Source organism: Lysobacter sp. A421, assembly GCF_054052145.1.
The window spans coordinates 862353-920023 of the sequence record NZ_JBSVRL010000001.1 but is presented as its reverse complement, the minus strand read 5'-3'; the positions used below and the strand labels follow the sequence as shown (position 1 = coordinate 920023).

Here is a 57671-nt window from a genome sequence, read left to right as displayed (position 1 = left end):
CCCAGGTCTCGTAGGCCATGCGCGCGCCGTGCAGCTCACCGCCACGCTTCATCGGAAACGGTGAGGGCAGGTCGATCCAGCGGGTACCTGGTGGGATGAACTCGGTCACGTCGGATTGCCTTCCCTGGTTATTTCACGACCTGGTCGATCAACAGTGCTGCAGCGGCTTCCGGCCCGGTATCGATGGTCACCGGGGCCGATTCGAAGTCGCCCGGCTGCGCGCTGGCATCGCCGCTGGCGGAGATCCGCGCGCTGAGCTGGACCTGGTCGAGCTGCGACAGCTTCATCGTTGGCATCAGGCTGTCGTTGTCGTCAAGGACGATGGTGAACGGGAACTGCGTCGCCTGCAGTTTCTCCACCGCGACCGGCATTGGCGCGCCGCTGGCCTGGCGGGCGATCACGAACACGCTGGCACCCTGCGGATACTGCATTGCCAATGCCGGATCCAGCGACACGCTGATGGTGATCCGGACTGGCGACGCGTCCGCCACGGCCACCTCTGGCAGAGGGTCAAGTCCGGCATCGACCCGTGCCTGGTTGATCTGCGGTCGCAGGGTCGCTGCGGTCGCCGGGTCGACCTGGGTCAGCAATGGCGTCCAGGTCTTGACTGCCCCCGCCGCATCCCCGGCCTGGCGCTGGGAGATCCCCAGGAACCATCGCGCCCGTTGGTGGTTTGGTTGCAAGGACAGGGCACGGCGCAGCATCGATACCGCCTGCTGGTCGAAGCTGCGTTCATCGGTGGCCAATGCGCGCGCCTCCGCGGCCTCGGTCAGGATGTCCGGATCATCCGGTGCGAGTTTCAGGGCGCGGCCGAAGGCATCGCCGGCTTCGGTCATGTCGCCCTGGGCCAGGTAGGCCCGGGCCAACAATCGCCAGCCCTCGACCTGGTTGGGGTCGCGGTCCAGTTCGGCCTGCAACTGGGTTATCGCATCGGCCAGGGTCTCCGGTATCGCCCGTTGTGCCGGGTCCAGCGCCCGCGGCGTGCCGACCACGGTGTACAGCAGGCCGACGCTGATGCCGATCAGCACGATCGCGCCGATACCGGCCACGGGCCGGTCCCGCCAGATGGGTTGCAGGACATAGCCCAGTACCAGCAATACCAGAACCACGCTGGCGATCACGAACACGGTGGTCACCATTCCTGGTCCTCGTTGATTGCCTCATTGGCGGCCTTGTTGCTGCCACTGCGTTTGCGCACCACGTTGGCGACCACCAGGCCGCCCAACAGCAGCAGTACCGCTGGGCCGAACCACAACAACCAGGTGCTGGCATCTACCTGGGGGCGGTAGAGCACGAACTCGCCATAACGGGCGACCAGGTACTGCTTGACCTCGCCGTCGGTCTTGTCCTGGCGCATCAATGTCAGCACTTCGTGGCGCAGATCGTGGGCGATCGGTGCATCGGAGTCCGCCAGCGACTGGTTCTGGCACTTCACGCATCGCAGTTCTTTGGTCAGCGCGTGGAAGCGGTCGGCCTCGGCCTGGTCGCTGAACTCCAGCGGCGCCCGGTCCCCGGTGGCCTGGGCGAGTGCCAAGGCCGGCAGCAGCGCAAGCAGGACCGGCAGGACGATCATCACCAGGTAGCGGTTCATTGTTCCGCCTCGATCCGGGCCAACAGCGGCACGATCTCGTCCTGGATGATCTCCTCGCTGACCGCGCCGACATGCTTCCAGCGCACGATGCCTTCGCCGTCGACCAGGAACGTCTCCGGCGCGCCGTAAATGCCCCAGTCGATCGCCTTCTCGCCGGTGTAGTCGGTCAGTACCAGCCAGTACGGGTTGCCGTACTGCTCCAGCCAGCGCAGCGCGTCGGCGTGTTCGTCCTTCAGGTTGTAGCCGATCACCCGCACCTGCTTGGTCTCGGAGAAGCGGGTCAGGATCGGGTGTTCGACCCGGCATTCCGGACACCAACTGCCCCATACGTTCATCAGGTAGGGCTCGCCGCTTAGTTCTTCGGACGATACCAACCGGCCTGGCTCATGCAGTACCGGCAGTTCGAAGGTTGGCGCAGGCTTGCCGATCAACGCAGACGGCAGGGCGTCGCGGTTCTGGTTGCGGCTCATCTTCACCCCGGCCGCCAGCAGCGCGGCCAGCAGCGCGAATACCAACAGCGGCAGCCAGCGCATCGCCGATTTTTGCGTGCGCTTCGTTGCCGGGCTCATATGCCAGCCTCCGGTCCCGTGCGTTTCTCCGACGGCGGATTGGAGATGCGGCGGAAGCGTTTGTCGCCCGCCGTCACCAGCCCCCCAAGCATCATCAGGATGGCGCCGGCCCAGACCCAGCGGATAAATGGTTTTACCTGCACCCGCAGCGCCCAGTTACCACCGCCCAACGGCTCGCCGATGGCGACAAAGACATCGCGGGTGACGCCGGCAATGATCGCCGCCTCGGTCATCACCTGGCCGCCGAGATAGGTGCGTTTTTCGGGGTGCAGCAGGGCCAGCGGCTTGTCGTCGACGAATACCTGCACGGTGGCGTAGCTGGCCTGAAAGTTGGGGCCATTGCGCTCTTCCACGCCATCGAAGCGGAACGAGTACTTATCCAGCTCGATGGTCTGGCCCGGCTTCACCGCAGTCTCGTGTTGCTGTTCCAGCCCTTCCACAAGCAAGGTGCCAACCAGGAATACCGCGACGCCAAGGTGGGCGAGCGTCATGCCCAACATCTCCGCGGTCATCCGCGTGCCGCTGCCTTTCAGCCGCGTCCACACGAAGCGCAACGTGCCCAGGGCCACCCAAGTGGCACCCACCACGCCGGCAACGACTTTCCAGCCACCTTGTGGGGCGAGGAAGAACGCGCCCACGCCCATGACCACGGCAACACCGGCCCACGGTGCCAGCATCGCCAGTGGCCGGGAGGCCTGGTCGCGTTGCCAGCGCGTCAGTGGACCGAAAGGCAGCAGCAGCACCAGCGGCGCCATCAGCAACGTGAACAACAAGGAGAAGTAGGGCGGGCCGACCGAGATCTTGCCCAGCTCCAGCGCATCGGCCAGCAATGGGTACAGGGTGCCCAGCAGCACCATCGCGCATGCGATCGACAACAGCAGGTTGTTGCCCAGCAGCAGGGTCTCGCGCGAGCACACCGCAAACGGCTTGCCATCGGCCTCGCTCGGGGCCCGCAGTGCGTAAAGCACCAGCGAGCCACCAATCACGATGCCCAGGAAGATCAGGATGAACAAGCCGCGGGTCGGGTCGGCGGCAAAGGCGTGCACGCTGGTCAAGACACCCGAGCGGACCAGGAAAGTGCCCAGCAACGACAGCGAGAAGGTCGCGATGGCGAGCAACAAGGTCCAACCGCGGAAACTGCCGCGCTTCTCGGTCACCGCCTGCGAGTGCAGCAGCGCGGTGCCGGCCAGCCAAGGCATGAAGCTCGCGTTCTCGACCGGGTCCCAGAACCACCAGCCACCCCAGCCCAGCTCGTAATACGCCCACCAGCTGCCCAGTGCGATGCCGAAGGTCAGGAACGCCCAGGCCACGTTGGTCCACGGCCGGACCCAGCGTAGCCAGCGCGTATCGATCTGGCCGTCCAGCAGCGCGGCAATCGCGAAGGCGAACGGCACCGAGAAACCGACGTAGCCGAAGTACAGCATCGGCGGGTGGATCACCATGCCCGGATCCTGCAATAGCGGGTTGAGGTCGCGACCCTCGACGACCGCCGGCAACAGGCGCTCGAACGGGTTGCTGGTGAAGATCAGGAACGCCAGGAAGCCGATGCTGACAATGCCCATGACGCCGAGCACGCGGGCGATCACCGGGGTCGGCAAGCGCTGCGAAAACAGCGCGACTGCACCGCTCCACAATGCCAACACCGTCGCCCACAACAGCAGCGAACCCTCGTGCGCGCCCCACACCGCGGTATAGCGATACCCCACCGGCAACATTGAATTGGAGTTCTCGGCGACATAGCGCAGCGAGAAATCCTGGTTGACGAAGCCCAGGGTCAGGATCACGAACGCCAACCCGACCAGTAGCAACTGGGCGTAGGCCGCCGGACGCGCAACGGCCATCCAGCTGCCAATGTCGCGATGGGCGCCGACCAGCGGCAGTGCCGTCTGCACCATCGCGACCAGCAGCGCCAGGAGCAGGGCGACCTGGCCGAGTTCAGGCAGCATCGTTATAGCCCCGCCGCGGGTGCGTCGACTTCGTGCTTGTCAACGTCAGGCTTGTCAACGTCATGCTTCTGGTGGGCGATGCCCATCTTGTCGGCAACCTCCTTGGGCATGTAGCTCTCGTCGTGCTTGGCCAGCACTTCCTCGGCGACGAAGCGGTTGCCGTCCATGCGGCCGGTCGCGATGACCGCCTGGTTCTCACGGAACAGGTCGGGCAGGATGCCGGTGTAGGTCACCGGCATCTGCGCATCGCCGTCGGTAACGGCAAAGTGCGATTCAAGCGTTCCTTCCTGGCGTTGCAGGGATCCCTCCGCGACCATCCCGCCCAGGCGGAACCGGGCTTGGCCAGAGGCGACGTCGGCACCGGCCTCACCGGTGATTATCTCGTTGGGCGTGTACAGGTAGGCCACGTTGCGCTGCAGTGCCATGGCGACCAGCGCGGTCGCAACGGCAGCCGCTGCCACCAGGGCCAGTATCCACATCAGGCGGCGTCGTCTAATCGGATTCATCGGATCAACTCATTGGAAATGGGGGATTGGCTGGTGGCTTGATCGTCGGGTCTTGCCGCCTGTCTGGCCGCGCGGCGATGGGCGTTGCGCAGCTCCCGTCGCAGTTGCCACGCGCTGGCGAGAAAATCCCAGCCAAGCACAAGCACGAACACCGCATAACCGGCAATGACGTAATTCAGGTAACTCACGATCCGGCTCCGCGCCTTATGGAAGGTTTTCCGGTGGCCAGCGCGGCTACCCAGGCCTTGCCGGATTCGCGGCGCAGATTGTCCGCCCGCGCCCGCACCAGCAGCGCGCCGACAAACCACAGTTTGGTCCCGACCAGCATCCAGATCAGCGGCTGGATCATGCTCGCGTCCATCGTCGACTCGCCAAACAGGCGGATCGTCTGGCCCTGGTGCAGCGAGTTCCACCACACCACCGAGTAACGGATCACCGGCAGCAACACCACCCCGACAATCGCCAGCAGGCCGGCGGCGCGGGCGGCGGCGCGGCGGTCGTCAATCGCGTTGTAAAGACCGATGACGCCCAGGTAGAGGAACAGCAGGATCAGCTCGGTGGTCAGGCGCGGGTCCCAATCCCACCACGTACCCCACATCGGCTTGCCCCAGATCGCGCCGGTCAACAGGGTGATCAGGGTGAACCCGGCGCCGATCGGCGCGCAGGCCATGGCCAGGATTTCGCACAGCTTGATCCGCCAGATCAGTGCTATCGCCGAATAAATCGCCATCAGCCCGAATACCGCCAGGCTCATCCAGGCACTGGGCACGTGGATGTAGAGGATGCGGAAGCTGTCGCCTTGCTGGTAATCGGCGGGGACCACGAACAGCGCGCCGTACATGCCCCAGGCCATGACCGCCAGGCCGAGCGCATACGCCCATGGCGCCCAGCGCGCGGCGAACCGGTCGAAATTGGGTGGCGAGCCCAGTTTGTGGAACCACAGGATGATTGGATTCATATGCCTCAATTCAGAGCGATCCGGATCGCGGCTGCGGCGGTCAACGGCGCCAGTACCAACGCGACAACCAGTCCGGCGCCCAACAACAGTAGTGCGCCGACCGGATCCAATCCCTGGGTTGATGCGGCCACGCTGCCTGCGCCAAACACCAATACCGGCACATACAAGGGCAGTGCCAGCAGCGCAACCAGTATACCGGAGCGCCTCATGCCGACGGTCAGCGCGGCGACTACGGCGCCCAGCAGGCTCAACAGTGGCGTGCCCAATGCCAGCGAGGCCATCAGCACCGGCAATTGCTGGTGTGGCAAATGCATCAGTTCGGCCAGGAACGGCGTGGCCAGCAGCAGTGGCAACGCGGTGGTGGCCCAATGGGTGAAGGTGCGTACCGCGACCAACCAGCCCAGCGGCACCGGTGCCAGCATCCATTGCTCCAGCGAGCCGTCCTCGGCATCGCCGCGGAACAGGGTGTCCAGCGACAACAGGCCGGCCAGCAACACCGCGACCCAAAGCACCGCGGCGGCGACCCTGGACAAGGTCTCCGCCTCACCGCCCAACGCCAGTGCAAACAGCACCACCACCAACAGCGCGAACAGCGCCGGCTGCAGCGCATCGCCCCGGCGCCGCCACAGCAGTCGCAGGTCACGCAGCAACAAGGCCTTGGCCGAACCGACCAGACCGGGAGTCGCGATGCTCATGCCGCGTACTCCGCAACCGGCTTCAGCATGGTCAGCATCCGGGTGCGGACCGGCGGTGCCGCGTAGGCGCCGTGGGTGGTGACCAGCGCCGCGCCACCACCGCGCAGATGGGCCTGGACCATGCGGTTGACCAGTTCGATACCCTGCAAGTCCAGGTTGGCGTAAGGCTCATCAAGCAGCCACAGCGGTGCCGGCGATAACCACAGCCGTGCCAGCGAAAGCCGTCGCTTCTGGCCCGCTGACAGTTGCCGGGCCAGCGCATCCTCGTAACCTGACAAGCCGACGATGCCCAACGCGTTGACCGGGTTCTGGTTACGACGCCGGCCTTGCAAACCGCACAGGAACTCCAGGTTCTCCAGCGTACTCAGGTCGGCCTTGAAGCCGGGCAGATGGCCCATGTAGGCGATCGCCCGGGCACGTCGCGACACGCGTGCGCGTTGTCCGTCGATATCCACCTCGCCGGCATCGGCGCGCAACAGGCCCGAAAGTACCCGCAGCAGGGTGGTCTTGCCGGCGCCATTGTCACCTTGCACCAGCAACGCCTCGCCGGCGTCGACCGAGAAATCCAGCGGCCCGAAAACCGGTTCGTCATTGCGGGCAAAGGACAACCCGCGGGCTGCGAGCAGCGGCGGGGCGGATCGATCAGGAGGACTCATCGACAGGTGCAGGGACCAACGGGATGCCAAATGCCCATGTTACGCGGTCACCGCGCCATTCACCCGTTCGCCCATCCAGTCAATACACGAGTCGATCGCGTCCTTGGGGGCGTGGCCATCGGGGCGTTCGATCGACATCCGCAAGCGCACCGGTTCGCCGCGGCACCAGGCCAGTACGCCGGCCTGGCCGAACTCGCTGGCCAGGCGGTCGGCCATGGGGTCGTCGATATCGGCCAACACCCAGCCCGGCTCTTGCCAGCGACCGTCCGGCGCCTCGGCCCAGGCGCGCTGGCGGGCGGCGCCGATAGCGTCAAGCCGAGCTTCCAGTACGGCGTCGGCAGCGGCATTGGCCGTGTCCGAGCGTGGCTCCGAGGCGGGATTCCAGGCCGTGATGAACAGGTAGCGCGTTGCGGGCCAATACGCTTCCAGGTCGGTCGCGGGCTGACCCACCTGCAGCGGCAGGCTATCGCCGTCCAGCTTGACCGTGTAACGCGCGGAAGCGTAGGCGATGGACAATTGGATGGCGTTGACGACGGCACGTTCCTGCATTTGTGCAGTGTCTGGCGCAGGCGGCCCGGATGCAAGTGTGGAGTCTTGTTTTTCCCTTGTATTTCAATGCCTGCGGTGAGCTGGAAGGCTCGCCGGAAGTCGGAATCCCCGGCGGCCGGGATTTCGTAGACTAGTGGGCCCACTCCACGGATCGAGTACCCATGACAGCTGATACCGCAACGCCACACCTGCAGACCAAGCTGCCGAAGGTCGGCACCACCATCTTTACGGTGATGTCGCAGCTCGCCACCGAACACGACGCGGTCAACCTCGGCCAGGGGTTCCCTGATTTTGATCCGCCGGAGCGCCTGACGTCGGCGTTGACCCAGGCCATGCGCGATGGCCGCAACCAGTATTCGCCGATGACCGGCATCCCGGCGTTGCGCGAGGCGATCGCGACCAAGACCGAGCGCTGCTACGGCTATCGCCCCGACGTGGAGGCTGAGATTACCGTCACCTCGGGTGGCAGCGAGGCGATCCTGGATGCGGTGCATGCGGTGGTGCGGCCGGGCGAGGAAGTGATCGTGCTCGACCCGTGTTACGACTGCTACGAGCCGGCGATCGAGCTGGCCGGTGGCATCGCGGTGCACGTGCCGCTGGACCCGCGAACTTTCGCCCCCGACTGGGATCTGGTTCGCGGCGCGATCACGCCGAAGACGCGGATGCTGATGATCAACAGCCCGCACAATCCTTCCGGGGCTACGTTCAGCGCCGATGACATCCGCCAGCTGACCGAGCTGCTACGCGACACCAGCATCATCCTGCTGTCGGACGAGGTCTACGAGCATATCGTCTACGACGGCGCCCGCCACGAGTCGGTGTTGCGGTATCCGGAGTTGCGTGAGCGTGCATTCGTGGTCTCCAGTTTCGGCAAGACCTACCACTGCACCGGCTGGAAGGCCGGCTACTGCATTGCACCGCCGGCCTTGAGCGTCGAGTTCCGCAAGGTCCACCAGTACAACACCTTCTGCACCTTCACCCCGGCGCAGTTTGCGTTTGCCGAGATGATCCGGGACGAGCCGGAGCATTACGAGGAGTTGGGCGCGTTCTACCAGCCGATGCGTGACCGTTTCCGCGAGCAACTGCTGACCACACGGTTCAAACCATTGCCGGTGCCGGGCGGGTATTTCCAGCTGGTCGACTACTCCGCCGTCAGCGATCTGGACGATGCCGAGTTCTGCCGTTGGCTGGCGCTGGAGCATGGCGTGGCTGCGATCCCGCTGTCGCCGTTCTACGGCACGCCGCCCAAGGGACAGCGTCTGGTCCGGCTGTGTTTCGCCAAGAACGAAGCGACCCGGGATGCCGCGATCGAGCGGCTGCGGCAGCTGTAAATTTTCTTGCGTCGCTCCTGCGGTAGTGCGGTGTCGCATCCGGAATATCGTCTCGTGGTTCCGTGACGATGGTTCAGTCCGGATCGGCACATGCTCCACGGCCCATTCGCCATTACCGTGAGACGTGACACCAATCGCAAGGAGCCTCCCTGATGAACTCCCGTCTCTTCACGCTGGCCATCGCTGTCCTCGCCTTGGCATGGGCGAGCCCCGCGCCCGCGGCCGACCTCCCTTCCGCTGCTGCTGAATCGGCTTTGCAACGCATCCTCGACGGTGGCCGCGACAGCCACAGCGATTCGGTACTGGTTCTCGCGGACGGGGTGGAACTCGGCCACTACTACCGCGACGACAAGGCTCCCGGGCCGATCGAGTTGATGTCGGCCACCAAGTCGGTGGTAGCGCTCGGCATCGGCCAACTGATCGGGCAGGAGCGGATTGAATCGCTGGATCAGCCGGTGGCCGATTTCTACCCCGAATGGAAGCAGGGGAAGAAACGCGATATCACCGTACGCATGCTGCTCAACCACACGTCCGGCCTGCAGAACGTGGCAAGGGCACCCGCCGAGATCTATCCCGCTCCGGATGTCGTCCAGCTTGCGCTGGCGGCGGAGCTCAGTGGCGCGCCGGGCGCGGGGTTTTCCTACAACAACAAGGCGACCAACCTGTTGGCCGGCATCATCGAGAAGGCATCCGGGCAGCCGATGGATGTGTTCTTCCGCGAAGGTCTGTTCGCCGAGCTCGACGTGACCCCCGGCGAATGGGGGAAGGACAAGGCGGGCAATCCCTATGTGATGGCCGGCTTGCCGCTCGACGCCACCGACGCGGCGAAGATCGGGCAGTTGGTGCTCGCGCGTGGCAAATGGCACGGCAAGCAACTGGTACCCGCCGGCTACATGGACGCCATGCTCTCTCCGGGGCAATCGCTGGAGCCGTCCTGCGGCTTGCTGTGGTGGCTACGTCCGGCCTGGATGCATTTCCATTTCGACCCCGACAGCCTGGCGATGTTACGGGAGAAGGGCGTGGCGGAGGACCTGATACAAACGCTTGAACAGGCACTGACGGGCGCTCGGTTCGATGGGTCGGGAGCGATGATGACGGGCTTGTACGAACGGTTGGGCGAAGACGTCAGCAGGGTCCGGGAAGAGCTGGTCGGCAAGCACGGTATCGGTCCGTCTCGACTGTTCACCATCGAGCAAGGCCCTGTCGCCGCCTACGAGGCCCAAGGTTATCTGGGGCAGTACATCGTGGTCGTGCCGTCGGCCAGGCTGGTTGCGGTGCGCCAGGTCGCGTCGCCGGCCGGCGACGAAACGCCGCCGGTGACTGATGGCTACGGCGACTTCACCCAGCGGGTGCTTGACCTGGCTCGCGCGATGGGCCGGCTGCCTCCCGAGCCGACAATGGCCGGGGTTTCGGGCACCATGAAGCCAAACACCGTGAGCCTATCGCCATGAGCGCAACCCCCTCCGTACCAATGAGCAACCTGCGTATCTCTCTTATCCAGGGTTCCACCCTGTGGCACGACCCGGCGGGCAATCGCGACTATTACGGCGCTCTGGCGGCGCCGTTGCGCGGACTGACTGACCTGGTCCTGTTGCCGGAGACCTTCACCAGCGGCTTCTCCAACGATGCGATCGGGGACGCCGAGACCATGGATGGCCCGACGGTCGCCTGGATCCGCGAGCAGGCCGCGAGCCTGGATGCCGCCGTAACCGGCAGCGTGCAGATCCGCGAAGGCGACCAGGTGTTCAACCGGATGCTGTTTGCCAAGCCCGACGGGCAATTGCACACCTATGACAAGCGTCACCTGTTCCGCTACGCCGACGAGCACAAACGTTACGCGCCCGGGCGCGACCGGATCACGGTGCAATGGAAGGGTTGGAGCATCTGTCCGCTGGTCTGTTACGACCTGCGCTTCCCAGTGTTCTCGCGCAACCGTTTCGATGTCGAGCGTCCCGGCCTGCCGGATTACGATCTGGTGTTGTATGTCGCCAACTGGCCCGCTGCCCGCGCCTACGCCTGGAAGACGCTGTTGCGGGCACGCGCGATCGAAAACCTGAGCTATGTCGCCGGCCTCAACCGTGTTGGCACCGATGGCAACGGCATTGCGTATGCGGGTGACAGCTCGGTGATTGATTTTGTCGGTGACGCGCTGAGCGAATGCACCGACTCGGAAATGACCACCACCACCACCTTGCTGGCCTCCGAGCTGCGGGCCCACCGCGAGCGATTCCCGGCAATGCTGGACGGGGACGCGTTCGAGATCACCTGAGCCGGGGCTTACGCAATACCGGTGCGTCTCGGCATGGCGCAATGCGCTGCGCTCTATTGCGCCCGACGACTTGACTCGGGTGATCAGCGTCTCTGCATTCACGGCGTTGTCACGACCCTAACGTCTGGCAGTGTCTACTCGGGTCATGGGCGGAGTCGCGCCGCGGTTCGGGGGCGTCATGAGCTTGATCGCACGAGCGTTCTGGTTATTGATCTTCAGTGTTGGGCTGGCAGTCTCGCTGCCGGCATTGGCCGGAGCGTCCCAGTCGGCGGAGCCGACGCCTGCGCTCGATCCGGGCAACACGACACGCGCCGGGGTGGTGTTGCTGGAGATCCAGGGCGGCATTGGCCCGGCCACGCGCGACTACGTGAAGCGCGGTCTGGATCGCGCCGCCGAGCAGAACGCCGTCGCCGTGGTGCTGCGGATCGACACGCCAGGCGGGTTGGACCTGTCCACCCGCGACATCAACCAGGCGATCCTGGCGTCCGCGGTGCCGGTGATCGGCTGGGTCGCGCCCCAGGGCGCACGTGCCGCCAGTGCCGGCACCTACATCCTGTATGCCTGTCATCTGGCGGCGATGGCTCCGGCGACTGCGTTGGGTGCCGCCACGCCGGTATCGATGGGCGGTGGTGGGCCGGACATCGTTCCCGGGGACAGAAACGGGCAATCCGAAGACGAACCGTCAGCAGGCGCCGCCGGAAGCGAGTCGAGCCGGGAGAGTCCCGACCAGGATAATCCGACGCAAGACAATCCGGTCCAAGGCGATCCGCTGCAAGACAACCCGGTCGACGGCGCCCCAGCCTCCGCTAAACCCGCCCCAGGCGCCGGCGGTGCGATGGCGCACAAGGTCATCAATGATGCCGCCGCCTACCTGCGCAGCCTGGCCGAGTTGCGCGGCCGCAATGCCGACTTTGCCGAGCGTGCCGTGCGTGAAGCGGCCACCCTGACCGCCGAGCAGGCCCTGCAACGCAACGTGATCGAAATTGTCGCCAACGACCTGGACAGCCTGCTGGCCCAGGCCGACGGGCGCCAGGTCAAACTGCACCACGCCGCCGTCACCCTGGACACCGCCGGCCAGCCGGTTACCAGCATCGAGCCCGACTGGCGCTTCAAGTTGCTCTCGGTGCTGACCAACCCGACGGTGGCCTACATGCTGTTGCTGGCCGGGATGTACGGCCTGCTGCTGGAAGGCTACAGCCCGGGCGCGGTGCTGCCAGGCGTGGTCGGTGCGATCTGCCTGCTGCTTGCCCTGTATGCGATGCAGGTGCTGCCGGTGAACTACGCCGGGGTGGGATTGATCGTGCTCGGTATCGTCTTGATGGGCCTGGAGTTCGCGATGCCGAGCTTCGGCGCGCTTGGCATAGGAGGCTTGATTGCGTTGATGATTGGCTCGCTGATCATGTTCGATACCGACGTGCCCGGGTTCGGCGTGCCCGGGCAGCTGATCGCCGCGATTGGCGTCACCAGCGGGCTGGGCTTCATGGGCCTGATCTGGTTTGCGATGCGCGCACGCGCCAAACCGGTGACCACCGGCGCCGATGAGATGGTCGGCCACCACGCAACCGCGATCGCGGACTTTCACGACCAGGGCCACGTGCGGATTCGCGGAGAGATCTGGCAGGCCGTATCAACCACGCCCGTCACCCGCGGCCAAACGCTGCAGGTACTCGCCCTTGATGGCCTGGTCCTGCAGGTCGCCCCGGTTGTCGAATCGCCTGCCGTGCACACCCCAGAACCCGGAGTTCGTCCATGAACATGCTCGTGTTTCTCCCGATCCTGATCGTCATCGCGCTGTTTTTTTTCAGTGCCATCAAGATATTGCGTGAGTACGAACGCGGCGTCGTGTTCCAGTTGGGACGCTTCTGGAAGGTCAAGGGGCCGGGGTTGATCTTCCTGATCCCGATCGTCCAGCAGATGGTCCGGGTCGACCTGCGGACCATCGTCATGGACGTGCCATCGCAAGACCTGATCACCCGCGACAACGTCTCCGTGCAGGTCAACGCGGTGGTGTACTTCCGCGTGGTCGATCCGGAGAAAGCCATCATCGCGGTTGAACACTTCTACGACGCCACCAGCCAACTCGCACAGACGACCCTGCGCTCGGTGCTCGGCCAGCACGAGCTGGACCAGTTGCTGGCCGAACGCGACAAGCTCAACCACGACGTGCGCACCATCCTCGACAGCCAGACCGATGCCTGGGGCATCAAGGTCGCCAACGTCGAGATCAAGCACGTCGATATCAACGAGACCATGGTCCGCGCGATTGCCCGCCAGGCCGAAGCCGAGCGCGTGCGCCGGGCCAAGATCATCCACGCAGAGGGCGAGCAGCAGGCCGCCGAGAAGCTGGTCGAGGCCGCCAAGTTGCTGGGTGCCGACCCGCGCGCGATCCAGTTGCGCTACCTGCAGACCCTGACCGAGATCGCCGGCGACAAGAGCTCGACGATTGTCTTCCCGCTGCCATTGGACCTGGTGGAACCGATGCTGGCACGCCTGAAAGCGCCACCGCGCGAATGAGAGCCAACCAACCTTGAACCGGAGTCCCAACATGAGCCCGAGAACCGTCACAGCCCTCAGCCTTGCCGTCGCCGCGTGTCTGCTGTCTGCGTGCAGCCAGCAACCGGAAGCGCCCGCCAGTGCCAGTCCGTCCAGCAGCCCGTCCGCCAGCGAGCCCGTGAACCCTCCCACAAGCCCGCCAGACGATTTGACCAGCGCCAACTATGTCGCCAGCCTGCAGCCGATGAACTCCGGTGTGACCGGTGACCAGGCGACTGCGGAGGCAACTTTCACGGTGGATGGCGACAACATGGTCATCAGCATCGATGCCAAGGGATTGCCACCGGATATCGAGCACTGGCAGCATTTTCACGGTTTCACCGATGACAAGGTCGCGGGCTGTCCCACCAGTGCCGACGACACCAACGGCGACGGCATCATCGACCTGATCGAAACCGAAGCGGTCGCCGGCACCACGATGGTCCCGTTCGACACCGACCCGGTCGCGATGGATGTCGCCGAGGGCGAATACCCGCATGCCGACGTCGACGGCAGCTTCAGCTATCGCCAGAGCGTGTCGATGCCGGCGCTCAATGCCGCCTTCGCCGAAGCGTTCGCCGGCCAGGCACCCGACCTCGACCGACGGGTGATCTTCATCCACGGCGTGGTCACCGACACCGAATTGCCCGAGTCGGTCGCATCACTCGGCCCGATCCCCGCCTACGTCACCTTGCCAATTGCCTGTGGGGTGATTGAACGCGTGCGGGAGTAGCCACCAGTCCGCGGCTGCAACACCCGCGAGCCAAACCCGCGACAACGGAGTCAACCATGGTGATGCAACACGATTACGCTTCCACCGCGCCCACCCGCGCCGATATCGACGCCATGCCCGGAGCCAGCGTCATCGAGTTCGGTACGGGCTGGTGCGGCCATTGCACTACCGCCCAGCCGCTGATCGCCACTGCATTTGAGGGCCATCCCGACCTGCGTCACTTCAAGGTCGAAGACGGCCCCGGTCGCCGTCTGGGCCGCTCCTTCCACGTCAAACTCTGGCCGACCCTGGTGTTCCTGCGCGATGGCGAGGAGGTCGCCCGGCTGGTGCGGCCGAGCGACGGCGCAGCAATAAAGCAGGCGATGGAAGCGATCGATGCGGAGTGATCCCAACAATTGCCGCCTTGCGCGGCGCTGCCAGCGATTTGCAAGGTCCTCCATCACGCTTCGTGACGACAAGGTGGCGTCGGTGCTTTCCGTTCACCTGACGCAAAGAGTCACCCGGCTAGCTTCGGTTCCGGCGCCATCCCCCGATTAGCGCGCGCAGTTCGCGCCAGGGCGCCACACCGAACCCAGGAGATTCAGATCATGGCCACTTCCCTGTCCCGTAAAGCCGTCCTTGCCGTCGCATTGGCAAGCGTGACCCTTGCCAGTTGCAGCAGCTTCATCAAACGCGATGAATTCGATGCCACCATCGCCGATCTTCGTGCCACCGATGCCCGGCTGGAGTCGCAGATCCAGACCCTTGGCCAGAAGTACGACGCCCTGGTGACCCAACTGGCCGGCCGTACCCGCGTGGATACCGCTGCCTACTTCGCCGTCGGTGATGCGACTCTCGGCGCACAGGCCGAGCCGTTGCTGAATGACTTTGCGCGTGCGATCAGCAGCAGTCATACCGATGCGTTGATCACCGTGGAGGGCTTCGCCGATCCGTCCGGCTCGACCGCGCTCAACAAGCGTCTCGGCCAAAGCCGTGCCGACGCCGTGCGTGACTACCTGGTCACCGCCGGCTTGCCTGCGGAACAGGTCCGTGCCGTGAGCTATGGCGAAGACAAGAACCGCCAGGTGCGCCCGGGTGCGACCGGTGATGCCGGCCAGGACAACCGCCGCGTCGCGCTGGTGGTTGACTACGCTGGTCCGAAGACCGCCTCGACGATGTAATCGGCGCGGCTTGGTGATACCGGAAAGGACGCCCAATGGCGTCCTTTCTTTTCGCTCGTTTTCCGTCGCTGGCAGTCGATCCGGAAACGGTTGGGATATCGTGGCTTCCCGCAGGGTGGCGTATTCCGACGCCCGTTTGCTTTCATCGTTGAGCAACGACTGATGCCGCTTCTGCAGACCCTCGGCCTGTTCACCCTGACCGCCGTCGCCGAGATCGTCGGTTGCTGGCTGGTGCTGATGTGGCGCAAGCCGGAAGGTGCGGCGTGGCTTCTGGTGCCCGCAGCGCTCAGCTTGGCGGCGTTCGCGTGGTTGTTGACCTTGCACCCGGCGGCCTCGGGTCGGGTGTATGCGGCGTATGGCGGGGTGTATGTCGCCACCGCGCTGGTGTGGCTGTGGGCGGTGGATGGCGTGCGGCCGGGCGTGTTCGACCTGCTTGGCGGCGGGCTGATCCTTGCGGGAGCCGTGGTGATCATCAGCGGTCACTGGGTCTCGACCGCGTCTTAACGCGGGCCCGTCTATCACTCGATGCAACGACCGCAGTGTCGGTTGCAAGGCGGACGCAGGTCCGCGCAAGGAGATGTCGTGACGATTTCACGCAAGGTGGACTGGGCCCGGGTGGGTCCGGCCGCGATGGCCGCATGGTTGAGCGTCGCGCTGGCCATCGGTCTGGCCGGTTGCAACGAGCCCGGCGAAGGCAACTCGTTGGGGGATCCGTCGCCCGCACAGGCAACCGATGAAACCCCATCAATCGTGGGCGAGGGCGGCACCCTGGTGACCGATGCCGCGTCGGCCGCCGGCAGCTTGACGGTGATGTCCGTCGGTGGGCCGGCCGATTACGTGGCCGACGACAGCCGTCGCGCGGTCTACCTGCTGGAAGGCGATACCGATGGCAACCAGTGCGTCGATGCCTGCCTGCGCCAGTGGGCGCCGTTGTTCCCGCCGACTACCGCGCCGACCGTCAGCGGCAACCCCGCATCGGTACTGGTCGGTACGATCGATCGCGCCGACGGGTCCAAACAGATCACCTACAACGGCCACCCGCTGTATCACTACGTGGGAGACACGCGGCCCGGCAGCACGCTGGGGCATGAGCGCGATGATGAGTGGGGCGAGTGGTATCTGGTCACGCCGCAGGGCAACGCGTTGGGCGAGGAGGTCGGCAAGCTGGATTGATCTTGCTAGAGCACCGTGTCCAGTCCCTTCCGATCGATCAGGCTGAGCAATTTCAGTGATGGCCCGCTGGGCTTCTTGTCGCCGATTTCCCACTTCGTATTCGGAAAGAGGGCGAGGTCGCGTCGCGCAGGACGGTTGCTACGTCAGCCTTGCTTTATGAGGTTCTGAAGAATCAACGGGCCGCTCATGTCAGGCTTTGATGGCCGCGATGTCTTCCAGGGCGCGTGCGACGGCGGCATCCCTGGCCTCCGGCCCGAACGCGATGCCTTCGGCGCGTACGACCTGCACGTCCGTCACGCCGAGAAAAGCCAGTACGCCGATGAGGTAGGTCTCCTGATGGTCGAATGCCGCCGTAGGGCTCCCCGCCGAGTACACGCCGCCCCGCGCCGACGCGATGAAGGCCCTTTTGTTCTTCAACAGACCCTCTGATCCGGTCGCGGTGTATTGGAAGGTCTTGCCGGCCACGGCGATGCGGTCAATCCACGCTTTGAGCGGCGTCGGAATTGAAAAGTTGTACATGGGCGCCCCGATGACCAGGATGTCCGACGCGAACAGTTCGTCCATGTAGGCGTTGCCCTTGACCAGGTCGGAGTTGATGATCGCGTCCTCGCTGGCGGCGCCCTGAAAAGCAGCCAAGTGAGCGCCGGACAGGTGCAATGCCGGATCGACAGCCAGGTCGCGGGAGACGACGCGGACACCCGGGTGCAGAACTTGCTGCCGTGCGACGAGCTCGGCGGAGAGCTGGCGGCTTACGGAATCGGTACCGAGCACGCTGGAGTCCAGATGAAGGAGTTGCATGGTCAACCTCAAGGTTGTTGGGGAGGTGAGCCACCGGCGGCTTTCTACGGGCAGGTGGCTGCGTGGGTACGAATGGTGGTCGCCGGCGCGCCATCTGAGAAGACGGTATATTGCGATGCGAACCATCTGGTTTTGAGATGGAAGGACACTCGAATGCTCGACGGCGTCTCCCTGGATCAGCTCAGAACCTTCATCGCAGCCGTGGATGAAGGCAGCTTTTCGGCCGCGGCCAGGAAGCTCAACCGTGTTCAGTCGGCGGTGAGCGGCTGGGTCGCCGGGCTGGAGGCCCAAATCGGCGTCGTGCTGTTTGATCGTTCGGGCCGGTTCCCGAAACTCACGCCAGAGGGAGTGCTGTTGCTCGCGGATGCCCGCCATGTCGTGGCGGGGGTGGACACGATGAAGGCCCGCGCGAAGTTGATGGCAGCAGGCCTGGAGACGGAACTCCCGGTGGTGGTCGACGTGTTTTTTCCGACCGCTGCCGTCAGCGCGACCGCGAAGGCATTCGCGAGTCGGTTTCCGTTGACGCCATTGCGCCTCTTCGTTGAAGGCCTGGGCGCGGCTTATCAACCCATCCTGGACGGTCGATGCAGCTTGGGCATCCTGGCGACCTTGCCGTTGGCATTTCCGTCACTGGTCAATGAGCGACTGGGCGAAGTACCGCTGGTCGCGGTCGCTGCAGCAAGTCACCCCCTCGCGAACATTGGTCATCGGATACCGAAGCGCGAGCTGGTGAAACACGTGCAACTCGTGCTCACCGACAGGTCAGACCTCATGGCCGGTCGGGACTACGGCGTCGTGTCCGCGTCAACGTGGCGCCTGGCGGACCTCTCGACCAAGTACGCGTTCCTCATCGATTGCGTTGGGTGGGGTCGCATGCCCCTGCACATGGTCGAGAAGGACATCGCTTCCGGCGCTTTGGTCGTCCTCGATGTCGATGACCTGCCGCCGAGTGGCCTCAGTTTGACCATGTCGGCGTGTCACCAGGCTTCCGAACCGCCTGGCCCTGCGGGAAGATGGTTCATCGACCACTTGAAGGATTCATGGGGACGTCCGTCGGACGTCAAGCGCGAACTGTGAAATGGTCGGCGCGTGGACCTGTGGGTTTTCGTTCGTGATCGCGCGCCGCCCCGTTTTCACGAGGATTCGGTAACAGCTGCTTGCCTGGTCAACTCGCGCGCTGCGGCCGCGCCCTTGCGCTCGCTGTAACGATCCACCAGATAGTCGCTTCGCCCGCGCACCAGCAGGGTGAACTTGAGCAGCTCCTCCATCACGTCGACCACGCGGTCGTAGTACGGCGAGGGCTTCATGCGGCCATCGTCGTCGAACTCCTGCCAGGCCTTGGCCACCGACGACTGGTTGGGGATCGTCACCATCCGCATCCAGCGACCCAGCAGGCGCAGGCTGTTGACGACGTTGAACGACTGCGAGCCGCCGCAGACCTGCATCACCGCGAGGGTGCGGCCCTGGGTCGGGCGCACGCTGCCGTCTTCCAGCGGCAGCCAGTCGATCTGGTTCTTGAACACGCCGGTGACCGCGCCGTGGCGCTCGGGGCTGACCCAGACCTGGCCCTCGGACCATAGGGAGAGTTCGCGCAGTTCGCGGACCTTGGGGTGGTGCTTGTCGACGCTGTCGAGCAGCGGCAGGTCATTCGGGTCGAACACGCGGGTCTCGGCGCCGAAGCGTTGCAGGATGCGCTCGGCCTCCAGCGCCAGCTTGCGACTGTAGGCTTGCGGCCGCAGCGAGCCGTACAGGATCAGGATGCGTGGGGCGTGGTCGGCTTCGGTGGGCAGGCCGAGCTTGTCCAGCCCGGGCAGATCAATCGCATCGGGGGTGATATTGGGGAGGTCTTCGAAGGTCATTGGGACTTGCTTGTCGTTATTTGATTTGATTATTCTATAAGAATGGAAATGAACAACGCAATCCGTGCCCTGACGGCGCTTGGACACAACACCCGGCTGTCGGTATTCCGCCTGCTGGTGGAGGCCGGGCCGGCCGGGCGCATGGCCGGCGACATCGCCGAGGCGCTGGCGGTGCCGGCGGCGACGCTGTCGTTCCACCTCAAGGAGCTGTCGGCCGCGGGGCTGGTGCATGGCGAGCCGCAGGGCCGCTATGTCTGCTACCGCGCCGACTTCGGGGCGATGAACGCGCTGATCGGCTTCCTGACCCATAACTGCTGCGCGGGGTCGGGATCGGCCGACTGCGGGCCTCCCATTGCATCCACCCAGGGAAAATCCCCATGAGCCATCGCGTGTTGTTCCTGTGTACCGGCAACTCCGCCCGCAGCGTGCTCGCCGAAGCGACCCTGCGTGCCTGGGGCGGCGGACGTTTCGAGGCCTTCAGTGCCGGCAGCCAGCCGACCGGCAAGATCAACCCGTTCGCGCTTGAACAGTTGGCGGTCGAGGGCATCCCGACATCGGGTTTGCGCAGCAAGTCGTGGGACGAGTTCTCCGGTGACGACGCACCGTCAATCGAGGTGGTGGTGACGGTCTGCGACAGCGCCGCGACGGAGACCTGCCCGGTATTTTTCGGTGACTTCGTGCGCACCCACTGGGGCCTGCCGGATCCGGCGGCGGTGGAGGGCAGCGATGAGGACAAGCGTGCGGCCTTCGCGGAGGCGCATGCAGTGATCCGGAAGCGACTGACGGCGTTCCTGACCCTTGCGCCGGAAAAGTGGAGCGACCGCGAGGCGCTGAAACAGGCGCTGGACCGGATCGGGTTCATCGAGTCGACGGATGGCGAAGATGTCTGATGCATCCGCCTGCGACATGCCGGCGCCGGCGCCGTCGCGTCCCGGTATCGGTTTCTTCGAGCGCTACCTGACCCTGTGGGTGGCGCTGTGCATCGTGGTCGGCACCGCGCTTGGCCACTTCCTGCCCGGCAGCTTCGCCGCGCTTGGCGCGATGGAGGTGGCCAAGGTCAACCTGCCGGTCGCGGTGCTGATCTGGCTGATGATCATCCCGATGCTGCTGAAGATCGACTTCGCCGCGATGCGGCAGGTCGGGCGGCACTGGAAGGGCATGGGCGTGACCCTGTTCATCAACTGGGCGGTCAAGCCATTCTCGATGGCGCTGCTGGCTTGGTTCTTCCTGCGCCACGTATTCGCGCCTTGGCTGCCGGCCGGACAGGTGGATTCCTACATCGCCGGGCTGATCCTGCTGGCGGCGGCGCCGTGCACGGCGATGGTGTTCGTGTGGAGCAACCTGTGCGATGGCGAGCCGAACTTCACCCTCAGCCAGGTGGCGATCAACGACGCGATCATGGTGTTCGCGTTTGCGCCGCTGGTAGCGCTGCTGCTCGGGATATCGGCGATCACCGTTCCGTGGGACACGCTGATGTTGTCGGTCGGGCTGTACATCGTGGTGCCGGTGGTCATTGCAGTGGTCGCGCGCAAGCTGATCATCGCGCGTGGCGGGCCGACGCTGTTGGACCGCTGGCTGGCACGGCTTGGGCCGCTGTCGCTGGCCGCGCTGCTGCTGACGCTGGTGCTGCTGTTCGGCTTCCAGGGGCGGCAGATCATCGAGCAACCGCTGGTGATCGCGATGCTGGCGGTACCGATCCTGATCCAGGTCTATTTCAATTCCGGACTGGCCTACCTGCTCAACCGTCGGTTCGGCGTGGCGCACTGCGTGGCCGGGCCGTCGGCGTTGATCGGAGCCAGCAACTTCTTCGAGTTGGCAGTCGCTGCGGCGGTGAGCCTGTTCGGCGTGCATTCCGGCGCCGCGCTGGCGACGGTGGTGGGAGTGTTGATCGAGGTGCCGGTGATGCTGTCGGTGGTGCGCATCGTGAACTCGAGCAAGGCCTGGTACGAAAGAAGCGCTCCTTGACGCGAGCGACACCGGGGTCGGGTCTCCGGCCGTGGCGTCATCTTGTCCTCTGGTTAATGCTCAGCTGATTGATTTGCGACACCATGGGCGGATGCTTAGTGTTGGTCCATTCCCCATATCGCTGGTCGTGTTGCTGGTTTCGCTGGTGGCAGCCGTACTGTCTGCGCGCTGGTTGCACTGCCGCACCGTCGATGGTGGCGAAGCGGCCGGTTCCGGATCAGCCGGCTCCGCATCAGCACGCCCAGGTTCGATCATCGTGGACATGGCCTTCATCGGGGTCGTCGTGGCCCGGGTCGCCTTCATCGTCCAGTGGTTGCCGCAATACCTGGAAGATCCGTGGTCGATGGTACGGATCGGCGATGGCGGTTTTACCCTCTGGGCCGGTATTGTCGCAGCGATCGGATGGGGTGTCTGGCGCATTCGAAAGCTGCCGTCACTGCGTCGTCCGCTGGCGGCCGGTGTGGTGGCGGGCCTGCTGTCATGGGCGTTCCTCGGCGGCGCCCTGACGCTGCTCCAGAATTCATCCGCCGCGCTGCCAACGACGGCGCTCTCTACCCTGGATGGTGAGCCGACCAGCCTGGAGGCGATGTCCGGCCAGCCGATCGTGCTGAACCTGTGGGCAACCTGGTGCCCGCCGTGTCGCCGCGAAATGCCGGTGTTGGCGCAGGCACAGCAGCAACACGCCGATGTCAGCATCATCCTGGTCAATCAGGGCGAAGGGCCCGACGAGATCCGGGACTATCTGAGCTCTGAAGGCCTGCTGCTGGATAACGTGTTGCTGGATCCTTTTTCATCGGTGATGCAGGAAGTGGGTTCGCGCGGATTGCCGACCACCCTGTTCTTCGATGCCAAAGGCGCCTTGGTCGATACCCACATGGGTGAGTTGTCCGCGGCGAGCCTTTCGCAAAAGCTCCAGCGTTTCGATCTTGCCCCGGCTGTCACCGGGTCACCCGCCACTGGTTCAACCACATCCACGGAGATGCCGTAATGGCTCGAATTACCCCACACTGGCTGTTGCTGTCTTCGGCCTTGTTGATGGCCACCGGTTGCAGTCAGGCGCAGGAGCGGCCGGCGCCGATCCAGGCGCTGGAGGCCCAGGGGCTCGAGGTCATCGGTGAATTCGACGCACCATCCGGGCTGAGCGGCTATGCGGGCCTGGCTGGCCAGAATCCCATCGCCGTCTACGTGACCGAAGATGGCCAGCACGCGCTGGTCGGCTCTCTGGTCAATGCCAAGGGTGAGGATGTCGGTGCGCAAGCGGTGAAGGAACTGGTGATGAAGCCGATGACCGAGCGCGCCTGGGACAAGCTGGAAGCCTCCACCTGGATCGCCGACGGCAAGGCGACGGCGCCGCGCGTGGTTTACACCTTCAGCGACCCGAACTGCCCCTACTGCAACCGTTTCTGGGAAGCCGCCCGGCCGTGGGTGGACTCCGGCAAGGTGCAACTGCGCCACGTCATGGTCGGCGTTATCCGCCAGGACAGTGCCAACAAGGTGGCCGCGATACTTGCCGCGCCTTCACCCGAAGCGGCATTGGTCAAGAACGAGCGCGCGTTCGCGAACGGTGGCATCGCGCCGGCCGCAACGGTGCCGGCAGCCGTACGCAAGAAGCTCGACTCCAACCAGCTGTTGATGCTTGAGATGGGTTTCCAGGGAACACCCGGCATCCTGTTCCTCGATGCCGAAGGGCTGCTGCAGCGCCGCGCCGGGATGCCACGCCCGGAAGACCTGGCCACCGTCCTGGGCCCGCGTTGATGAGTTGATATCACGTCGCTGGTACTTGCCAACAGCTCAAGTCCTGACTCTCAGATTGGCGCCGCTCAGACAATCCCGGTCGCATAGAACACGCCGATGATCACCATCACCGCCAGCGTCTTGATGATCGTGATCGCGAAGATGTCCTTGTAAGCCTGCCGGTGGGTCAGGCCGGTCACCGCGAGCAGGGTGATCACCGCGCCGTTGTGGGGCAGGGTGTCCATGCCGCCGGACGCCATCGCGGCGACGCGATGCAGCACTTCCATCGGGATGCCGGCGGAACTGGCATTGGCGATGAAGGTGTCGGCCATCGCCGCCAGGGCGATGCCCATGCCGCCCGATGCGGAGCCGGTGATGCCGGCCAGCGCCGTCACGGTAACCGCCTCGTTGATCAGCGGGTCGTCGATCGTGCTGAGCGCATTGGCGACGACCAGGAAGCCGGGCAGGGCGGCAATCACGGCGCCGAATCCATACTCCGAAGCGGTGTTCATCCCGGCCAGCAAGGCGCCGCCGATCGCATCCTTGGTGCCGGTCGCGAAGCTGGTAATGACCGGCTTCCAGGCGAAGGCGATCACGCTGATGATGCCGACCAGCAGGGCACCCTCGACCGCCCAGATCGCGGTCACCGAAGCGATGGTCTGCACGATGGATGCGGCGTCGCCGATTACTGCCGGGTCGAACGAATGGCTCTCGCCATAGAACCGCGGGATCCAGATCGTGAACAGCTTGTTGGCGACACCGACCAGCACCAGCGGCAGGATCGCGATGAACGGATTGGCGAGGTGGCCGCCGGTGAAGGGAACCGGCTCGTTGACCAGCACCGCATCACCCGCGTAGCCCTCGCCGGCCTTGAGCGCGACGCGCCGGCGCCAGTCGAGGTAGACCAGCCCGACGGCAAGGATGAACACGCCGCCGATGGTACCCAGCCACGGTGCGGCCCAGGTGTTGGTGCCGAAGAAGGTGGTCGGGATGATGTTCTGGATCTGCGGCGTGCCGGGCAGGGCGTCCATGGTGAAGGTGAACGCACCCAGCGCGATGGTGCCGGGGATCAGCCGTTTCGGGATGTCGCTCTGGCGGAACAGTTCCGCGGCGAACGGGTACACCGCGAACACCACCACGAACAACGACACGCCGCCGTAGGTCAGCACCGCGCAGACGACCACGATCGACAGGATCGCCCGGCCCGCGCCAAACATTCGGATGGTTGCCGCCACGATCGCCTTGGAGAAACCCGACAGCTCGATCACCTTGCCGAAGATCGCGCCGAGCAGGAACACCGGGAAATACAGTTGCAGGAAGCCGACCATCTTGGCCATGAACAGGCCAGTGAACATCGGCGCGACCAGGCTTGGCTCGGTCAGCAGTACTGCCCCCAGCGCCGCCACCGGGGCGAACAGGATCACGCTGTAACCGCGGTAGGCCACGAACATCAGGAACGCCAGTGCGCCCAGCACGATCAGGAAATCCATACGCCACACCCCAAGCCAGACCAATGGGGATGGAGTGTCCGCGTCGGGCCTCCATTGGGGCATTGTCCGAAGGTACAACTGTTCCGTCGGGCGTCCTCTCCTAATCTTGCTGCCATGACGGCATGGGTCCGTCACGCAATCCGTATCCGACAGTTTCCAGGGGAGACACCGCATGTACCGCAAGCAATTGACCGTCGCCATCGTTGCCGCATTGCTCGCGCCATGTGCCTGGGCGCAGTCGTCCACAAGCCCGGCGAGCGAGGATGCCGCACCGGACAACCAGGCGTTGACGCTGGACAAGGTTACGGTGACCGCGCGCCGGCGGGCCGAGTCGCTCCAGGACGTGCCGGTGGCCGTCACCGCCTTCACCGAGGATGCGCTGAAGGATCTGCAGGCCAGTGATGTGACCGGCCTGCAGGGAGCGGTGCCCAACCTCAATATCGTCCAGGGCCGCGGCTCGGCCAACAGCACCAACGTGTTCATCCGTGGCATCGGCCAGCCCGACGCGCTGCAGACCTTCGACCCGGGTGTCGGCATGTATGTCGACGACATCTACTACTCGCGCATCAACGGCTCGATGTTCTCGCTGTTCGATATCGCCCAGATCGAAGTGTTGCGCGGTCCGCAGGGCACGCTTTACGGCAAGAACTCCACCGGCGGCGCAATCAAGGTCACCACCAAGGATCCGTTCGACTACACCGGCGGCTCGGTCGAGCTGACGGCCGGTGACTACGGTCGCCTGGAAAGCCGCTTCTATGTCGCCCACCAGCTGAGCGATACGGTCGCCGCCAGTCTTGCCGGCGCCTTCGTCCGCAACGACGGCTACGTCCGCGACCCCGATACCGGCCGCGACTTCAACAACGATGACACCCAGTCGCTGCGCGCGAAGTTCGCCTTCCGTCCGAGTGACGGGTTCCGCGCCACGTTGTCACTGGACCACAGCAAGCAGGACGTTGCGCCGACCCTCGGCCGGCCGATGGCGCCGCTGATGCAGACTGACCTGGCGTTTGGCCCGGTCGTGCTGCGCCCGGCGGAGACGGATGAGTGGGACTACCGCTCCCGCACCTCGTTTGCCCCGCCGGGACACGGCCAGTCCCTCGAGCACTCCGGTGCGTCGCTGGCGATGGAGTGGGACCTGAACTCGCAGTGGCTGTTCAAGAGCATCAGCGCCTACCGCGAACTGTCGACCCATTCGTTCATCGATATCGACGCCTCCGAGTTCGAGCTCGGCGATGTACTGGTGGCGCTGGACCAGGACCAGGCCAGCCAGGAATTCCAGTTGCAGTACGACAACGGTGACAACCTGCAGGCCACTTTCGGCGCCTACTACATGCGCGAGAACGTGCCGTCGCACCAGGAGGCCTATGCCAATGACCTGTTTGCGCTGGCGGGCATGCCGATCAGCTTCCTGCGCACGATCGACGACGACCTGACCAGCACCAGCGTGGCTGCGTTCGCCCATGCCAGCTGGGAGTTTGTCCCGACCTGGTCGCTCGCCGCCGGGGTGCGCTGGACCCGTGACAACAAGGAATATGACCGCACCACCAGCACCTTCTGGGGCGCGCCGTTCCAGGCGCTCGATGAGACCGTTGCTTTCAGCGCGGAGGCGGACTGGACTGCGGTGACGCCGTCGCTGAGCCTGCAAAAGGCCTTCAGCGACAATGTCATGGGCTACGTATCGGCCAACCGCGGCTTCAAGTCGGGCGGCTTTAACGGCCGCGCCAACACCGTCTATGACACCTTGAACGCCGAATACGATCCCGAGTACGTCTGGACTTACGAGGTCGGGTTGAAGGCGAGTTCGGCCGACAACCGGTTGCGCGGCAGCGTGGCGGCATTCAAGAGTGATTACAGCGACTTCCAGGCGCGGGTCTCGCAGGACGTCGGCACCTTCCCGGTACTCAACGCCGCCGAGCTCGACATCAGCGGTATCGAGTTCGAGGGCATCGCGTTGCTGGGCGAGTCGACTACCCTCAGCGCGCAGCTGGGCTGGCTGGACGCGAAGTACGCACGCTTCGATGACTTCCGCCTGGATCCCACGTACCTCGGCTACGACCCGGCGCTGAACCATGACCACGTGCCGTTCTCGCCGGAGTTCACCGGGCGCGTCGCGTTGCAACATGGCTTCCAACTGGATGGCGCGGGCATGCTGACCCTGGGCGCGGACATCTCGTACCGCGCCGACACCTGGCTGTCGGTGGACAACCGCGACGTGCTCAAGCAGGACGCCTACACCGTGGCCGGCGCCTATGGCGTCTGGGATTCTCCGGCCTACGTGTGGCAGGTCCGTGCCGGCGTGCGCAACCTGACCGACGAGGTCTACATGACCGAGGGCCAGGAGTTCGCCAGCGTCGGCAACATCCAGACGGCCTACTACGGCCTGCCACGGAACTACTACCTGTCGGTGCGCTACAACTTCTGAGTTGCAACCCATCAGGCAACCCCGCTTCCGGCTGACCCCCGGTCCGGCGGCGGCGGGCTTCGGCTCGTCGTCGCTGTTTTGTTTTTGGGTATCCTCGCCGCATGCTGAGTCTGACCACTGTCGCACTGGCAAGCCTGGCCTGGCTTGCATTGATGTTCGGCGCCGCGCTGTACGGCGAGCGCCGTCCGGCCGTGTTCGCGCGGCACTGGCGGCATATCTACGCGTTGTCGCTGGCGGTGCACTGCACCTCGTGGACGTTCTACGGCACCGTTACCCAGGCCGCGCGCTACGGTTGGCCGCTGCCACCGACGTTCCTGGGCGCGATCGTGCTGTACGCGCTGGCGGTCGGTTTCATGATCAAGCTGGTGCGGCTGGCGCGCGAGACCAACGCCACCTCGATCGCCGACTTGATCGCCACCCGACTGGGCAAGGATGCATGGCTGGCAGCGACGGTCACCCTGGTGGCCGCGCTGGGCCTGATTCCCTACATCGCGCTGCAGTTGAAGGCGGTGGCGATGAGTTTTGCCTTGCTGACCACCAGCGATGCCGGCAGCACTGCGGCGGCCTGGCAGGACAGTGCGTTGTACGTCGCCTTGGCGATGGCGGTGTTCGCGATGCTGTTTGGTACCCGGCGCGCGAGCGCGACCGAGCACAATCGCGGGCTGGTGCTGGCGATCGCGTTCGAGTCGTTGTTCAAGCTGGCCGCGATGCTGGCCATTGGGGTATTCGTCTGGTTCGGCCTGGATATCGGCTCCGCGGCGGACCTGGAGCAATTGCAGGGTCAGCTACCTGCGGCGACCCCGGCCGAGCCATCCGGCGGCTTCGTGCCGCTGGTACTGCTGGGTGCATTGGCGATGTTCATCCTGCCGCACCAGTTCCATATCGGCGTGGTCGAATGCCGCGACGAGGACGACGTGCGCACCGCACGCTGGCAGTTCCCCTTGTACCTGGTGTTGATCGCTCTGCCGGTACTGCCATTGGCGACCGCCGGTGCGGCGCTGCTGGGCGATAGCGTGCCATCGGACATGTACGTGCTCGCGTTGCCGTTGTCGCAAGGCCACGAAGGCCTGGCGCTGTTCGCATTCCTGGGGGGGCTGAGCGCCGCCACGGGGATGGTTGTGGTCAGCACCCTGACCCTGGGCCTGATGATTGGCAACCACTGGTTCGCGCCGGGCTTGTTGCGTGGAGCGTGGTCGCGCAACGACGGCAGCGACCTGCGCGGCAGCGTGTTGCTGCTGCGTCGCGGCGGCATCATGGTGATCATGCTGCTGGCGTGGGGCTACAGCCGCCTGGTCAGTGGCAGCGAGGCGTTGGCGGACGTCGGTGCGGTGTCGTTCTCGGCGCTGGCGACGCTGGCGCCGGCGTTGGGGTTCGCGGTGTGGCGACCGCAGACGCCGCCGCGCGCCGCCGTGATCGGAGTGGCGGTCGGGTTTGCGGCGTGGGCCTGGGTGCTGCTGTTGCCGACGATGTTCGAGCTGGGCGGCAGGCCACCGGCGTGGATCGAGTCCGGACCTTTTGGCGTCGCCCTGCTGTCGCCCGATGGACTGTTTGGATTGACCGGCTGGAGCCGGCTGGGACGAGCCGTGGGGGCGAGCCTGTTCCTGGGAACGATCGCCACGGTGTTGGGCTGGATCTGGCGACGCGATACACCGCGTCAAAGCTATCGTGGGCTGGACGCGAAGACGCTCCGGGATGCGGGCATGCGTTTCCTGCCACGGGAAAGGGTGCTGCAGTTGTTGCATGGCGTGCCGGCGGTTGGCTCGGTGCCAGTGCCGATCGAGGCCGGGATCGAACGTGAGCTGGCGGCGGTGTTGGGTTCGGCATCGGCGCGGGTGTTGCTGGATGCGGCCCGCAGTGAGGGCGGCCGCGGCCTGGATACCGTCGCCGCGATCGTCGGCGAGGCTTCGGCCGACCTGCGCTTCAACCAGCGGGTCCTGGAGGCCGCCTTGCAGAACATGAGCCAGGGCATCAGCGTGGTCGACGCGCAGTTGCGTCTGGTGGCATGGAACCGGCGCTACGCCGAGCTGTTCCAGTATCCCGCCGAGCTGCTGCAGGTGGGCCGGCCAATCGCTGACCTGTCGCGTTGGGCGCTGGGAAAACTGCCTCCCAAGGGCGATCTCGAGCGGGCGCTTGAACGCCGCCTGGCGTTCATGCGCGCCCGTACCCCACACCTGAGCGAACGCGTACTGCCCGACGGCAACATCATCGAGATCCGCGGCAACCCGATGCCCGGCGGCGGATTCGTCGCGACCTTCACCGATGTCACTGATTTTCGCCATGCCGAGAGGGGCCTGTTGCAAGCCAACGAAACCCTGGAGCAGCGCGTGGCCGAGCGAACCGCCGACCTCCAGGTAGCCACCCGCGAGGCCGAGCGCGCCAACGATGCCAAGAGCCGCTTCCTCGCCGCCATCGGCCACGACCTGATGCAGCCCTTGCACGCCGCGCAGTTGTTCACCGACGCGCTGGACACCCAACTGGCCGGGCAAACCCAGCGTGAGGTGCTGGCGCAGATCGGCGGTGCGCTGGATTCCACCAGTGACCTGCTGACCGGCCTGCTCGACATGTCGCGGCTGGAGGCGGGTGGGCTGGTACCCGAGCTACGGGATTTCCCGTTGGCCGAGGTGCTCGAACCGCTGGCGTCGGAGTTCAGCGCGATTGCGGCGGCGCGGGGACTGCGGTTTTGCTTCGTGCGCACCAGTGCCTGGGTCCGCAGTGATCCACAATTGCTGCGCCGCGCGCTGCAGAACTTCCTTGCCAACGCGGTTCGCTATACCGACGTCGGTGGCATCCTGCTCGGCGTTCGCCGCGACCACGCCGGCCTGCGGATCGAGGTGCATGACACCGGGTCCGGTATCGACCCGGCGCTGCAGGATGCGATCTTCGAGGAGTTCCGGCGTGGCGAGAATGCCCCGGGGCAGGGTCTCGGCCTGGGGTTGTCGATCGCCGATCGGATCGCCCAGTTGCTGCATGCTCCGTTGACGTTGCGCAGTACGTTGGGCCGGGGCACGGTGTTCGCGATGCGGGTGGTGCAGGCCCCGACGCCGGCTGCGGTCGTCGCGCCCCGTGCCGCGCGCAGTCTCGCCAGCCTGCGGGTGTTGCTGGTCGACAACGACCCCCAGGCGCTGGATGCACTTGCCGGGGTGTTGCGCGGCTGGGGCTGTGAGGTGGCGGCGGCGGTGGATCGCGAGAGTGCGGAGCAGCGGATGGAGGAGGCTCCCGCGTCGCTGTGGTTGTTCGACTATCACCTGGACCACGGCGATACCGGTATCGCGCTGGCTGCCTACCTCGGTGAACGGCACGGTCCGCGTCCGACCCTGTTGCTCAGCGCCGATGGTACCCACGCGGTGCGCCGGGCCGTGCTGGAGGCCGGCTATTCGCTGCTGGCCAAGCCGCTCAAACCGTTGGCGCTGAAGTCGGTGCTGGACAGGCTGATTGCCGCCTCCGAGATACGACCCGCAACCGCCCCGCTGTTGTAGCCCGCAGGCCCGCGGATTCGTCGGGTTGGGGTGTCAGTCCGCGATTCGCCGCGACGGGTCGGTCAGCTCCAACTCGCGCAGCACCACGCCAGCCTGGGTCCGGTTGCGCACCCCGAGGCGTTCGAAAATGGCCGACAGATGCGCCTTCACCGTGCGTTCCTGTACGTCCAGCCGATCGGCGATCTGCTTGTTCAGCAAGCCCTGGGCGACCAGGGTCAGCACCCGGAACTGCTGCGGCGACAGGCTCGCCAGCCGCGCGGCGAGGTCGGCGTCGTCCCGGGAGCTTTGCGTCCGCGAGACAGCGGCCCGCAATGATGGCGGCAGCCATTGCTCACAGCCGAGCACGGCGCGGATCGCGTCGCGCAGTTCGTCCAGCCCGGAACTCTTTGGCAGGTAGCCCGCGGCGCCATGGTCGAGCGCGCGACGCACCACCCGTGGATCATCGTTGGCCGACACCACCACGACGGCGACGCCCGGGTACTGCGCACGAATCGCGGCAAGGCCGGCCAACCCGTGGTTGCCGGGCATATGCAGGTCGAGCAGGACCAGATCCACATCGGCTTGCGCTTCCAGCACGGCCAGCACGCCATCCAGCGATTCGGCTTCGTGTACCGTGATATCCGCGACGGCATCCACTGCCGCGCCGCGCAGTGCGGCCCGGAACAGCGGATGGTCGTCGGCAATGAGCAAGGTGGGCATCGGACGATTTGTCGGACAGGTAGTAGCCCAGCCTAGCAAGCGGCCGGGAATTGCGGACGGTACGAAAGTACGATGGCGGCGAGCATCGGTCTTGCTAAGGTCGGCAAATGAACCTTTCCATGCTTGAGTTATCCGTGGTTGCCGCCTTGGCCGTGTTGGCCGGTTGCGCGACACCTGCCCATCACACCGGGAGCACGCCAGTCGACGTCAGTTCCGCCAACCAGTCCGACGCGACGGCATTCGGACCGATACGGGTCAGCGAGCATCGTGGCCCCGATGATGATCTGCTGACCGCAGGACTCGGCCTGGACGGCTTGCGCGCGATGACCCCACCGGCATTCGCCGACCCGGCCGCGCCAACGGTCGAGGAAGTGCGCCGTCGTGCCACGTGGAGCAACTGGCGTGGCATCGCCGACCTGGCGCCGGGCGGCGGCTATGGCGAGCTTTACGGCAGTGTCGCGTCGGTACCGGGTCGCGAGTACCAGGCATTCGCACGGGTCGCCGGCGCGAGCCAGCCGCATCGCGTGCTGGTGCAGGTACCCGACAATTTCGACCACGAAGCCCGCTGCATCGTGGTGGCGCCGGCGTCGGGATCGCGCGGAGTGCTGGGCGCGATCGCGATTGCGGGGCCGTGGGCGTTGCCGAAGGGTTGCGCGGTCGCCTATACCGACAAGGGTGCCGGCACCGACTACTTCGATCTCGACGCGGGACTGGGCGCGCGTCTGGACGGCACCATGGGTGCACCGTCGGCGGACGAGCCACTGGCCTTCGTGCCGGAGCCGGCGACCGGCCACGGCGTCGCGGTCAAGCACGCGCACTCGCGTGACAACCCCGAGGCGGACTGGGGCCGGCACGTCAAGCAGGCCGCCGAGTTCGCCCTGCTGGCGTTGGACCGCGCATTCCCGGACTCGCCGGCGTTCCAGTTCGACAACACCAGGGTGATCGCGGTCGGCATCTCCAACGGCGGCGGGGCGGTGTTGCGTGCCGCCGAGCTGGACGGTGACTGGCTGGATGCGGTCGTTGCCGGTGAGCCGAACGTGCAGGTGGCAGGTGCGCGCCCGTTGTATGACTACACCACCGAGGCGGCGTTGCTGATGCCCTGTGCGTTGCCAGTGCTGGGCATCCCGCCGATGCCGACGGCCGCGGCCCAGTGCGCGGCGTTGGCCGAAGCCGGTCTGGTGACGGGCGCGACCATCGAAGAGCAGCAGAAGTCTGCTTACGACACCCTGCACGCGAACGGCTGGACCGACGCGGCATTGCGGGCCGGCTCAATCAGCGTGGCGTTCGATTTGTGGCGCTCGGTGGCGGTGACATACGCCTCCACTTATGGCCGCTACGGCGTGGCCGAGCATCCGTGTGGATATTCGTTTGCCGCGCAGACCCAGGCAGGCACGCCACGCCCCGCGACGGCTGTCGACCGCGCCGCCTGGTCGGCGGATGGTGGGGGTATCCCGCCCGGAGCCGGTGTCGCCATCATCGCGCCGGCGCTCGATCCCGACGCCCCGTTGGCCCAACTGCAATGCCTGCGCGGGTTGTGGGATGGCGAAGGTGCGGACGCCGAACGCGTACGCGAAGGCATCGCTGCCGTGCGCGCCAGCCTGCCGCGTACGGACCTGCCGATCATGGTGATCCACGGACTCGATGACGGCCTGATCCCACCGGCGTTCAGCAGCGCGCCGTATGTCGCCGCCGCGCAGGCCGCTGGCCGCGACGTGCACTACTGGCAGGTGCGCAACGCACAGCATTTCGATGGGTTCCTCGGCCTGCCGGTCTACGGCGCGCAGTACCTGCCGTTGCTGCCGTATGTCCATGAGGCGCTGGATCGGACCTGGGCGCACTTGCAAGCAGGTGCGCCGATGCCGGCAGACGCCGTGATCGAGACCATCCCGCGCGGCGCGGGGAATCGGCTGGAAGCACGCCACCTGGCGATTCCACGCTGATCACGCCGTTATCTCTCCCTGATCGAATACCGCCGTGCGGCATTCGATCAGGGATTACTGCGTATCAGGCGCCGCGCGAACCCCCGCGTCCGCCGCTACCTGGGCGTCCGCCACTGCGCGGACCGCCCTGACGCGGACCGCCTGGGCCGCCCGGGCCGCCGGAACGATTGCCACCGGGTTTATTGGCCGGTCGACCGCCGGGAGCGCGCGTGCTGCGTGACTTGTCGCCGTAGGGATTGAACCCGCCCGGATTGGCATGGTCGGACGGAAAGCTGGGCGAGCTGGCTGGACCGCGATCGTTGCGTCCCTGGCCACCACCCGGACGGCCAGCGCCCGGACGACCCGCGCCGCCCGGACGCCCGTGACCGCCACCCGGCTTGCCATACGGCTTCGGGGTGCGGCCATCCGCGTTGCGGTGACCGGTGGGGCCGGTATTCACGCCGTCAGGCACGTACCAGCTGCGGAATGCGGCGGGGTTGCCGTCCGGTAATGGCTGCTGGCCCTTCGGGGCGCGCTGCTTGAACGGCTTTTGCGACTGCTTGGCGGCGGCTTCACCGCTGACGGTCAGTCCGCCATGCCGCTTGGGCGCACCACGGCCGCGACCACGGTCCTCCCGAACATTGTCGAAACGGCGCAACTCGCGGCCCTCGTCGGCCGAAGTGACATGGCCACCGACGTAGCCGGGACTCTGTGCCCTGCCAGTGAGGTTGATGGTCGAACGGGCCGCCTTGCGTTGGCCAATCACCGGCTGCAGGGTCAGCGCCGACGGTGCGCCATCTTCCAGTCCCAGGCCCTTGCGCAGACTCTCGACACGCTCGGTCGTCAGCTCCTGCGACTGGCCGCGCAGCAATTCGCGGGGCAGGTCGACCGAGCCGTATTTGATCCGCTTCAGGCGGCTGACCTGACAGCCTTGTGATTCCCACAGGCGACGGACTTCGCGGTTGCGTCCTTCCTTCACCACGACCCGGAACCAGTCGTGCGAGTCCGCACCGCCGATGCGCTCGACCTCATCGAACTTCGCCGGGCCGTCCTCCAGTGTGACGCCGCGTTTGAGGCGGTCGGCAATGGCATCTTCCACGTGGTCCTGGCCTTCGGGCGCACGCACCCGGCAGACGTACTCGCGCGACACCTCGAAGGAGGGGTGCATCAAGGTATTGGCCAACTCACCATCGGTGGTCAGCATCAGCAGGCCGGTGGTGTTGATGTCCAGCCGGCCGATCGCGATCCAGCGCGCGCCCTTCAGCGCCGGCAGGGCGTCGAAGATGGTCGGGCGACCTTCGGGGTCCTCGCGCGTGGTGACCTCGCCTTCGGGCTTGTTGTACATCAACACCCGGGACGCTTCGGTCAGCGCGCTGGCGATGAAGTGGCGGCCGTCGATCTCGACCTTGTCGCCACTGCCGATGGATACGCCGACCTGGGCGACCTCGCCATTGACCTTGATCAGGCCATCGGCGATGCGTTGTTCCAGTGCCCGGCGCGAGCCGAGACCAGCCTGCGCGAGCACTTTGTGCAGGCGTTCCTGCATGCGCACAGCGGGGTTGTCACCGGCGTCGTTGCCGTGCTTGAGGGAAAGCTTGCCGCGGGTTTCTTCAGTCATTTCTGTTGCTCCGACGAGACCAGCGAGGCGTCGTCTTCTTCGAGTGGTGCGGTTCCCGGCATCGCGTCGATGGCCGGGTTGGCGGTGGTGGGTTCGTCTGCATCGACACCGATGCTTCCGGCGTCGATGGTCTGGGGTGGATCGGGCGCGTCCTTGTCGTTGAAGCGCAGTTGTGGCTCCAGCTCGCCGATTTCCTTCAGCTCCGACAGCGGCGGCAACTCGTCCAGCCGCTTGAGTCCGAAGTAGTCCAGGAAGCCCCGGGTGGTGCCAAACAAGGCCGGCCGACCGGGGACATCCCGATGGCCGACGACGCGGATCCATTCGCGTTCTTCCAGCGCACGGATGATGTTGCTGCTGACCGCCACGCCGCGCACCTGCTCGATCTCCCCGCGGGTGACCGGTTGCCGGTAGGCGATCAACGCCAGCGTTTCCAGCGTGGCGCGGGTGTAGCGGGTCTGGCGCTCGGTCCACAGGCGCGCGACCCAGGGGTGGACGTCGGCCTTGACCTGGTAGCGGAATCCCGACGCCAGCTCCACCAGTTCGACGCCCCGATCGGCGCAGTCGCCCTGCAGTGTTTCCAGTGCCTGGGCGACGCCGCCGGTCGGTGACGGTTCGCCGCTGGCGACGTCGGCGGCAAACAACTCGTTGAGCTGGGCCACCGTCAGCGGCTGGCTGGCGGCGAGCAACGCGGCCTCGACGATTCGGGTAATCAGGATTTGGTCCATGGATGATTCTATGGCGATGATTCTGTGGTGAAAAATAGCTTTGGGGCCGTGCGCGGGCGTTGCCGCTCAGGGTGTGGCGTCGTCGTTGGCCGCCTGGTCGAACTCGTCGCTGAGTTGGATCTCCGACGGGTCGGTACCAAGCGCCAGTGACTTGACATAAATGGGCGCCAATGCGGCTTCCTGGACGATGTCGACCAGTTGTTCCTTGGCCAGGGTGAGCAGGCCGAGAAACGTGACCACCACGCCGAGCCGGCCTTCGTGCACTTCAAACAGGCTCTCGAAACGGTGAAACGCGCCATCTTCCAGTCGCGCCAGAAGCTCCGCCATCCGCTGGCGCACGCTCAGCGCATCGCGCTTGATGGCATGTTCGGTGTACAGCTCGGCGCGTTTGAACACGTCGTGCAGGGCCAACAACATCTCGCGCAGGTCGACCTCCGGCGGTAGCTTGATTGATGCCCGATCCGGAACGAACGCGTTCGCAGGAGCGGTATCGCGATCCTGCCGGGGCAGGGCATCGATGTCTTCGGCCGCCTTCTTGAAACGTTCGTACTCCTGCAGCCGGCGTACCAGCTCGGCGCGGGGGTCGTCTTCCAGGTCCTCCTCGGCCATGGCGCGCGGTAGCAACATCCGCGACTTGATCTCGGCCAGGATCGCGGCCATCACCAGGTATTCGGCGGCCAGCTCGAAGCGCAAATGGTGCATGGCCTGGATGTAGTCGACGTACTGGCGGGTGATCTCGGCCACCGGGATGTCGAGGATCTCAAGATTCTGCCGGCGGATCAGGTACAGCAACAGGTCCAGCGGTCCTTCAAATGCGTCGAGGATGACTTCCAGCGCGTCCGGAGGAATGTACAGGTCCTGCGGAATCTGCAGTACCGGCTGGCCGTGCACCATGGCGAGCGGCATTTCCTGCTGGCGCGGTGGCGCCAACCGTGAGGCGTCCCCATCCTGGACCAGCGTCAAATTTTGCATGCTCGCGTCGGGCGCGGGATCGTTTGTCATGCGGGGCCGACCCCCTCTGGGTCGTGGCGCTGCAATATCGGAAGAACGGAACACGGCCGGGGAAATCGTTCCAGCGACCCCGGTAGTCGCACCACGTGGCAGCGTGGCGGCAACGCGTGGCGGCAAACGGTTTCAGAAATTCCAGGCTTGGAGTGTCGCGCTGTGGCGTTGAACGTGGACCGTGGAAGACGTAGTGCCATGCAGGGCGCTCGGACGTCTTCGGCAAACGGCTCAGTGGCCTCAGGTTGTTCGTAGGGTACGGGCTGGCGAAACCGCTGTCCAGCGGCTTCTGCGGGAGTGTGACCTACAATTCAGCGACATCCAGGAGGAATACAAGCCATGTGGTACGTGATCGAGGGGTATGACGGCGACGATGTGCTGGCGCGACGGAAGAAGGCGCGGGCGGAACACCTCGCCCGGCTGACGGCGCTGCGCGATGCGGGTCGATTGCTGCTGGCCGGCCCGTGTCCGGCGATTGATGCACAAGACCCCGGTCCGGCGGGCTTCAGCGGCAGCGTGGTGGTGGCCGAATTTGAATCCCTGGAGGCCGCCCGTGACTGGGCGCAAGCCGATCCCTACGTTGACGCGAAGGTCTACGTGCGCACCGAGGTGCGACCGTTCAACCCGGTATTGCCCTGACTCCGGGCGTGCCGATGGGATCGGTATTGCGCCGCATCGGGCGAAAACATCGGGTGTAAAACGGGTAGAGTCGATTGAACGCTGGATCGAGGAACTGCTAATGAAGCCGTGTCCGCATCGTCTCCGCCGTCCGACCCCGAGGCTGCTCGCCTGTGCATTGGCCTGTTGCCTCGCGTTCGCCGCCCCCACCGTACTTGCGCAGAGCACCGCCGCCACGATCCGTGGCCAGGTCACCCTTGATGCGGCGCCGGCCGACAATGCCCAGGTGACGGCGACCAACTTGGCCAGCGGACTGACCCGCAGCGTCCAGTCTTCTGCCGACGGCCGCTATTCGCTGGCAGGACTGCCACCGGGGAACTACCGGGTCGAAGTCACCGCCGGTGACCGCAGCAATTCCCAGGTGGTGACCGTGAGGGTTGGCCAGACGGCGACACTGGACCTGGCGGCAGGTGGGATGGCCGAGACCGGCCCGGTGGGCGAGGCTACTGAAATGGCGACGGTGCAGGTCACGGCGCACGCGCTGGTGGAGACCAAGACCTCGGAGGTGGCGACCTACGTCAGTCAGAAACAGATCGAGGCGCTGCCGCAGGTATCGCGCAACTTCCTGGCCTTCGCCGACACGGTCCCGGGCATGCAGTTCTCGGGCTCCGGGGAGAGTGGTTACACCAGTCTGCGCAGCGGCGCCCAGTCGTCCAACGGCATCAATGTATTCATCGATGGCGTCGGCCAGAAGAACTACGTGCTCAAGGGCGGCATCAGCGGGCAGGACAGCAGCCGGGGCAACCCGTTCCCGCAACTGGCGATCGGCGAGTACAAGGTCATCACCTCCAACTACAAGGCCGAATACGACCAGATCAGCAGCGCCGCGGTGACGGCGGTCACCAAGTCCGGCGGCAACCAGTTCGACGGCAGTTTCTTCTGGGACCGCACCTCGGACCAGTGGCGCGCGCCGACCGTGCGCGAGGACAAGGCCGGCGAGAAGGTACCCTCGAGCGAGGAGCAATACGGATTTGCCCTGGGCGGCCCCATCATCCAGGACAAGCTGCATTTCTTTGTCACCTACGAGGCCAAGGATTACTCCCAGCCGCGTGAAGTGCGTATCGGTGAGAACTTCACCGTGGACCAGTTGCCCGCGCACCTGCGCCCGCTGATTGGCAACAACCAGGCCACCTTCAACGAGGACCTGTACTTCGGCAAATTGAGCTGGCAGGCCAGTGACAGCCAACTGGTCGAGTTGACCGCCAAGCACCGGGTCGAGGAGGGCCTGCTGCTCGATAGCGGCGTCAATACCGCCAGCCGCGCCAAGACCGACAACAACGAGGAGACGCGGATCGACCTGCGCCACCAGTTCAACGCCGAGGACTGGCTCAATGACGTCCATCTCACCTATGAGGAAAGCTACTGGAGTCCACGCTCGAACGTGATCGCGCCCGGTTACCAGCTCTACACCTGGCCACTGGACGACGAGGGCAATCCACAGGAGCGGCTGGTGCTGGCCTCCGGCGGTGGCGCCGACTACCAGGACAAGGGCCAGGAAGGTTACGGGCTGCAAGACGATTTCACGTTCTTTGGCTGGGCCGGGCACACGGTCAAGGCCGGCATCAAGTTCAAGAGCGTCAAGGTCAGCTCCTTCGAGCAACAGCCGTACAACCCGCAGTTCCGTTACGACATCGCCGGCGACCCGATGCTGCCGTACCAGGTCAACTTCAATGCCAGCACCATTACCGGCGACCGCGCGATCAGTTCCCGCAACAAGCAGTTTGGTATCTATGTGCAGGACGATTGGGAGGTCAATGAGCACCTGATCCTGAACCTCGGCCTGCGCTGGGATTACGAGCAGACGCCGGGGTTCCTGGATTACCAGACCGATCCGGGCATCGCCGCGGCGCTGCGCGACTGGGCCAACCTCGACGGCGCCAACTACGACATCGAGAATTTCATCTCCACCGGCAGCAACCGCGAGGCGTTCAAAAATGCCTGGCAGCCACGGTTGGGGTTTTCCTACGACCTCAACGCCGACAGCCGTCATGTGATCTTCGGTGGCGCCGGCCGCTCCTACGACCGCAACCTGTTTGATTACCTGGCGCTGGAGCAAGCCAAGCACACCTTCCCCAGCTACCAGTACCGGTTCGACACTGCGCAACACGCCTGCGAGGTTGGCGTCGACAACTGCCTGGCGTGGGACCCGGCGTACCTGGATCCGGACCGGTTGGCGCAACTGGTGGCGGGAAATCCCAACCAGGGGGTGGAAATCAACTTGATCGACAACGACCTGAAGACGCCCTATTCGGATCAGTACAGCCTGGGCATGCGCAACATGATCACCCTGGGCGGCCACGACTGGGACAGCTCGGTCACCCTGGCCCATATCCGCAGCTACGACGGCATCTACTTCGCGCTGGGCAACCGGTATCCGAACGGTGACTTCCGCGACCCGGCCAAGCCCGACGCCACCTGGGGAAACAACCCGGAGAACAACCTGATCCCGGGTTACGGCAAACTGCTGATTGCCCGCAATGGTATCGAGACCAAGCTCAACAGCCTGCTGCTATCGATGAACAAGCCCTACACCCAGGACTCGGGCTGGGGGGTGACCATCGCCTATACCTACAGTGACGCCAAGGAGAACCGCCTCAACGCGGCCAATGCCGACGAGCATTATCTGTTCGACTACGGCGACCTGGTGGGGCAGCCATTCCTGCGCTCGGTGGGGATCGCCAAGCACCGCCTGGTGACCACCGGCATCTACGATGCACCGTGGGGGATCACCGTATCGGCGAAGCTGAGTCTGGCCAGTCCGGTCGCTCGCGATGCCACCAACTGTTACGCGGCGGCGACCTTCGACAATTGCTATTTCGATCCCTTCATCCCTGATGAGTCGATCGGGTTCAAGCAGTTCGACCTGGCGTTGCAGAAGGAATGGGATACCGGCAGCGAGCTGCGTTTGTGGGCGCGCGCCGACCTGATCAACGCCTTCAACTGGCGCAACTGGACCGACTACGACAACTGGCGTGGCGGGCCCGATGATCCCAACCTGACATTCGCTGAGCGCAATGGCGATGGGATTTTGTTGCCCACGCGCACCTTCAAACTGTCGTTTGGCCTGGACTGGTAACGCATGACGGTATCGCCCGTTTCGCCGCCGAGTGCCATAGAGCCACGTCGTGGCGGTGCGGGCCGGCTGGTTGCAGTGTTGCTGTGTTCGTTGTTGCTGTTTGCGTGTAAACCAGCGGAGCCGCCGAAGACCTCGGTCGAGGCGCGCCAGGAGCAGATCCAGCAGGCACAACAGACACAACAGGTACAGGTCACGCCGCCGGCCGAGCCGGTGGTGGAGGCGGTGCCGGAAAAGCCGGTGCTGCCCGAGCTGTTCGACGATATCGAGCGGCGTACGTTCCAGTTTTTCTGGGACACCACCAACGAGCGCAACGGCCTGACCCCGGACCGCTACCCGTCGCGCCCGTTTTCCAGTGTTGCCGCCATCGGGTTCGCGCTGACCGCCTACCCGATCGGGATCGAGAATGGCTGGATCAGCCGTACCCAGGCGCTCGACCGTACCCTGACCACGCTGAAGTTCCTGCGAGACATTCCCAGCGGCAAGGAGGCGACGGGCGACGGCGCATGGCACGGTTTCTTCTATCACTTCCTGGATATCGACAGCGGTGAGCGTTATTCCAGCTGGGTCGAGCTGTCCAGCGTCGATACCGGCCTGCTGATGATGGGCGTGCTGTTTGCACAGTCGTACTACGAGGGCGACGATCCGCGCGCGGTGGAGATCCGCGAGATCGCCGATGAGCTGTACCGCCGCGTCGAGTGGACCTGGCTGCAGCGCAACCCGCCGTTGATATCAATGGGCTGGTATCCCGAGAGCGGCTTCATCGAGTACGACTGGAAGGGCTACGACGAGGCGATGCTGTTGTACGTGCTGGCGTTGGGCTCGCCCACCCACCCGGTGGAGCCGGAGGCATGGACGGTCTGGACGCGGACCTACAATAACGTCTGGGGGGTTTACCAAGGCGAGGAATACCTGTCATTCGGGCCGTTGTTCGGCCATCAGTTCAGCCATGTCTGGATCGACTTTCGCGGCATCCGGGACGAGTACATGCGTGAGCGCGGGATCGACTATTTCGAGAACAGCCGCCGCGCCGCCTACGCCCACCGCGCTTACGCCATTGCCAACCCGATGGGCTGGAAAGGGTATGGCGAGAATGTCTGGGGACTGACTGCCAGTGACGGTCCGCAGAACACCTTGCAGGAGTATGCCGGTGAGCAGCGCCAGTTCCACCATTACACCGCCCGTGGCGCGGGGTTGAGCATCAACTTCGACGACGGCACGATTGCGCCGACGGCGGCGATTGCGTCGCTGCCGTTCGCGCCCGAGATCGTGATCCCGGCAACGGTGGAGATGCACAAGCGCTACGGGAGTTTCCTGTACTCCAGCTATGGGTTCCTGGATGCCTTCAACCCCAGCTTCAATTACGACATCCCGCTGAAGAACGGGCGCATCGTGCCGGGCAAGGGCTGGGTGTCCAGCGACTACATCGGGATCGATCAGGGGCCGATCCTGACCATGATCGCGAACTACCGCAATGATTTCGTCTGGGATGTCATGAAACGCAACAAGTACATCCGTGCCGGCCTGGAGCGCGCCGGGTTTACCGGTGGCTGGCTGGCACCGGAGCCGCAGCCGGAGTCGGAGTCGGAGTCGGAGTCGGAGTCGGAGGAAGGACAGGCGGAGGGGCAAGGCAAGAATCCTGCCCCGGCGCCAGCCGACCCGGAAGCCGCCGCTGCCCGTGCGATGGGGCAGGCCGAGGCACGTTCGCGGCAGCCACCCGCGGAACCCGCCCCGGTGCTGTTGCCGGTGCCGTGAGCGGCATGAAGATGCCAAGGTGAGCATGAAGCGGTGGATATCGGATACGGCCTGCGTCGGTGGCATTCTCTCGCTGGCCCTGTGCCTGTTGTTGCTGGCCGGCTGCTCGCGCGAGGACGACGGCAGTACCGTGGTCGAGTTCTGGGCGATGGGTTATGAAGGCGAAGTTGTCGCCGAGCTGGTGCCCCAGTTCGAGCGCGAACACCCGCACATCCGCATTGCGTTGCAGCAGCTGCCCTGGACCGCCGCCCATGAGAAGCTGCTGACCGCCTACGCGGGCGATTCCTTGCCGGACGTTTGCGCCATCGGCAATACGTGGATTCCCGAGTTCGCACTGCTGGGAGCGTTGACGGAGCTGGAACCGCACATCGCGGCGACCCCACAACTCGACCCGCAAGACTACTTTCCCGGCGCCTGGGACAGCGGCGTGGTGGACGGCCATACCTATGCGGTGCCGTGGTACGTGGAAACCCGCCTGCCGTTCTATCGGCGCGACTTGCTGCGCCAAGCCGGGTTCGACCAGCCGCCGACCACATGGGACGAATGGCGTACCGCGATGGCCGCGATCAAGCAGATGGTTGGCCCCGACCGGTACGCGATCCTGCTGCCGCTGAACGAGTTCGAGCCGCTGCTCAATTTGGCCATGCAACAGCCCGAGCCGCTGCTGCGCGACGGTGGCCGTTACGGCAACTTCCGCAGCCCGGGGTTCAAGCGTGCGCTGGCGTTCTACAAGGAGATGTTCGACAAGGGTTGGGCGCCGCAGGTCGCCAATACCCAGATCTCCAACGTCTGGGATGAGTTCGGGCGTGGCTTTTTCTCGTTCTACCTCAGCGGGCCGTGGAATATCGCCGAGTTCCGCAAGCGCCTGCCGGCCGAGCTGTCGGAGGCGTGGATGACCATGCCGCTGCCCGGCCCCGACGGCCCCGGTGCATCGGTGGCCGGCGGAACGAGCTTCGTAATCTTCAGCGACTCCCCGCACAAGGACGCGGCATGGGAGTGGATCAGTTTTTTGTCGCGCCCTGAGATCCAGGCCCGTTTCCATGCCCGCACCGGTGACCTGCCACCGCGACGCAGCGCATGGCAAAGCGATGCGCTGGTCGAGGATGTCTACGCGCGTGCCTTCCGCGACCAGCTGGAGCGCGCCAAACCCACGCCGAAGGTGCCCGAATGGGAGCGCATCGCCAACGAGATGCTGGTGGTCAGCGAACGCATGGTCGCCGGCCGGCTGAGCGTGGACGAAGCGGCCGCAGAGCTTGACCGTCGCACCGACGCGATACTGGAGAAGCGCCGCTGGATGCTGGACCGCGAAAGTGATCGCGACAACGACAGCGGCCGCGAAGTCGAGCCCGACAGCGACCCGGGGCAGGTTGCGCCATGAAGTCCTCAACCGCCGGCTGGATCTTCGCCGCGCCCGCACTCATCGTCATCGGCCTGTTTTTCGGGGTGCCGGTGTTCGCCGCATTTGCACTGAGCCTGACCGACTTCGACATCTACGCCCTGGCCGACATCGGCAACCTGCGTTTCGTGGGCCTGGGCAACTACATCGAATTGCTGCAAACGCCGCTGTTCTGGAAGGCGCTGGGCAATACGCTGTACTTCGTGGTGGTCGGGGTGCCGCTGTCGATCGCGGTGTCGCTGGGCGCCGCCTTGCTGCTGCACTCGAAGCTCGGGCTGCTGAAGCCGCTGTTCCGCACGGCATTTTTCGCGCCGGTGGTAACCACCGTGGTGGCGGTGGCGGTGATCTGGCGGTACCTGTTCCACACCCGCTACGGACTGGTGAACTGGGCGCTGTCGGGAGTCGGCGTCAACCCGGTCGACTGGCTCGGCGACCCGCACTGGGCGATGCCGACCATCATCGCGTTCGCGGTGTGGAAGAACTTCGGCTACAACATGATCATCTTCATCGCCGGCCTGCAGGCGGTCCCGGAGGATCTGTACGAAGCCGCGCGCATCGATGGCGCCTCGCGCTGGCGGCAGTTCTGGCATATCACCCTGCCGATGCTGGGGCCGGTGATGTTGCTGGTCACCATCCTGACCCTGGCCGGCTACTTTCAACTGTTTGCCGAGCCCTACGTGATGACCCAGGGCGGGCCGCTGCAGAGCACCGTCAGCGTGCTGTACCTGATGTACGAGGAGGGCTTCAAGTGGTGGAACCTGGGCAACGCATCGGCGGTCGCGTTTCTGTTGTTCGTGCTGATGACCACCATCACCAGCGCGTTGTTGTGGTTCGCGCGACGCAAGGGAGCCGAATGATGCGGGCCGGGGAGGGCGCATGAGCCCGCGCATCGCCCAGAGCATCGTCAACGGCCTGATGCTCGCGTTGGGCGTTTTGAGCCTGGCGCCGTTGCTGTGGATGGCGTCGGTGTCATTCATGCAGCCCGGGGAGGCCAGCAGCTTCCCACCGCCGTTGTTGCCGTCCGCGGCGACGTGGGGCAACTACCACGAGCTGTTCGCCAAGGCCGGGATGGGCCGCTACCTGTTCAACAGCTTCCTGGTGGCGACGTTGACCACACTGATCGCCGTGTTGCTCAACACCCTGGCTGGTTACGCCTTTGCGAAGCTGCGCTTTGCCGGTCGCGAGCCGGTATTCCGGGTGCTGCTGGCGGCGCTGGTGATCCCGGCGCAGGTGGCGATGATGCCGTTGTTCCTGATGCTCAAGCAGGTCGGGCTGGTGAATACCTATGCCGCGGCGATCGTGCCCGGCATGGCGGGTATTTTCGGCATCTTCCTGGTCCGCCAGTACGCGCGCTCGATCCCGGATGAACTTCTGGAGGCCGCGAGGATCGATGGCGCCGGCGAGTTCCGGATCTTCTTCCAGATCGTGCTGCCGGCGCTCAAGCCGATCCTGGTGACGCTCGCGATTTTCAGCTTTCTGGCCGCCTGGAACGACTTCATGTGGCCATTGATCGTGCTCAGTGATGCCGACCTGTACACGCTGCCGGTGGCGCTGGCGTCGCTGTCGCGCGAGCACGTGCAGGACAACGAACTGATGATGGCCGGCTCGGTGGTCACCGTGCTGCCGGTACTGGTGTTGTTCCTGGTGCTGCAGCGCTATTACATGCAGGGTTTGCTGGTGGGCAGCGTCAAGGGCTGAAGGAGGCACGATCAATGTATGCGTCCAGTCGTGTTGACCCGGAATTGACCGGCGGGAAGACCCGCGGTCGGGTCCTGCTTGCGTTCGGCTTGTTGCTGGTATCGGCGCAGTCGGTGCCGGTGCTTGCCCACGGCCAGGCGCGCACGCTGGATGGCTTCGACCATGCCGCCGACTGGAGCGTCGTCACCTCCGACCAGGTCAGCGGCAGCTTGCGCGAAGTCGATGGCATCCAGGGTCGCGCACTGTGTCTGGACTACGATTTCAATGGCGTCTCCGGTTACGTCGGCCTGCAACGTAAGCTGCCGATGGAATACCCCGCGGATTATCAGTTCTCGTTCCAGTTGCGCGGCGATGCACCGGTCAATGACCTGCAGTTCAAACTGGTGGATGCCAGCGGCGACAACGTGTGGTGGGTCAACCGGCCCAAGGTCGAGCTGCCGGCGCAGTGGACACCGGTGGTCTACAAGAAGCGCCACATCAGTCGGGCGTGGGGGCCGTCCCCCGATCCGGCAATGCACCGCAGCGCCAGCGTCGAGTTCACGGTCTACAGCAGCGCCGGCGGCGCCGGGGCCGTTTGTTTCGACAGCCTGGTGTTCCGGGAGCGGACGCCGGACGATGGCTCACCGTTGACTGCTACGGCGAGCGTCGAGGCGGGCGAGGGCGTGGGCGACGTCGAGGGCAAGGCTTCGGTCGACGCCGTTGCCGTGAGCGCCGTCACCGACGGTGACCCGGAAACCGTGTGGCGGGCGCGTTTCCAGGACGGCGCCGACCTGGTGCTGGACCTGGGCCGCCTGCGTGAATTTGGCGGACTGAGCCTGCAATGGGGTGACCGGCACGCCAGCGATTACGCCATCGCCTTGTCGAATGATCGCAGGCTATGGCGCGACGTCCGCCGGGTGACCGACGGCAACGGAGGTCGGGACTGGATCGCCTTGCCGGAGTCCGAGGCGCGCTACCTGCGTTTGCGACCGATGGGCGGCACGGACGCGGAGTTTGCGCTGGCCGGGATCACCATCGAACCACTCGGGTTTGCATCGACCCCGAACGACTTCATCCGCGCCATCGCCGCGACCGCGCCACGTGGCCATTACCCGCGTGGCTTCGTTGGCGTGCAGCCGTACTGGACCGTGGTCGGGACCGACGGCGGCGCCGAGCAGGGCTTGATCGGCGAGGACGGCGCGGTGGAAGTGGCACGCGGCGGCATCCGCATCGAACCGTTCGTGATCAGCGATGGCGAGCTGGTCAGCTGGGCGGACGTGGAGGCCAGCCAGTCGCTGCTCGATGGCTATCTGCCGATCCCGACCGTCGGCTGGCGTCATCCGCAGTTCGATCTGGCGATCACCCCCTTCGCCGAAGGCCGGCCCGGGCAATCGCAGCTGAGTGCCCGTTACGTGCTTACCAATACCAGCGGGCAATCCCGCGACTACACCCTGGCGTTGGCGCTGCGGCCGCTGCAGGTCAATCCGCCGTCCCAGTTCCTGAGCACGCCCGGCGGCGTCAGCCCGATCAACCGCTTGGCATTCGATGCTTCGGGAGGCTCGTTGTCGGCGCAGGCGGGCGTCTGGACCGTCAATGGCGAACGCAAGATTGCACCGTCACAAGTGCCCGATGCGACCATCGCCTCCACCTTCGATGCCGGCACGGTCGTCGAGCGACTCGCGGCAAGGGCGGCGACCGGATTCCAGGCCGATCCCGAGCCGCCCGACGATTTGGTCAAGGCCGGCATCCGTGCCCGGGTCGAGCACGACCCCACCGGCCTGGCGTCGGGCGCGATGTTGTACCGGGTCCGGCTGGCAGCGGGCGAGAGCCGCAGCTTCGACTGGCGCGCACCACTGACAGGCGATCTTGCGGTCGACGGCGTTCTGGCCGGCGATGCGGCGGCCCGGCAGGCCCGCGCAGCCATCGACTGGCACGACAAACTGGATCGGGTGACCCTGGAGGTGCCCGCTGCCGGCCAGCACGTGGTCGATACCCTGCGCACCGGATTGGCCCACATGCTGATCAGCCGCAATGGCCCGCAGCTGCGGCCGGGCACCCGCTCCTACGCCCGGACCTGGATCCGCGATGGCGCGATGATTTCCGAGGGCCTGTTGCGGCTGGGCCGCGGGGATGTCGCCGAAGCATTCGTGCGCTGGCACGCGCCGTATCAGTTCGATAGCGGCAAAGTCCCGTGTTGCGTCGACGACCGCGGCAGCGATCCGGTGCCGGAGAACGACAGCCACGGCGAGCTGATATTCACCATCGCCGAGGTCTACCGCCATCGCCGCGACCGGCAAGTGCTCGAAGACCTGTGGCCCCACGTGGCGGCTGCGGTGGGCTACATGGACCAGTTGCGCCTGAGCGAGCGCACCGCGGCCAACCGCGCCATCAACCCGGCGTTCTACGGCATGATGCCGGCCTCGATCAGTCACGAGGGCTACTCGGCCAAGCCGATGCACTCGTACTGGGACAACTTCTGGACGCTGCGCGGCTACAAGGACGCGGTGCTGATCGCGCAATGGCTGGGCCGTGATGCCGATGCCGAGCGGTTCGCGGCGTCGCGCGACCAGTTCCGCGCCGACCTGTACGCCTCCATCGAGGCGGCGACCGGGCAACACGATATCGACTACATCCCCGGCGCGGCCGAGCTCGGCGATTTTGACGCGACCTCGACCACCATCGCGCTGGCGCCGGGTGGCGAGCAGGGCCGGATGCCAACAGAGCTGTTGCACAACACCTTCGAGCGTTACTGGCGCGAGTTTGTCGGTCGTCGTGACGGCACCCGGGACTGGAAGGACTACACCCCGTACGAGCTGCGGACCGTCGGTACCTTCGTGCGCCTGGGCTGGCGCGAGCGTGCCCACGAAGCGCTGGCGTTCTTCTTCGCCGACCAGCAGCCGCCAGGCTGGAACCAGTGGGCCGAAGTGGTCTCGCGCACGCCGCGCAAACCGTTTTTCCTCGGTGACCTGCCACACGCCTGGGTGGCATCGGACTACGTGCGCTCCGCGCTGGACCTGTTTGCCTACAGCCGCGAGATCGACCAATCGCTGGTGATCGCCGCCGGCATCCCGGCCAGTTGGCTGGACGGGCAGGGAATTGTCATTGACGGTCTGCGCACGCCGTATGGCGAGTTGGGCTACACCTTGCATCGCGATGGCGACACGGTCCGGCTCAAGCTGCACCCCGGCATCCGGCTGCCGCCCGGCGGCGTGGTGCTGCGGTTGCCCAAGCCGATGACCGGCGGCAATGCACGCATCGATGGCGAGCCGCGTCCGTGGCAGGGGAGCGAGCTGCGAATCGACCGGTTGCAAGCCGACGTGGAGGTTGGGGTGTCGCCGTAACCCACGACCCGGAAGCCGCGGGGCTTCCTGATTGATAACTGTGCGCAGGTATAGTTGCCCGCAGCATGGCGGGTACAGTACCCGGTCACGAATCAGGGAGAGTTGGCATGGGGCTTGTTCAAGCAGTAGTGGGTTCGGTCAGTGGTGCGCTCGCCGACCAATGGAAGGACTTCTACACGGTGCCGGAGGGTTTGCCGTCGACCGCGGCGTTGTTCGCGGCGGTGCCGCATGGCACCAATGCAGGGCGCGGCTCCAATACCAAGGCGTCCTCGAACATCATCACCAACGGTTCGAAGATCATCGTGCCCGAAGGTTACGGGTTGCTGCTGTTCCAGGATGGCGCGATCACCGGTTTCGCGGCCGAGCCGGGCGGTTATGAATGGCGATCGGACGACCTCAACTCGAAGTCGGTTTTCGCAGGCGACGGACTTGTCTCTTCGCTGATCAAGCAGAGCTGGGAGCGCTTCAAGTTCGGCGGCCAGCCCGGTTCGCAGCAAGCCGCTTTCTTCGTGTCGCTGAAGGAACTGCCGAACAACCGCTTCGGCACGCAATCTGAAATCTATTGGGACGATGGCTTCCTGGGCACGCAGGTGGGCGCGGTGACGCGTGGTACCTACACGCTGAAGATCGTCGATCCGATCCTGTTCGTGAAGAATTTCGTACCGGCAGCGTATCTCCAGCCGGGCCAGGTCTTCGATTTCACCGACATCGACAATGCCGCCGCCAGCCAGCTGTTCAACGAAGTGGTGGGTTCGCTTGCGCCGGCCTTCAGTCTGTATACGAATGATCCGAGCAAGGGCAATCGCATCACCAAGCTGCAGCAGGATTCGATTGGCTTTGCCAAGAGCCTGTCCGACGCGGTGGAAAACGCCTATCAGTGGAAATCCGACCGTGGCCTGGCCATCTTCAAGACCGCCATCATTTCCATTGAATACGACCCCAATACGCGGGAACTGCTCAAGACCGTGCAACGCGCCGACGCACTGGCCGGTGCACGCGGCAATTCCAACCTGCAGGCCAGCGTCGCGCAGGGTATCCAGTCGGCGGGTGAGACCAGTGGCGCCGCAGGTGTCATGGGCATCGGGATGGCGAGCGGCATGATGGGTGGCCTGGGTAACTTGCAGCAACCGGTGGCACCAGCCGCACCCGCCGCGGCTGACCCGATTGCGAAATTGACCAAGGCGAAGGAAATGCTTGATCTCGGCCTGATTACCCAGGCTGACTACGACGCGGCCAAGGCCAAGGTACTGGGCCTGTAAGGCGGAGTCGCAGAACCATGCCGGATACCACTACGCCGCCGCGGGTGCCGCCTTACACCGGTCCCGGCTCGCCGCAGGATGTGCCGCCGCGACCGGGTAGTTTTCCTGTCGACCCGGACACGCTGCCCGAACCGATCCGCGACGAATTGCTGGCGCCCGATCCGGTCGCCATCGACACTTCTGCCACCGAGCTTCAGGACGGCCTCAACCGCTGCCCCAAATGCGGTGCCAGCGAGGTCCGGCAAAAGGCCGGCAGCGACCTGTTGGTCTGCCTCTTTTGCCGCCACCAATGGCAAGCCGAGCGGGTCGAGGAGGAATTCGGGCTCGGCGAAGGCCTTGACGAGCTCACCGGCACGGTGATCGCTTCGGGTGCGCGGGACATAGAGGCCGACGCCGCCAGCCTGATGAGCTTCAAGTGCACCGGCTGCGGCGCCGAGGTGACGATCAATACCGAAAATGCGATGACCGCGCGCTGTCATTGGTGCCGCCACGTTTTCGGCGTCAACGAGCAGGTGGCCAACGGCGCGGTGCCCGACGCGGTGCTGCCGTTCCACATCGGCAAGGACGACGCGGTCGCGCGTATCCGCCAGTTCGTGAACAAGCGACGCATGTTCGCGTTGAAGGAATTCAAGGAGCAGTTCACGCCCGAGAACGTTATCGGCGTCTACCTGCCGTACATGATCGTCGATGGCAACGCGAGCGCCGACGTCACCGGCCATGGCGAGATCCAGACGCGGCGTTACACGCGCGGCAGCGGCGACAAAAAAGAGACCTACTACGACGCCGACGTGTACCAGGTCGGCCGGCACGTGGACTTCACCGTGGACGACCTGCCAATGGAATCCTCCACTGAGCGCGGCAACCTCGACACGGGCAGCAACACCAACAACATCATCAACACGATCCTGCCGTTCGACACGAAGAACGCGGTGAAGTGGAACGCTTCCTTCCTGGCCGGCTTCAGCACGGAGAAGCGCGACCAGGATGTGGAGCACCTGCGCCCACGTCTGGAAGACCAACTGCTGTCGATCGCCCGCTCCCAGGTCGAAAAATCGGTGGACCGTTACGATCGCGGCGTGCGCTGGGAGCAGGAAGGCCTCACCGTTCACGGCACCCGCTGGGTGTCGATGTACCTGCCCGTATGGCTGTACTCGTACCACCAGCCGGGCAGCAACGGCGGCATGCTGCACTACATCGCGGTGAATGGTCGCACCGGCGAGACCATGGGCAGCGTGCCGGTGCAGCAATGGAAGCTCCTGCTGGCCGCGCTAACTGCCGGCAGCGTTCTCGAAGGCATTGCACTCATGATCATGATGGGGAATTAGTGATGGGCGACGACGGTGGTCTATGGCTGCTCCTGCTCGGTCCGGCAGGCGCCACCGGCCTGTACTGGGCCCTGTACCGGTATTACCGCAACACCGATAAATCCCATGCCTTCGAACGCGATACCGTCGTCGAAGCCAAGCAGGTGACCGGCACGGACCAGAAGGTCGACACGCTGAAAGGCACGCAGAGGAAGCGCATTGGTGGCGACAACGTCGCTGAGTACCGTAGGCGCGTGCAGCGTGTCGAGGACATTACCGAACAAGGGGAATAAGCATCCGGACGAGCGTTACGGCAACGGCTCATCCAGGTGCCGGCCGTGGCTGGCGATGACCTTGGCATACCAGCGCGCGCTGTCCTTCGGTGTGCGCTGCTGGGTGGCGTAGTTCACGTGCACCATGCCAAAGCGCTTGGTGTAGCCCAGTGACCATTCCAGGTTGTCCATCAGCGACCACAGCATGTAGCCGCGGATGTCGCAGCCGGCCGCTATCGCCTGGTGCACGGCGCCGATGTGCTTCCGCAGGTAATCGGTCCGCAACGGGTCGCGCACACGGCCATCCTCGGCGACCGGCGGGTCAAAGAACGCGGCGCCATTTTCGGTGATGTAGGTGGGGATATTGCCGTAGCGGTCCCTGGCCCAGGACAGCAGGTCGACCAGGCCCTGCGGGAACACTTCCCAGCCGGTCTCGCTGTAGGTGCCCAGCGGTTGCCGCACGGCGCCGGCGTTCAACGGGTAGCTGTCGTCGGCCCGGGTGACGCTGCGGGTGTAGTAGTTGATGCCGATGAAGTCGAGTTTCTGTTGGATCAGCTCGAGGTCCTGCGCCGGCCAATCCGGCCATGCGTCGCCGAATATTTCCTTCATCTCGGGCGGGTAATGACCGAGCAGGGCGGGGTCCAGGTACTGGCCATTCATATAGGCATGCGCGCGGGCGACGGCGGCATGGTCGTCGGGTGAGTCGCTCGCGGGGTACTTCGGCTCGATGTTCACCACCAGGCCGATCTCGTGTTGGCCGATGTCGCGGTAGGCCTTTACCGCCGCGCCATGGGCCCGCATCAGGTTGTGGCTGGCAATCGGTGCCTCGTAGCGGCTGCGGTGGCCGGGGGCGAGGGCACCGTGCAGGTAGCCGCCATCGGTGATCACCCACGGCTCGTTGAGGGTGACCCACTTCTTCACTCGGCCGTCGAGGGCGCGATACATGACGCTGGCGTACTCGGCGAACCAGTCGGCGCTGTCCGGGTTGAGCCAGCCCCCGCGGTCGTCCAGCGCCGCCGGCAGGTCCCAGTGGTAAAGCGTCAGCATCGGCTCGATGCCGTTGGCCAGCAGCTCGTCGACCAGGTTGGAGTAGAAGTCCAGCCCGGCCTGGTTTACCCGGCCGGTGCCGTCCGGCAGGATCCGCGACCACGACACGCTGAAGCGGTAGGCCGTCAGGCCCAGTTCGCGCATCAAGGCCACGTCGTCCTTCCAGCGCCGGTAATGATCGCAGGCAACATCGCCGGTGGCGCCGTCGACCGTCATGCCGGGGGTGTGGGCGAAGCGGGTCCAGATGCTTGCGCCGGCACCATCGGCCAGCGGCGAGCCTTCGATCTGGTGGGCGGCCGTGGCGGCGCCCCACAGGAAGCCGTCCGGGAAAACGCGTGCATCGCTCATGAATACTGGGTCTCTGGGAATTGACGGCCCGGCGACGGGGTCGACGGGTGGCGTGAGGGTGGTTGCGTGGCAGGATAGCCGAGGCAGGCGGGCCGCCGGCCGACCCATCGCGGTAACCTTGGGTCACAACCGCAGGAGAGTGCATGGCCAAGGTCAGCCTGGAGCGTGTGCGCAAGGTCTACCCGAATGGTCACGTTGGCGTTGCCGAGGCCAGCTTCGTGGTCGCCGATGGTGAATTGCTGGTGCTGGTGGGGCCGTCGGGCTGTGGCAAGTCAACGCTGCTGCGGATGATCGCCGGGCTGGAAACCGTGACCGCCGGACAATTGCGGATCGGCGAGCGCGTGGTCAACGACCTGCCACCCAAGGATCGCGACATCGCGATGGTGTTCCAGAGCTACGCGTTGTATCCGCACATGACGGTGGCGGAGAACCTGGGCTTCGGGCTCAAGCTGCGCGGGATGGCCAAGGCCGAGATCCGCGCCCGGGTCGGTGAGGCAGCCACGATGCTGCAGCTGGACGAGTTGCTGGAGCGCAAGCCGGCCGTGCTGTCGGGTGGCCAGCGCCAGCGGGTGGCGCTGGGACGGGCGCTGGTCCGGCAACCGCAGGTGTTCCTGCTGGATGAACCCTTGTCCAACCTGGACGCCAAGCTGCGCGCCGGGATGCGGGTGGAAATCGCGCGTCTGCATCGCCAGTTGGGTGCGACGATGGTGTACGTAACCCATGACCAGATCGAGGCGATGACGCTGGGGCAGCGGATCGTGGTGCTCAACGATGGCCTGATCCAGCAGATAGACACTCCGATGAACCTGTACGCCAAGCCGGCGAACCTGTTTGTCGCCACGTTCCTGGGCAGCCCGGCAATGAATGTGTTGCACGGCCGGCTGCAGCGTGACGACGACGGGTTGTCGCTGCACACCGCCGAAGGTGATCGCATCGGTCTGGACGGGGCTGTCAGTGAAGTCCCGGTGCCATGGCTGCAGCGCGAGGTGACGATCGGCTTCCGGCCCGAGCACCTGCAGCCGGCGACCGATGGAGCCAGCCCGAGTTTCGTGGCCGGGATCGAGATGCTCGAACCGGTCGGCAACGAGATCTTCGTCAACCTGCGCCATGGTTCCGACGCGCTGGTTGCGCGCTGTCCGCCCCAGGAGCTGCCCGGGGTGGGGGCGAAGCTGCCCTTGTCGCTTGCGGCGGGCAGCGTCCACTTCTTTGATCCCGACAGCGGCGAGCGCCTGGACGGTGATGGATGAACGTTCCTGGGGTCAGCGGCTTGAAGTCCATGGATCCCCGCCTTCGCGGGGATGACGGCTTGGTGTGGGGTGATGGCTTGTTGTGGGGTGACGGTTTGTTATGGGGTGACGGTTTGGTGTGGGGTGACGGTTTGGTGTGGGGTGATGGTTTGTTATGGGGTGACGGTTAATTGTTCAGACCTTCCCCGGGTGATCCGGCAGTCCGCCTTGGCCCGTTATACTTGCCGATGGGCACAGGCTTCTTCAGGGTCTTGTTTCATAGGATTCAACAGCTTGGGCGATATAGTTAAACTCATTTGGCATTAATGGAAGCGCCCGTGTGGCGCTCAAGAGGTTCCCGCGACGCATGCGTCTGTCCACGATCAAGCTGTCCGGCTTCAAGTCCTTCGTCGATCCGACCACCCTGCACCTGCCGTCGAACCTGACTGCAGTGGTCGGGCCGAACGGCTGCGGCAAGTCCAACATCATCGACGCGGTGCGTTGGGTGATGGGCGAAAGCTCGGCCAGCCGGCTGCGCGGGGATTCGTTGACCGACGTGATTTTCGCGGGCTCCTCGGCGCGCAAGCCGGTGTCGCAGGCCACCGTTGAGCTGGTGTTCGACAACTCCGACCACACCATCACCGGTGAGTACGGCGCCTTCGATGAGATATCGGTCAAGCGCCTGGTCAGCCGTGATGGGGGCAGCCAGTACTACCTCAATGGCAGCAAGTGCCGCCGACGCGACATTACCGATCTGTTCCTGGGGACCGGACTGGGTCCGCGCAGTTATTCGATCATCGAGCAGGGAATGATCAGCCAGATCATCGAGGCCCGGCCCGAGGATCTGCGCGTGTACCTGGAAGAGGCAGCCGGCATCTCCAAGTACAAGGAGCGTCGCAAGGAGACCGAGACCCGCATCCGGCACACCCGGGAGAACCTCGACCGGCTCAGCGACCTGCGCGAGGAGGTCGGCAAGCAGCTGGAGCATCTTGCCCGCCAGGCCCGCCAGGCCGAGCAATACCAAGCCATCCAGGCCGACCGGAGAATCCGGGACGCGGAATGGAAGGCGCTCGAACATCGTGCGCTGGACCGCAAGCTGCAGGGACAACGCGAAAAACTGGCCCAGCAGGAGACCCGCCTGCAGCAGTTGATCGCGGAGCAGCGCGAGGCCGAGCGGGAAATCGAGACCGGCCGGGTACGACGGGAAGAAGCCGCCGAGGCGCTGAGCAAGGCGCAGGCGAACAGTTACGAGGTCGGCGGCGCGCTGGCCCGGATCGAGCAGCAGATCCAGCACCAACGCGAGATGTCGACCCGGCTGCAGAAAGCGCGCGACGAGGCGCAGACCCAACTGGCGCAGATCGCCGAGCATATCGGCAGCGATCAATCCCGCCTGGATGTGTTGGCTGCGGCAATCGAGAGTGATGAGCCACGGTTGGAGCAGATGCGCGAGGAGGATGTCGCCCGCCAGGACGTCCTGCGCGATGCCGAGACCGCGCTGGCAGCCTGGCAGCAGCGTTGGGATGAGCACACCCGTGCCCAGTCCGAGGCGACCCGTGCCGCCGATGTCGAACGTACCCGGATCGAGCATCTGGACCGCCAGGCGCTGGAGGCGGACCGCCGTCGCGAGGCGTTGACCGCCGAACGCGCCGGTCTGGACCTGAGCACGCTGGCCGCGACGTTTGCCGAGCTGGAAGAGCAACACGAGACCCACAAACTGTCGCTGGACAGCCTGACCGACGCTGTGGAGGGCCGGAAATCCAGCGTCGACGGATTGCAGGAGCAACAACGCGCCACCCAGTCCGGGCTGGCCGACGTGCGCAAACAGGCACAGGCGGCGCGTGGTCGCCTGTCGTCCCTGGAGGCGCTACAGAATGCCGCGCTGGGCCAGGAACAGGGCGCTGCGACGGCCTGGTTGCAGGCACGTGGACTGGACTCGGCAACCCGGGTCGGCGAAGCGCTGGCGGTCGATGCGGGCTGGGAAAACGCCGTGGAAGACGCGCTTGGCCAGCTGATCGAAGGGGTATTGGTCGAATCTCCCGAGGCGTTGGTGGCGGCGATTGGCGAGCTGGGCGAGGGTCGTCTTGCGCTGGTGTCATCCCAAGCCGACCCGCTTGATGTCGCGCCGACTTCGCTGGCGTCCAAGGTGCGTGGCCCGGTGGCGATCCGCCGCCTCTTGTCCCGATTGCATGTGGCCGAGGACCTGCAAGCCGCGCGTGCGCTGCTGCCTGGACTGGCTGCAGGCGAGTCGGTCATCACCCGTAATGGTGAGCGCCTGGGCGCCGGCTGGATGCAGGTGTTGCGCTCGGGCGCGGCCCAGCAGGGCGCGTTGCTCCGGGAGAAGGAGATCCAGTCGCTGCGTGAACAGATCGAGGTCTTGCAGGAGCGCGAGCGCGAGTTGGACTCCGGCCTGAGCCAGTTGCGTGATCGCCTGCTGGCGGCCGAGCAGCAGCGCGAAGACGCCCAGCGCAGCCTGTACACGGCCCATCGCAGCGTCTCGGAGATGGCGGGCCGGTTGCAGAGCCAGCAGGGCCGCCTGGATTCGGCGCGCGGCCGGATCGAGAAGATCGAGCTTGAACTGACCCAGTTGGTCGGATCCCTGGACGACGCACACGAGCAGGGTCGCGAGTCGCGCTTCCGCCAGGAAGAGGCGGTCATGCGGATGACCGAGCTGGAGGATGCGCGGCTGGTGCTGGATGGCGAGCGCCGCCACCTGATGGAAGCCCGCGACCAGGCCCGCAACCTGGCCCATGAGTCGCGCGACGCCAGCCATGCGCTGGCACTGACCCTGGAGTCGCAACGCGCCCAGGTCACCTCGCTGGCCCAGGCGCTGGACCGGATGGGCGGCCAACGCGGCGTGCTCGACCTGCGCCTGGGTGAACTGGCCAGCCAGCTGGTCGCAGGTGACGACCCGGTGCTGGAGCTTGAGCAGCAGCGACAAGCCACCCTGGAGCAGCGGGTTCAGGTCGAGCACAAGCTCACCGCGGCGCGTACTGCCGTGGACGGTATCGACAATGATCTGCGCCGGTTCGAGCAGACCCGCCAGCAGCGCGACGAGCAGGCATTGGCGCAGCGCGAGGCGATCGGCCAGCGTCGGCTGGACCAGCAAGCGATCGTGCTGAAGGCCGAATCCCTGGCCGAGGACGTGGTTGAGACCGGTTTCGTGCTTGAGGATGTCGCCAATACCCTGACCGACGAGATGGAGCCTGCGGCATGGTCGAAGACGGTCAGCGAACTGGACGCCAAACTGCGCCGTCTGGAGCCGGTCAACCTGGCCGCGATCGCCGAGCATGCCGAAGCCGCCCAGCGCAAGGACTACCTGGATGCCCAGGACACCGATCTGACCACGGCGCTGGAGACCCTGGAAGAGGCGATCCGGAAGATCGACCGGGAAACCCGGGGCCGCTTCAAGGACACCTTCGACCGTGTCAATGCCGGCGTCCAGCAGCTGTATCCGCGCCTGTTTGGTGGCGGGCACGCCTACCTGGAGCTCACCGGCGAGGATCTGCTCGATGCCGGCGTGGCGATCATGGCCCGGCCGCCCGGAAAACGGGTGTCGAATATCTCGCTGCTGTCTGGCGGCGAGAAGGCGATGACCGCGGTGGCGTTGGTGTTTGCGATCTTCCAGCTCAATCCGGCGCCGTTCTGCCTGCTCGACGAGGTGGATGCGCCATTGGATGAAGCCAATGTCGGACGATTGGCGGCGATGGTCAGCGAGATGAGTGAACAGGTACAGTTCTTGTTCGTCAGCCACAACAAGGCGACCATGGAAGCAGCGCATCAGCTGGCTGGCGTCACCATGCGCGAGCCCGGTGTCAGCCGTCTGGTATCGGTGGACCTGGCCGAGGCCACCCGTCTGGCCGGTGCCGCCTGATGGGCGAGGCACCATTGCCCTACAACCGCACCAGCAAGGAGTAGCGAAA

The 57671-nt window shown here is 65.3% G+C and carries 49 protein-coding genes and 1 pseudogene (1 of these 50 only partly in view); 31 read left to right on the top strand and 19 right to left on the bottom strand.

The annotated features are described in order from the left end of the window. The 11 genes in view from metX to ACW7G6_RS04080 are tightly spaced (at most 39 nt apart) and all read right to left on the bottom strand, a layout consistent with a single transcriptional unit that may run on beyond the window. On the bottom strand, positions 1 to 109 hold the 5' end (the start) of the coding sequence (metX, locus tag ACW7G6_RS04130; protein ID WP_456997593.1) for a homoserine O-acetyltransferase MetX. 1025 nt of this gene lie to the left of the window's left edge; only the first 109 of its 1134 coding nucleotides appear in the window; it begins with the start codon at positions 107 to 109; its stop codon lies off the left edge, out of view. Between the two features lie 19 nt (positions 110 to 128). Then, entirely contained in the window at positions 129 to 1139 is a 1011-nt protein-coding gene (locus tag ACW7G6_RS04125; RefSeq protein WP_456997592.1) for a tetratricopeptide repeat protein, read from the bottom strand. Then, positions 1133 to 1573, bottom strand: coding sequence for a cytochrome c-type biogenesis protein (locus ACW7G6_RS04120; protein ID WP_456997713.1), 441 nt, complete (start codon positions 1571 to 1573; stop codon positions 1133 to 1135). Before ACW7G6_RS04120 ends, ACW7G6_RS04125 begins: the two co-directional genes overlap by 7 nt. Positions 1574 to 1587: 14 nt before the next feature. Next, positions 1588 to 2160 carry a DsbE family thiol:disulfide interchange protein gene (locus ACW7G6_RS04115; RefSeq protein WP_456997591.1) on the bottom strand — a complete coding sequence of 191 codons (573 nt, stop codon included), beginning with the start codon at positions 2158 to 2160 and terminating at the stop codon, positions 1588 to 1590. After that, entirely contained in the window at positions 2157 to 4106 is a 1950-nt protein-coding gene (locus ACW7G6_RS04110; protein WP_456997590.1) for a heme lyase CcmF/NrfE family subunit, read from the bottom strand. Before ACW7G6_RS04110 ends, ACW7G6_RS04115 begins: the two co-directional genes overlap by 4 nt. Positions 4107 to 4108: 2 nt before the next feature. Beyond that, entirely contained in the window at positions 4109 to 4612 is a 504-nt protein-coding gene (ccmE, locus tag ACW7G6_RS04105; RefSeq protein ID WP_456997589.1) for a cytochrome c maturation protein CcmE, read from the bottom strand. After that, positions 4609 to 4800 carry a heme exporter protein CcmD gene (gene ccmD / locus ACW7G6_RS04100; RefSeq protein WP_456997588.1) on the bottom strand — a complete coding sequence of 64 codons (192 nt, stop codon included), beginning with the start codon at positions 4798 to 4800 and terminating at the stop codon, positions 4609 to 4611. Before ccmD ends, ccmE begins: the two co-directional genes overlap by 4 nt. Further along, positions 4797 to 5570, bottom strand: coding sequence for a heme ABC transporter permease CcmC (ccmC, locus tag ACW7G6_RS04095; protein WP_456997587.1), 774 nt, complete (start codon positions 5568 to 5570; stop codon positions 4797 to 4799). The genes ccmD and ccmC overlap by 4 nt, the downstream gene beginning before the upstream one ends. Before the next feature lie 5 nt (positions 5571 to 5575). Next, complete coding sequence (gene ccmB / locus ACW7G6_RS04090; protein ID WP_456979589.1) at positions 5576 to 6265, bottom strand: heme exporter protein CcmB; 690 nt, start codon at positions 6263 to 6265, stop codon at positions 5576 to 5578. Further along, the gene (gene ccmA, locus ACW7G6_RS04085; protein ID WP_456979588.1) at positions 6262 to 6921 is read right to left on the bottom strand and encodes a heme ABC exporter ATP-binding protein CcmA; all 660 of its coding nucleotides are present in this window, start codon (positions 6919 to 6921) and stop codon (positions 6262 to 6264) included. Before ccmA ends, ccmB begins: the two co-directional genes overlap by 4 nt. A gap of 39 nt (positions 6922 to 6960) precedes the next feature. After that, positions 6961 to 7470 carry a DUF3293 domain-containing protein gene (locus ACW7G6_RS04080; RefSeq protein ID WP_456997586.1) on the bottom strand — a complete coding sequence of 170 codons (510 nt, stop codon included), beginning with the start codon at positions 7468 to 7470 and terminating at the stop codon, positions 6961 to 6963. 161 nt (positions 7471 to 7631) lie between these two features. On the opposite strand from ACW7G6_RS04080, the gene ACW7G6_RS04075 reads away from it, so the two are divergent. The 10 genes from ACW7G6_RS04075 (at position 7632) to ACW7G6_RS04030 (ending at position 16668) form a co-directional block, all read left to right on the top strand. Further along, entirely contained in the window at positions 7632 to 8801 is a 1170-nt protein-coding gene (locus ACW7G6_RS04075) for a pyridoxal phosphate-dependent aminotransferase (RefSeq protein WP_456997585.1), read from the top strand. 152 nt (positions 8802 to 8953) lie between these two features. Next, positions 8954 to 10252, top strand: a complete 1299-nt coding sequence (locus ACW7G6_RS04070) for a serine hydrolase domain-containing protein (protein WP_456997584.1) — start codon at positions 8954 to 8956, stop codon at positions 10250 to 10252. 20 nt (positions 10253 to 10272) lie between these two features. After that, positions 10273 to 11070, top strand: coding sequence for an amidohydrolase (locus ACW7G6_RS04065; protein ID WP_456997712.1), 798 nt, complete (start codon positions 10273 to 10275; stop codon positions 11068 to 11070). Between the two features lie 178 nt (positions 11071 to 11248). Further along, positions 11249 to 12823, top strand: coding sequence for an NfeD family protein (locus ACW7G6_RS04060; RefSeq protein ID WP_456997583.1), 1575 nt, complete (start codon positions 11249 to 11251; stop codon positions 12821 to 12823). Further along, positions 12820 to 13584 (top strand): slipin family protein, encoded by a 765-nt coding sequence (locus ACW7G6_RS04055; protein ID WP_456979583.1) that lies wholly within the window; start codon positions 12820 to 12822, stop codon positions 13582 to 13584. The genes ACW7G6_RS04060 and ACW7G6_RS04055 overlap by 4 nt, the downstream gene beginning before the upstream one ends. Before the next feature lie 31 nt (positions 13585 to 13615). Then, complete coding sequence (locus tag ACW7G6_RS04050) at positions 13616 to 14335, top strand: hypothetical protein (protein WP_456997582.1); 720 nt, start codon at positions 13616 to 13618, stop codon at positions 14333 to 14335. 56 nt (positions 14336 to 14391) lie between these two features. Further along, positions 14392 to 14721, top strand: a complete 330-nt coding sequence (locus ACW7G6_RS04045; protein WP_456979581.1) for a thioredoxin family protein — start codon at positions 14392 to 14394, stop codon at positions 14719 to 14721. A gap of 201 nt (positions 14722 to 14922) precedes the next feature. Continuing rightward, entirely contained in the window at positions 14923 to 15495 is a 573-nt protein-coding gene (locus tag ACW7G6_RS04040) for an OmpA family protein (RefSeq protein ID WP_456961680.1), read from the top strand. A 171-nt stretch (positions 15496 to 15666) separates the two neighbouring features. Then, entirely contained in the window at positions 15667 to 15999 is a 333-nt protein-coding gene (locus tag ACW7G6_RS04035; protein WP_456997711.1) for a YnfA family protein, read from the top strand. A 78-nt stretch (positions 16000 to 16077) separates the two neighbouring features. Further along, entirely contained in the window at positions 16078 to 16668 is a 591-nt protein-coding gene (locus ACW7G6_RS04030; RefSeq protein ID WP_456997581.1) for a COG4315 family predicted lipoprotein, read from the top strand. 189 nt (positions 16669 to 16857) lie between these two features. On the opposite strand, the gene ACW7G6_RS04025 is transcribed toward ACW7G6_RS04030, so the two are convergent. Further along, positions 16858 to 17466, bottom strand: coding sequence for an FMN-dependent NADH-azoreductase (locus tag ACW7G6_RS04025; RefSeq protein WP_456997580.1), 609 nt, complete (start codon positions 17464 to 17466; stop codon positions 16858 to 16860). A gap of 153 nt (positions 17467 to 17619) precedes the next feature. On the opposite strand from ACW7G6_RS04025, the gene ACW7G6_RS04020 reads away from it, so the two are divergent. Next, on the top strand, positions 17620 to 18543 hold the full coding sequence (locus ACW7G6_RS04020; protein WP_456979579.1) for a LysR family transcriptional regulator: 924 nt from the start codon (positions 17620 to 17622) through the stop codon (positions 18541 to 18543). A 56-nt stretch (positions 18544 to 18599) separates the two neighbouring features. Here the strand turns inward: ACW7G6_RS04020 and arsH are convergent, their stop codons facing one another. Next, the gene (gene arsH / locus ACW7G6_RS04015; protein ID WP_456979578.1) at positions 18600 to 19325 is read right to left on the bottom strand and encodes an arsenical resistance protein ArsH; all 726 of its coding nucleotides are present in this window, start codon (positions 19323 to 19325) and stop codon (positions 18600 to 18602) included. Between the two features lie 42 nt (positions 19326 to 19367). Between arsH and ACW7G6_RS04010 the strand changes: the two genes are divergently transcribed. The 5 genes from ACW7G6_RS04010 (at position 19368) to dsbG (ending at position 23045) form a co-directional block, all read left to right on the top strand. Then, entirely contained in the window at positions 19368 to 19706 is a 339-nt protein-coding gene (locus ACW7G6_RS04010; RefSeq protein ID WP_456979577.1) for an ArsR/SmtB family transcription factor, read from the top strand. Then, positions 19703 to 20215 carry an arsenate reductase ArsC gene (locus tag ACW7G6_RS04005; RefSeq protein ID WP_456979576.1) on the top strand — a complete coding sequence of 171 codons (513 nt, stop codon included), beginning with the start codon at positions 19703 to 19705 and terminating at the stop codon, positions 20213 to 20215. Before ACW7G6_RS04010 ends, ACW7G6_RS04005 begins: the two co-directional genes overlap by 4 nt. Then, positions 20208 to 21290: an ACR3 family arsenite efflux transporter gene (arsB, locus tag ACW7G6_RS04000; protein ID WP_456979575.1), complete on the top strand. Its 1083-nt coding sequence runs from the start codon at positions 20208 to 20210 to the stop codon at positions 21288 to 21290. The genes ACW7G6_RS04005 and arsB overlap by 8 nt, the downstream gene beginning before the upstream one ends. A 91-nt stretch (positions 21291 to 21381) precedes the next feature. After that, positions 21382 to 22278, top strand: coding sequence for a redoxin family protein (locus ACW7G6_RS03995; protein WP_456979574.1), 897 nt, complete (start codon positions 21382 to 21384; stop codon positions 22276 to 22278). After that, entirely contained in the window at positions 22278 to 23045 is a 768-nt protein-coding gene (dsbG, locus tag ACW7G6_RS03990) for a thiol:disulfide interchange protein DsbG (RefSeq protein ID WP_456979573.1), read from the top strand. Before ACW7G6_RS03995 ends, dsbG begins: the two co-directional genes overlap by 1 nt. Before the next feature lie 65 nt (positions 23046 to 23110). Here dsbG and ACW7G6_RS03985 read toward each other — a convergent pair whose 3' ends face one another. Further along, a complete protein-coding gene (locus ACW7G6_RS03985) occupies positions 23111 to 24514 on the bottom strand; it encodes a GntP family permease (protein WP_456979572.1) in 1404 nt (467 codons plus the stop codon). A gap of 172 nt (positions 24515 to 24686) precedes the next feature. On the opposite strand from ACW7G6_RS03985, the gene ACW7G6_RS03980 reads away from it, so the two are divergent. Further along, positions 24687 to 26936, top strand: a complete 2250-nt coding sequence (locus tag ACW7G6_RS03980; protein WP_456979571.1) for a TonB-dependent receptor — start codon at positions 24687 to 24689, stop codon at positions 26934 to 26936. 101 nt (positions 26937 to 27037) lie between these two features. Then, positions 27038 to 30412 carry a PAS-domain containing protein gene (locus ACW7G6_RS03975; protein ID WP_456979570.1) on the top strand — a complete coding sequence of 1125 codons (3375 nt, stop codon included), beginning with the start codon at positions 27038 to 27040 and terminating at the stop codon, positions 30410 to 30412. A 33-nt stretch (positions 30413 to 30445) separates the two neighbouring features. On the opposite strand, the gene ACW7G6_RS03970 is transcribed toward ACW7G6_RS03975, so the two are convergent. Beyond that, the gene (locus ACW7G6_RS03970; RefSeq protein ID WP_456979569.1) at positions 30446 to 31111 is read right to left on the bottom strand and encodes a response regulator transcription factor; all 666 of its coding nucleotides are present in this window, start codon (positions 31109 to 31111) and stop codon (positions 30446 to 30448) included. Between the two features lie 119 nt (positions 31112 to 31230). Between ACW7G6_RS03970 and ACW7G6_RS03965 the strand changes: the two genes are divergently transcribed. Further along, a complete protein-coding gene (locus ACW7G6_RS03965) occupies positions 31231 to 33051 on the top strand; it encodes a 3-hydroxybutyrate oligomer hydrolase family protein (protein WP_456979568.1) in 1821 nt (606 codons plus the stop codon). A 64-nt stretch (positions 33052 to 33115) separates the two neighbouring features. Here ACW7G6_RS03965 and ACW7G6_RS03960 read toward each other — a convergent pair whose 3' ends face one another. From ACW7G6_RS03960 to ACW7G6_RS03950, 3 genes and pseudogenes are all read right to left on the bottom strand, one after another. Beyond that, the gene (locus ACW7G6_RS03960) at positions 33116 to 34648 is read right to left on the bottom strand and encodes a pseudouridine synthase (protein WP_456979567.1); all 1533 of its coding nucleotides are present in this window, start codon (positions 34646 to 34648) and stop codon (positions 33116 to 33118) included. Between the two features lie 163 nt (positions 34649 to 34811). Further along, positions 34812 to 35373 (bottom strand): annotated as a pseudogene (scpB, locus tag ACW7G6_RS03955) (SMC-Scp complex subunit ScpB); the annotation flags it as partial. Between the two features lie 66 nt (positions 35374 to 35439). Continuing rightward, positions 35440 to 36345, bottom strand: coding sequence for a segregation and condensation protein A (locus ACW7G6_RS03950; RefSeq protein WP_456979890.1), 906 nt, complete (start codon positions 36343 to 36345; stop codon positions 35440 to 35442). 369 nt (positions 36346 to 36714) lie between these two features. On the opposite strand from ACW7G6_RS03950, the gene ACW7G6_RS03945 reads away from it, so the two are divergent. From ACW7G6_RS03945 to ACW7G6_RS03900, 10 genes are all read left to right on the top strand, one after another. Continuing rightward, positions 36715 to 37014 (top strand): YciI family protein, encoded by a 300-nt coding sequence (locus ACW7G6_RS03945; protein ID WP_456979566.1) that lies wholly within the window; start codon positions 36715 to 36717, stop codon positions 37012 to 37014. A 100-nt stretch (positions 37015 to 37114) separates the two neighbouring features. Continuing rightward, a complete protein-coding gene (locus ACW7G6_RS03940) occupies positions 37115 to 40129 on the top strand; it encodes a TonB-dependent receptor domain-containing protein (RefSeq protein WP_456979565.1) in 3015 nt (1004 codons plus the stop codon). A gap of 3 nt (positions 40130 to 40132) precedes the next feature. Next, a complete protein-coding gene (locus ACW7G6_RS03935; protein WP_456979564.1) occupies positions 40133 to 41881 on the top strand; it encodes a glucoamylase family protein in 1749 nt (582 codons plus the stop codon). Positions 41882 to 41906: 25 nt separating this feature from the next. After that, the gene (locus tag ACW7G6_RS03930) at positions 41907 to 43259 is read left to right on the top strand and encodes a sugar ABC transporter substrate-binding protein (RefSeq protein WP_456979563.1); all 1353 of its coding nucleotides are present in this window, start codon (positions 41907 to 41909) and stop codon (positions 43257 to 43259) included. Next, complete coding sequence (locus tag ACW7G6_RS03925; RefSeq protein WP_456979562.1) at positions 43256 to 44134, top strand: carbohydrate ABC transporter permease; 879 nt, start codon at positions 43256 to 43258, stop codon at positions 44132 to 44134. Before ACW7G6_RS03930 ends, ACW7G6_RS03925 begins: the two co-directional genes overlap by 4 nt. Positions 44135 to 44153: 19 nt before the next feature. Next, complete coding sequence (locus tag ACW7G6_RS03920) at positions 44154 to 44975, top strand: carbohydrate ABC transporter permease (RefSeq protein ID WP_456979561.1); 822 nt, start codon at positions 44154 to 44156, stop codon at positions 44973 to 44975. A 14-nt stretch (positions 44976 to 44989) separates the two neighbouring features. Then, on the top strand, positions 44990 to 48295 hold the full coding sequence (locus ACW7G6_RS03915) for a discoidin domain-containing protein (protein ID WP_456997579.1): 3306 nt from the start codon (positions 44990 to 44992) through the stop codon (positions 48293 to 48295). Between the two features lie 107 nt (positions 48296 to 48402). Then, the gene (locus ACW7G6_RS03910; protein WP_456979559.1) at positions 48403 to 49554 is read left to right on the top strand and encodes an SPFH domain-containing protein; all 1152 of its coding nucleotides are present in this window, start codon (positions 48403 to 48405) and stop codon (positions 49552 to 49554) included. A gap of 17 nt (positions 49555 to 49571) precedes the next feature. Then, positions 49572 to 50879 (top strand): TFIIB-type zinc ribbon-containing protein, encoded by a 1308-nt coding sequence (locus ACW7G6_RS03905; protein WP_456979558.1) that lies wholly within the window; start codon positions 49572 to 49574, stop codon positions 50877 to 50879. A 2-nt stretch (positions 50880 to 50881) separates the two neighbouring features. After that, a complete protein-coding gene (locus tag ACW7G6_RS03900; protein WP_456979557.1) occupies positions 50882 to 51151 on the top strand; it encodes a hypothetical protein in 270 nt (89 codons plus the stop codon). A gap of 15 nt (positions 51152 to 51166) precedes the next feature. On the opposite strand, the gene ACW7G6_RS03895 is transcribed toward ACW7G6_RS03900, so the two are convergent. Further along, on the bottom strand, positions 51167 to 52525 hold the full coding sequence (locus tag ACW7G6_RS03895; protein WP_456979556.1) for a GH1 family beta-glucosidase: 1359 nt from the start codon (positions 52523 to 52525) through the stop codon (positions 51167 to 51169). A gap of 143 nt (positions 52526 to 52668) precedes the next feature. Between ACW7G6_RS03895 and ACW7G6_RS03890 the strand changes: the two genes are divergently transcribed. Together ACW7G6_RS03890 and smc are read left to right on the top strand one after the other, a co-directional pair. Further along, positions 52669 to 53772, top strand: a complete 1104-nt coding sequence (locus ACW7G6_RS03890) for an ABC transporter ATP-binding protein (RefSeq protein ID WP_456979555.1) — start codon at positions 52669 to 52671, stop codon at positions 53770 to 53772. 346 nt (positions 53773 to 54118) lie between these two features. Then, positions 54119 to 57622: a chromosome segregation protein SMC gene (gene smc, locus ACW7G6_RS03885; protein WP_456997578.1), complete on the top strand. Its 3504-nt coding sequence runs from the start codon at positions 54119 to 54121 to the stop codon at positions 57620 to 57622. The last annotated feature ends 49 nt before the right edge of the window (positions 57623 to 57671 follow it).

Excerpts from the sequence above, each read along its gene's own strand:
- ACW7G6_RS04125 (WP_456997592.1), bottom strand. The coding sequence starts at position 1,139 with ATGGTGACCACCGTGTTCGTGATCGCCAGCGTGGTTCTGGTATTGCTG.
- ACW7G6_RS04120 (WP_456997713.1), bottom strand. The coding sequence starts at position 1,573 with ATGATCGTCCTGCCGGTCCTGCTTGCGCTGCTGCCGGCCTTGGCACTC.
- ACW7G6_RS04115 (WP_456997591.1), bottom strand. The coding sequence starts at position 2,160 with ATGAGCCCGGCAACGAAGCGCACGCAAAAATCGGCGATGCGCTGGCTG.
- ACW7G6_RS04110 (WP_456997590.1), bottom strand. The coding sequence starts at position 4,106 with ATGCTGCCTGAACTCGGCCAGGTCGCCCTGCTCCTGGCGCTGCTGGTC.
- ccmE (WP_456997589.1), bottom strand. The coding sequence starts at position 4,612 with ATGAATCCGATTAGACGACGCCGCCTGATGTGGATACTGGCCCTGGTG.
- ccmC (WP_456997587.1), bottom strand. The coding sequence starts at position 5,570 with ATGAATCCAATCATCCTGTGGTTCCACAAACTGGGCTCGCCACCCAAT.
- ccmB (WP_456979589.1), bottom strand. The coding sequence starts at position 6,265 with ATGAGCATCGCGACTCCCGGTCTGGTCGGTTCGGCCAAGGCCTTGTTG.
- ccmA (WP_456979588.1), bottom strand. The coding sequence starts at position 6,921 with ATGAGTCCTCCTGATCGATCCGCCCCGCCGCTGCTCGCAGCCCGCGGG.
- ACW7G6_RS04080 (WP_456997586.1), bottom strand. The coding sequence starts at position 7,470 with ATGCAGGAACGTGCCGTCGTCAACGCCATCCAATTGTCCATCGCCTAC.
- ACW7G6_RS04075 (WP_456997585.1), top strand. The coding sequence starts at position 7,632 with ATGACAGCTGATACCGCAACGCCACACCTGCAGACCAAGCTGCCGAAG.
- ACW7G6_RS04070 (WP_456997584.1), top strand. The coding sequence starts at position 8,954 with ATGAACTCCCGTCTCTTCACGCTGGCCATCGCTGTCCTCGCCTTGGCA.
- ACW7G6_RS04065 (WP_456997712.1), top strand. The coding sequence starts at position 10,273 with ATGAGCAACCTGCGTATCTCTCTTATCCAGGGTTCCACCCTGTGGCAC.
- ACW7G6_RS04060 (WP_456997583.1), top strand. The coding sequence starts at position 11,249 with ATGAGCTTGATCGCACGAGCGTTCTGGTTATTGATCTTCAGTGTTGGG.
- ACW7G6_RS04055 (WP_456979583.1), top strand. The coding sequence starts at position 12,820 with ATGAACATGCTCGTGTTTCTCCCGATCCTGATCGTCATCGCGCTGTTT.
- ACW7G6_RS04050 (WP_456997582.1), top strand. The coding sequence starts at position 13,616 with ATGAGCCCGAGAACCGTCACAGCCCTCAGCCTTGCCGTCGCCGCGTGT.
- ACW7G6_RS04045 (WP_456979581.1), top strand. The coding sequence starts at position 14,392 with ATGGTGATGCAACACGATTACGCTTCCACCGCGCCCACCCGCGCCGAT.
- ACW7G6_RS04040 (WP_456961680.1), top strand. The coding sequence starts at position 14,923 with ATGGCCACTTCCCTGTCCCGTAAAGCCGTCCTTGCCGTCGCATTGGCA.
- ACW7G6_RS04025 (WP_456997580.1), bottom strand. The coding sequence starts at position 17,466 with ATGCAACTCCTTCATCTGGACTCCAGCGTGCTCGGTACCGATTCCGTA.
- ACW7G6_RS04020 (WP_456979579.1), top strand. The coding sequence starts at position 17,620 with ATGCTCGACGGCGTCTCCCTGGATCAGCTCAGAACCTTCATCGCAGCC.
- arsH (WP_456979578.1), bottom strand. The coding sequence starts at position 19,325 with ATGACCTTCGAAGACCTCCCCAATATCACCCCCGATGCGATTGATCTG.
- ACW7G6_RS04010 (WP_456979577.1), top strand. The coding sequence starts at position 19,368 with ATGGAAATGAACAACGCAATCCGTGCCCTGACGGCGCTTGGACACAAC.
- ACW7G6_RS04005 (WP_456979576.1), top strand. The coding sequence starts at position 19,703 with ATGAGCCATCGCGTGTTGTTCCTGTGTACCGGCAACTCCGCCCGCAGC.
- arsB (WP_456979575.1), top strand. The coding sequence starts at position 20,208 with ATGTCTGATGCATCCGCCTGCGACATGCCGGCGCCGGCGCCGTCGCGT.
- ACW7G6_RS03995 (WP_456979574.1), top strand. The coding sequence starts at position 21,382 with ATGCTTAGTGTTGGTCCATTCCCCATATCGCTGGTCGTGTTGCTGGTT.
- dsbG (WP_456979573.1), top strand. The coding sequence starts at position 22,278 with ATGGCTCGAATTACCCCACACTGGCTGTTGCTGTCTTCGGCCTTGTTG.
- ACW7G6_RS03985 (WP_456979572.1), bottom strand. The coding sequence starts at position 24,514 with ATGGATTTCCTGATCGTGCTGGGCGCACTGGCGTTCCTGATGTTCGTG.
- ACW7G6_RS03980 (WP_456979571.1), top strand. The coding sequence starts at position 24,687 with ATGTACCGCAAGCAATTGACCGTCGCCATCGTTGCCGCATTGCTCGCG.
- ACW7G6_RS03975 (WP_456979570.1), top strand. The coding sequence starts at position 27,038 with ATGCTGAGTCTGACCACTGTCGCACTGGCAAGCCTGGCCTGGCTTGCA.
- ACW7G6_RS03970 (WP_456979569.1), bottom strand. The coding sequence starts at position 31,111 with ATGCCCACCTTGCTCATTGCCGACGACCATCCGCTGTTCCGGGCCGCA.
- ACW7G6_RS03965 (WP_456979568.1), top strand. The coding sequence starts at position 31,231 with ATGCTTGAGTTATCCGTGGTTGCCGCCTTGGCCGTGTTGGCCGGTTGC.
- ACW7G6_RS03960 (WP_456979567.1), bottom strand. The coding sequence starts at position 34,648 with ATGACTGAAGAAACCCGCGGCAAGCTTTCCCTCAAGCACGGCAACGAC.
- ACW7G6_RS03950 (WP_456979890.1), bottom strand. The coding sequence starts at position 36,345 with ATGCAAAATTTGACGCTGGTCCAGGATGGGGACGCCTCACGGTTGGCG.
- ACW7G6_RS03945 (WP_456979566.1), top strand. The coding sequence starts at position 36,715 with ATGTGGTACGTGATCGAGGGGTATGACGGCGACGATGTGCTGGCGCGA.
- ACW7G6_RS03940 (WP_456979565.1), top strand. The coding sequence starts at position 37,115 with ATGAAGCCGTGTCCGCATCGTCTCCGCCGTCCGACCCCGAGGCTGCTC.
- ACW7G6_RS03935 (WP_456979564.1), top strand. The coding sequence starts at position 40,133 with ATGACGGTATCGCCCGTTTCGCCGCCGAGTGCCATAGAGCCACGTCGT.
- ACW7G6_RS03930 (WP_456979563.1), top strand. The coding sequence starts at position 41,907 with ATGAAGCGGTGGATATCGGATACGGCCTGCGTCGGTGGCATTCTCTCG.
- ACW7G6_RS03925 (WP_456979562.1), top strand. The coding sequence starts at position 43,256 with ATGAAGTCCTCAACCGCCGGCTGGATCTTCGCCGCGCCCGCACTCATC.
- ACW7G6_RS03920 (WP_456979561.1), top strand. The coding sequence starts at position 44,154 with ATGAGCCCGCGCATCGCCCAGAGCATCGTCAACGGCCTGATGCTCGCG.
- ACW7G6_RS03915 (WP_456997579.1), top strand. The coding sequence starts at position 44,990 with ATGTATGCGTCCAGTCGTGTTGACCCGGAATTGACCGGCGGGAAGACC.
- ACW7G6_RS03910 (WP_456979559.1), top strand. The coding sequence starts at position 48,403 with ATGGGGCTTGTTCAAGCAGTAGTGGGTTCGGTCAGTGGTGCGCTCGCC.
- ACW7G6_RS03905 (WP_456979558.1), top strand. The coding sequence starts at position 49,572 with ATGCCGGATACCACTACGCCGCCGCGGGTGCCGCCTTACACCGGTCCC.
- ACW7G6_RS03900 (WP_456979557.1), top strand. The coding sequence starts at position 50,882 with ATGGGCGACGACGGTGGTCTATGGCTGCTCCTGCTCGGTCCGGCAGGC.
- ACW7G6_RS03895 (WP_456979556.1), bottom strand. The coding sequence starts at position 52,525 with ATGAGCGATGCACGCGTTTTCCCGGACGGCTTCCTGTGGGGCGCCGCC.
- ACW7G6_RS03890 (WP_456979555.1), top strand. The coding sequence starts at position 52,669 with ATGGCCAAGGTCAGCCTGGAGCGTGTGCGCAAGGTCTACCCGAATGGT.
- smc (WP_456997578.1), top strand. The coding sequence starts at position 54,119 with ATGCGTCTGTCCACGATCAAGCTGTCCGGCTTCAAGTCCTTCGTCGAT.